General features: G+C 52.3%; 55 protein-coding genes and 1 riboswitch (2 of these 56 cut by a window edge). Of the genes, 8 read left to right on the top strand and 47 right to left on the bottom strand.

The window, feature by feature from the left end:
* The 10 genes from CJP46_RS04950 to CJP46_RS04905 form a co-directional block, all read right to left on the bottom strand.
* A protein-coding gene (locus tag CJP46_RS04950) for an alpha/beta fold hydrolase (protein WP_256992186.1) crosses the window boundary here: on the bottom strand, positions 1 to 595 show its 5' portion. 449 nt of this gene lie to the left of the window's left edge; 595 of the gene's 1,044 nt are visible here — the first part of the coding sequence; it begins with the start codon at positions 593 to 595; its stop codon lies beyond the left edge, outside the window.
* 177 nt (positions 596 to 772) lie between these two features.
* Positions 773 to 2,842, bottom strand: coding sequence for a GxGYxYP domain-containing protein (locus CJP46_RS04945; protein WP_094594457.1), 2,070 nt, complete (start codon positions 2,840 to 2,842; stop codon positions 773 to 775).
* Positions 2,843 to 3,168: 326 nt separating this feature from the next.
* Positions 3,169 to 4,056, bottom strand: coding sequence for a Vgb family protein (locus CJP46_RS04940; RefSeq protein WP_094594456.1), 888 nt, complete (start codon positions 4,054 to 4,056; stop codon positions 3,169 to 3,171).
* Entirely contained in the window at positions 4,040 to 4,711 is a 672-nt protein-coding gene (locus CJP46_RS04935; protein WP_094594455.1) for a Vat family streptogramin A O-acetyltransferase, read from the bottom strand. Before CJP46_RS04935 ends, CJP46_RS04940 begins: the two co-directional genes overlap by 17 nt.
* Before the next feature lie 375 nt (positions 4,712 to 5,086).
* Complete coding sequence (locus CJP46_RS04930) at positions 5,087 to 5,746, bottom strand: spermine/spermidine synthase domain-containing protein (RefSeq protein ID WP_094594454.1); 660 nt, start codon at positions 5,744 to 5,746, stop codon at positions 5,087 to 5,089.
* 12 nt (positions 5,747 to 5,758) lie between these two features.
* Positions 5,759 to 6,364, bottom strand: coding sequence for a DUF2087 domain-containing protein (locus CJP46_RS04925; protein WP_094595072.1), 606 nt, complete (start codon positions 6,362 to 6,364; stop codon positions 5,759 to 5,761).
* A gap of 263 nt (positions 6,365 to 6,627) precedes the next feature.
* Positions 6,628 to 7,452, bottom strand: coding sequence for an alpha/beta fold hydrolase (locus tag CJP46_RS04920; RefSeq protein WP_094594453.1), 825 nt, complete (start codon positions 7,450 to 7,452; stop codon positions 6,628 to 6,630).
* A gap of 91 nt (positions 7,453 to 7,543) precedes the next feature.
* Positions 7,544 to 7,963 (bottom strand): MarR family winged helix-turn-helix transcriptional regulator, encoded by a 420-nt coding sequence (locus CJP46_RS04915; protein ID WP_094594452.1) that lies wholly within the window; start codon positions 7,961 to 7,963, stop codon positions 7,544 to 7,546.
* A 73-nt stretch (positions 7,964 to 8,036) separates the two neighbouring features.
* The gene (locus tag CJP46_RS04910; protein WP_094594451.1) at positions 8,037 to 9,053 is read right to left on the bottom strand and encodes a sensor histidine kinase; all 1,017 of its coding nucleotides are present in this window, start codon (positions 9,051 to 9,053) and stop codon (positions 8,037 to 8,039) included.
* The gene (locus CJP46_RS04905) at positions 9,050 to 9,721 is read right to left on the bottom strand and encodes a response regulator transcription factor (RefSeq protein ID WP_094595071.1); all 672 of its coding nucleotides are present in this window, start codon (positions 9,719 to 9,721) and stop codon (positions 9,050 to 9,052) included. Before CJP46_RS04905 ends, CJP46_RS04910 begins: the two co-directional genes overlap by 4 nt.
* 199 nt (positions 9,722 to 9,920) lie before the next feature.
* On the opposite strand from CJP46_RS04905, the gene CJP46_RS04900 reads away from it, so the two are divergent.
* The 3 genes from CJP46_RS04900 to CJP46_RS04890 are packed head-to-tail and all read left to right on the top strand — an operon-like array spanning position 9,921 to position 13,389.
* The gene (locus tag CJP46_RS04900) at positions 9,921 to 10,664 is read left to right on the top strand and encodes a hypothetical protein (RefSeq protein WP_094594450.1); all 744 of its coding nucleotides are present in this window, start codon (positions 9,921 to 9,923) and stop codon (positions 10,662 to 10,664) included.
* Between the two features lie 39 nt (positions 10,665 to 10,703).
* Positions 10,704 to 11,471 carry an ABC transporter ATP-binding protein gene (locus CJP46_RS04895; protein ID WP_094594449.1) on the top strand — a complete coding sequence of 256 codons (768 nt, stop codon included), beginning with the start codon at positions 10,704 to 10,706 and terminating at the stop codon, positions 11,469 to 11,471.
* Complete coding sequence (locus CJP46_RS04890; protein WP_094594448.1) at positions 11,458 to 13,389, top strand: ABC transporter permease; 1,932 nt, start codon at positions 11,458 to 11,460, stop codon at positions 13,387 to 13,389. The genes CJP46_RS04895 and CJP46_RS04890 overlap by 14 nt, the downstream gene beginning before the upstream one ends.
* A 76-nt stretch (positions 13,390 to 13,465) precedes the next feature.
* Here CJP46_RS04890 and CJP46_RS04885 read toward each other — a convergent pair whose 3' ends face one another.
* The 5 genes from CJP46_RS04885 to CJP46_RS04865 all read right to left on the bottom strand — a co-directional run bounded on the left by CJP46_RS04885 (position 13,466) and on the right by CJP46_RS04865 (position 19,761).
* Complete coding sequence (locus CJP46_RS04885) at positions 13,466 to 15,274, bottom strand: LTA synthase family protein (protein WP_094594447.1); 1,809 nt, start codon at positions 15,272 to 15,274, stop codon at positions 13,466 to 13,468.
* Positions 15,275 to 15,459: 185 nt separating this feature from the next.
* On the bottom strand, positions 15,460 to 16,440 hold the full coding sequence (locus CJP46_RS04880) for an aldo/keto reductase (protein ID WP_094594446.1): 981 nt from the start codon (positions 16,438 to 16,440) through the stop codon (positions 15,460 to 15,462).
* A gap of 150 nt (positions 16,441 to 16,590) precedes the next feature.
* Entirely contained in the window at positions 16,591 to 17,505 is a 915-nt protein-coding gene (locus CJP46_RS04875) for an SDR family oxidoreductase (protein WP_094594445.1), read from the bottom strand.
* A 213-nt stretch (positions 17,506 to 17,718) separates the two neighbouring features.
* Complete coding sequence (locus tag CJP46_RS04870) at positions 17,719 to 18,678, bottom strand: AraC family transcriptional regulator (protein ID WP_094594444.1); 960 nt, start codon at positions 18,676 to 18,678, stop codon at positions 17,719 to 17,721.
* A 72-nt stretch (positions 18,679 to 18,750) separates the two neighbouring features.
* On the bottom strand, positions 18,751 to 19,761 hold the full coding sequence (locus tag CJP46_RS04865) for an oxidoreductase (protein ID WP_094594443.1): 1,011 nt from the start codon (positions 19,759 to 19,761) through the stop codon (positions 18,751 to 18,753).
* Between the two features lie 216 nt (positions 19,762 to 19,977).
* Here CJP46_RS04865 and CJP46_RS04860 point away from each other — a divergent pair, with 216 nt between their 5' ends.
* Together CJP46_RS04860 and CJP46_RS04855 are read left to right on the top strand one after the other, a co-directional pair.
* The gene (locus CJP46_RS04860; RefSeq protein ID WP_094594442.1) at positions 19,978 to 20,412 is read left to right on the top strand and encodes an Lrp/AsnC family transcriptional regulator; all 435 of its coding nucleotides are present in this window, start codon (positions 19,978 to 19,980) and stop codon (positions 20,410 to 20,412) included.
* Between the two features lie 74 nt (positions 20,413 to 20,486).
* Positions 20,487 to 20,858 (top strand): hypothetical protein, encoded by a 372-nt coding sequence (locus CJP46_RS04855; RefSeq protein ID WP_094594441.1) that lies wholly within the window; start codon positions 20,487 to 20,489, stop codon positions 20,856 to 20,858.
* Here CJP46_RS04855 and CJP46_RS04850 read toward each other — a convergent pair.
* The 29 genes from CJP46_RS04850 to CJP46_RS04705 all read right to left on the bottom strand — a co-directional run bounded on the left by CJP46_RS04850 (position 20,855) and on the right by CJP46_RS04705 (position 50,822).
* Positions 20,855 to 21,337, bottom strand: coding sequence for an NUDIX hydrolase (locus CJP46_RS04850; RefSeq protein WP_094594440.1), 483 nt, complete (start codon positions 21,335 to 21,337; stop codon positions 20,855 to 20,857). The genes CJP46_RS04855 and CJP46_RS04850 overlap by 4 nt on opposite strands.
* Positions 21,338 to 21,440: 103 nt before the next feature.
* Positions 21,441 to 22,313, bottom strand: coding sequence for a sugar phosphate isomerase/epimerase family protein (locus CJP46_RS04845; RefSeq protein ID WP_094594439.1), 873 nt, complete (start codon positions 22,311 to 22,313; stop codon positions 21,441 to 21,443).
* A gap of 25 nt (positions 22,314 to 22,338) precedes the next feature.
* Positions 22,339 to 23,622 (bottom strand): alpha-L-fucosidase, encoded by a 1,284-nt coding sequence (locus CJP46_RS04840; protein WP_094594438.1) that lies wholly within the window; start codon positions 23,620 to 23,622, stop codon positions 22,339 to 22,341.
* A gap of 409 nt (positions 23,623 to 24,031) precedes the next feature.
* Complete coding sequence (locus CJP46_RS04830; RefSeq protein ID WP_094594436.1) at positions 24,032 to 25,534, bottom strand: carboxylesterase/lipase family protein; 1,503 nt, start codon at positions 25,532 to 25,534, stop codon at positions 24,032 to 24,034.
* A 145-nt stretch (positions 25,535 to 25,679) separates the two neighbouring features.
* Positions 25,680 to 26,495, bottom strand: coding sequence for a bifunctional hydroxymethylpyrimidine kinase/phosphomethylpyrimidine kinase (gene thiD, locus CJP46_RS04825; RefSeq protein ID WP_094594435.1), 816 nt, complete (start codon positions 26,493 to 26,495; stop codon positions 25,680 to 25,682).
* Positions 26,492 to 27,340: a hydroxyethylthiazole kinase gene (gene thiM, locus CJP46_RS04820; RefSeq protein WP_306431029.1), complete on the bottom strand. Its 849-nt coding sequence runs from the start codon at positions 27,338 to 27,340 to the stop codon at positions 26,492 to 26,494. The genes thiD and thiM overlap by 4 nt, the downstream gene beginning before the upstream one ends.
* Complete coding sequence (tenA, locus tag CJP46_RS04815; protein WP_094594434.1) at positions 27,337 to 28,035, bottom strand: thiaminase II; 699 nt, start codon at positions 28,033 to 28,035, stop codon at positions 27,337 to 27,339. Before tenA ends, thiM begins: the two co-directional genes overlap by 4 nt.
* A gap of 136 nt (positions 28,036 to 28,171) precedes the next feature.
* A riboswitch (TPP riboswitch) is annotated at positions 28,172 to 28,277 on the bottom strand.
* Positions 28,278 to 28,409: 132 nt separating this feature from the next.
* On the bottom strand, positions 28,410 to 28,736 hold the full coding sequence (locus tag CJP46_RS04810; protein ID WP_094594433.1) for a YrdB family protein: 327 nt from the start codon (positions 28,734 to 28,736) through the stop codon (positions 28,410 to 28,412).
* Positions 28,737 to 28,840: 104 nt separating this feature from the next.
* On the bottom strand, positions 28,841 to 29,563 hold the full coding sequence (locus CJP46_RS04805; protein WP_094594432.1) for a class I SAM-dependent methyltransferase: 723 nt from the start codon (positions 29,561 to 29,563) through the stop codon (positions 28,841 to 28,843).
* Between the two features lie 592 nt (positions 29,564 to 30,155).
* Entirely contained in the window at positions 30,156 to 31,085 is a 930-nt protein-coding gene (locus tag CJP46_RS04800; protein WP_094594431.1) for a serine hydrolase domain-containing protein, read from the bottom strand.
* Positions 31,086 to 31,234: 149 nt separating this feature from the next.
* Entirely contained in the window at positions 31,235 to 32,794 is a 1,560-nt protein-coding gene (locus tag CJP46_RS04795; RefSeq protein WP_094594430.1) for a response regulator transcription factor, read from the bottom strand.
* Complete coding sequence (locus tag CJP46_RS04790) at positions 32,772 to 34,679, bottom strand: sensor histidine kinase (protein WP_094594429.1); 1,908 nt, start codon at positions 34,677 to 34,679, stop codon at positions 32,772 to 32,774. Before CJP46_RS04790 ends, CJP46_RS04795 begins: the two co-directional genes overlap by 23 nt.
* A gap of 91 nt (positions 34,680 to 34,770) precedes the next feature.
* Positions 34,771 to 36,477, bottom strand: a complete 1,707-nt coding sequence (locus CJP46_RS04785) for a type 2 periplasmic-binding domain-containing protein (protein ID WP_094594428.1) — start codon at positions 36,475 to 36,477, stop codon at positions 34,771 to 34,773.
* An 85-nt stretch (positions 36,478 to 36,562) separates the two neighbouring features.
* The gene (locus CJP46_RS04780) at positions 36,563 to 37,387 is read right to left on the bottom strand and encodes a carbohydrate ABC transporter permease (RefSeq protein WP_373557970.1); all 825 of its coding nucleotides are present in this window, start codon (positions 37,385 to 37,387) and stop codon (positions 36,563 to 36,565) included.
* An 83-nt stretch (positions 37,388 to 37,470) separates the two neighbouring features.
* Positions 37,471 to 38,436 (bottom strand): ABC transporter permease, encoded by a 966-nt coding sequence (locus tag CJP46_RS04775; RefSeq protein ID WP_094594426.1) that lies wholly within the window; start codon positions 38,434 to 38,436, stop codon positions 37,471 to 37,473.
* A gap of 231 nt (positions 38,437 to 38,667) precedes the next feature.
* Entirely contained in the window at positions 38,668 to 39,654 is a 987-nt protein-coding gene (locus CJP46_RS04770) for an iron-hydroxamate ABC transporter substrate-binding protein (protein WP_094594425.1), read from the bottom strand.
* A 384-nt stretch (positions 39,655 to 40,038) separates the two neighbouring features.
* A complete protein-coding gene (locus CJP46_RS04765) occupies positions 40,039 to 40,461 on the bottom strand; it encodes a hypothetical protein (protein ID WP_094594424.1) in 423 nt (140 codons plus the stop codon).
* Positions 40,462 to 40,476: 15 nt separating this feature from the next.
* Positions 40,477 to 41,661 carry an MFS transporter gene (locus tag CJP46_RS04760; RefSeq protein WP_094594423.1) on the bottom strand — a complete coding sequence of 395 codons (1,185 nt, stop codon included), beginning with the start codon at positions 41,659 to 41,661 and terminating at the stop codon, positions 40,477 to 40,479.
* Between the two features lie 155 nt (positions 41,662 to 41,816).
* A complete protein-coding gene (locus CJP46_RS04755; RefSeq protein ID WP_094594422.1) occupies positions 41,817 to 42,575 on the bottom strand; it encodes a TrmB family transcriptional regulator in 759 nt (252 codons plus the stop codon).
* 172 nt (positions 42,576 to 42,747) lie between these two features.
* Complete coding sequence (locus CJP46_RS04750; protein WP_094594421.1) at positions 42,748 to 43,524, bottom strand: alpha/beta fold hydrolase; 777 nt, start codon at positions 43,522 to 43,524, stop codon at positions 42,748 to 42,750.
* Between the two features lie 80 nt (positions 43,525 to 43,604).
* Entirely contained in the window at positions 43,605 to 45,608 is a 2,004-nt protein-coding gene (locus CJP46_RS04745) for a Na+/H+ antiporter (RefSeq protein ID WP_094594420.1), read from the bottom strand.
* A gap of 160 nt (positions 45,609 to 45,768) precedes the next feature.
* Positions 45,769 to 46,074, bottom strand: coding sequence for a spore coat protein (locus tag CJP46_RS04740; RefSeq protein ID WP_094594419.1), 306 nt, complete (start codon positions 46,072 to 46,074; stop codon positions 45,769 to 45,771).
* On the bottom strand, positions 46,071 to 46,280 hold the full coding sequence (locus tag CJP46_RS04735; protein WP_094594418.1) for an ATP-binding cassette domain-containing protein: 210 nt from the start codon (positions 46,278 to 46,280) through the stop codon (positions 46,071 to 46,073). The genes CJP46_RS04740 and CJP46_RS04735 overlap by 4 nt, the downstream gene beginning before the upstream one ends.
* 33 nt (positions 46,281 to 46,313) lie before the next feature.
* Complete coding sequence (locus CJP46_RS04730; RefSeq protein WP_094595069.1) at positions 46,314 to 47,450, bottom strand: zinc-dependent alcohol dehydrogenase; 1,137 nt, start codon at positions 47,448 to 47,450, stop codon at positions 46,314 to 46,316.
* Entirely contained in the window at positions 47,450 to 47,836 is a 387-nt protein-coding gene (locus CJP46_RS04725) for a spore coat protein (RefSeq protein WP_094594417.1), read from the bottom strand. Before CJP46_RS04725 ends, CJP46_RS04730 begins: the two co-directional genes overlap by 1 nt.
* Before the next feature lie 13 nt (positions 47,837 to 47,849).
* The gene (locus CJP46_RS04720) at positions 47,850 to 48,095 is read right to left on the bottom strand and encodes a spore gernimation protein GerQ (protein ID WP_094594416.1); all 246 of its coding nucleotides are present in this window, start codon (positions 48,093 to 48,095) and stop codon (positions 47,850 to 47,852) included.
* A 192-nt stretch (positions 48,096 to 48,287) separates the two neighbouring features.
* A complete protein-coding gene (locus tag CJP46_RS04715; protein WP_094594415.1) occupies positions 48,288 to 49,259 on the bottom strand; it encodes a phosphotransferase family protein in 972 nt (323 codons plus the stop codon).
* A gap of 199 nt (positions 49,260 to 49,458) precedes the next feature.
* Complete coding sequence (locus tag CJP46_RS04710; RefSeq protein ID WP_179281034.1) at positions 49,459 to 50,325, bottom strand: class I SAM-dependent methyltransferase; 867 nt, start codon at positions 50,323 to 50,325, stop codon at positions 49,459 to 49,461.
* Positions 50,326 to 50,537: 212 nt separating this feature from the next.
* Complete coding sequence (locus CJP46_RS04705; RefSeq protein WP_094594413.1) at positions 50,538 to 50,822, bottom strand: hypothetical protein; 285 nt, start codon at positions 50,820 to 50,822, stop codon at positions 50,538 to 50,540.
* 195 nt (positions 50,823 to 51,017) lie between these two features.
* On the opposite strand from CJP46_RS04705, the gene CJP46_RS04700 reads away from it, so the two are divergent.
* Positions 51,018 to 52,604 (top strand): ATP-binding protein, encoded by a 1,587-nt coding sequence (locus CJP46_RS04700; protein WP_094594412.1) that lies wholly within the window; start codon positions 51,018 to 51,020, stop codon positions 52,602 to 52,604.
* A gap of 125 nt (positions 52,605 to 52,729) precedes the next feature.
* On the opposite strand, the gene CJP46_RS04695 is transcribed toward CJP46_RS04700, so the two are convergent.
* The 3 genes from CJP46_RS04695 to CJP46_RS04685 all read right to left on the bottom strand — a co-directional run bounded on the left by CJP46_RS04695 (position 52,730) and on the right by CJP46_RS04685 (position 56,324).
* Positions 52,730 to 53,581, bottom strand: coding sequence for a carbohydrate ABC transporter permease (locus tag CJP46_RS04695; protein ID WP_373557969.1), 852 nt, complete (start codon positions 53,579 to 53,581; stop codon positions 52,730 to 52,732).
* Between the two features lie 82 nt (positions 53,582 to 53,663).
* Complete coding sequence (locus CJP46_RS04690) at positions 53,664 to 54,521, bottom strand: ABC transporter permease (protein WP_256992251.1); 858 nt, start codon at positions 54,519 to 54,521, stop codon at positions 53,664 to 53,666.
* 189 nt (positions 54,522 to 54,710) lie between these two features.
* On the bottom strand, positions 54,711 to 56,324 hold the full coding sequence (locus CJP46_RS04685; protein WP_094594409.1) for an extracellular solute-binding protein: 1,614 nt from the start codon (positions 56,322 to 56,324) through the stop codon (positions 54,711 to 54,713).
* Positions 56,325 to 56,525: 201 nt separating this feature from the next.
* On the opposite strand from CJP46_RS04685, the gene CJP46_RS04680 reads away from it, so the two are divergent.
* Positions 56,526 to 57,380 (top strand): AraC family transcriptional regulator, encoded by an 855-nt coding sequence (locus CJP46_RS04680; RefSeq protein WP_094594408.1) that lies wholly within the window; start codon positions 56,526 to 56,528, stop codon positions 57,378 to 57,380.
* A gap of 63 nt (positions 57,381 to 57,443) precedes the next feature.
* A protein-coding gene (locus tag CJP46_RS04675) for a hypothetical protein (RefSeq protein WP_256992185.1) crosses the window boundary here: on the top strand, positions 57,444 to 57,671 show its 5' portion. Its footprint extends 384 nt past the window's final position; the window shows 228 of its 612 coding nt (coding positions 1-228); its start codon is at positions 57,444 to 57,446; its stop codon lies off the right edge, out of view.

The raw sequence follows: 57,671 nt of genomic DNA, 5'->3' as shown, positions 1-57,671 counted from the left end.
GATCGGTCCCCATTCGCTCAAGCAGTTCGGCTCCCTTCTTGTTGCCCGTACTACGGAATGCTTCCATCAGCAATCGATGGCCGAGGTGTTGAGGATCGGGAGCGTTCTGATCCGTTCCTACATAGGCGTGGTATAAATCCGGACGCCTCTTGGCCATCGTGATGCCGGTAAGGCTGCCTGCCGAACTGCCAACCAGAATAAGCTTCGTCTGCTGGAGCTTGCCGCAGAGATACTCGGATAACTCGATCCCATCCCTCGTCAACTGGTCGAAGGTCAACAATCCGCTGCCTTGTTTGCCGCTGCGCCGAAAGGTCTTTCCCGCTCCCCGCTGATCCCACTGCACGATCGTAAAATCCTTCTCCCAGGAACGCAGCAGCGGACTGAAGATGGAATACACCGACCCCGGTCCCCCATGGATAAACAGCAGCACCGGATTGCGCCGGTTTTCTCCCCGAATGGTCACCCACTGATCGATTCCGCCAATACGCACAAAGCGTGATTCGGCGATTCCTTCGGATGTGGTTAATCGAAGCTGCTCCGCATTTTTCCGTTGATTTCTTTTCCGCATCACGATTTGAACCAAAGCATTGCTCATTTTCAATTCCCCGCTTTCTTTTTTATAATGAGTGAGTAACTCACTCATTTATTAACATAAAGATAATGGATTCACGGATCCATTGTCAACGGTTTTTTTAATTTTTTTCTGTTTATGAAACGCAAAAAAAGCGGCCAACGCCTTTTCGCGTTGACCGCTCTTTTTACTTTTCTTGATTTACGGATTTTTTGGCAGGTGGTTCGCTTCGCGAATGAGCGAGAAGTATTGGTCGGCCAGTACCGGCTGATATTCCGGTCCGAGCGAATCCGTCAGCTTCACCACATCGGTCGGCGTCATATTCCAGGCGAGCAGCCCAAGGGATACGAACAGCGGAGATTTGCCGTCCCACTTCGCTTTGGCGTCCGCCAGAATCTTTTGTCCGTCTCCTACGGTACTAATGCCCTGAATCGTCGATACCGGCAGGTTCCCTTTCAGAATATCCACGCCGAAATGATCTTCCCAGCTCAGGAGAAGCCCGTTCGGACGGTAGTTCTCCTCATAAGCTTTGATAACCGAGTCGCTGAGCGGAACGTTTTGGTTCGCAACGCGGTTCAGTACGTATGGTACGGTCATTCCGGTCTTTTTCAGGTAGGAGGAAGTCTGCTTCAGGAATGCGGGAAGCGTCTTCTCCGGCCAGGCGTTCGGGTAGAAGTATCCGCCGCCGGACGGTCCGGCGATCAGTTGGTCGTTCGCAGTTGCCGTGCTTCTGTAGTAGTTCAACATAGCCGGTGCCCCATCGTACAGCAGCGGGCTGGACGTCCAGTTGATCGGCACTTTGCCGCGGTTCGGATCATCCCACAAATTGCGCATCCGGTGCTGGTTGTACTGGAAGTTGTCGCCTTCGCTGAAGGTATACGTTACATAAATTTTATTTTCGAGCTTTGGTGTTTTAACCTTGTCGGACGGAAGCGGCCCCTGGCCTTTGTTTTCCGTACCGGAAAATACGGTCAGATTACTGAACCAGTCGGCAGCAAGAACGTAGATGCTGTGGTTCGACAACACCTCAACCCCGTTGAATTCGCCTTCGGTATCATTGCTGAACCAGCCGAGGTATGGCGTGCCGGCAGGAACATCGGCCAGAATCTTATCAAACAATGCTTTTTGCTCAGGCGTATTGGTTCCCAGCCAGAAAACCATCGCCTTGTTGGCGACCGCGTAATCGCGAAGGTAGCCGTACGGCTCTTTCTGTTCCGATGAAGCCGGTGCTTCGTTGCCCGCATACACCTTGAATTGGTTCCACATATCGACCGAAGCGGTCAACGACTTCGTGCCAGCAGGTACTTTAAATTCGTATACAAAGTACCGCCCGTTGTCCGCGAATCGGTGTCCACCGCTGCCGTCGGAAAGCTGCGAGCTTTGTGCGTCGTACAGGAAAGGCTTCTCGTCATCGGTTCCAGGCACAAACTGGGCGATCGTCTGGCCATCAGCCTTCACGGTCACTTCATGAACGGCCGATCCCCATCCATCCTGCTGGAACGCATCCTCAAAGCGGAGGTATACCGCATCCGTACCCAGGAAAGACGTCAAGTCCAGGTCGTAGATCTGGCGGTTCTTCGCATCACGCTCCTGCGTCTTCTCCTCGGCCACCACTTTGAACGACTGCGGAAGACCCGGAGGCAGCTTCACCGACATATCCGGGCTGAGCCCGATCAGCATCCGGTGCGTAGTCTGCTTCCACAAGTTCTCGTACTGCCAGGTGTAGGCGTCCATCTTATCCTTAAACTTGCCCTGCAAATCATCGAGCACTTTCAAGCCGTAAGGAGCCGCTGTCAGCTTGGCGCTGAGCTCCGGGCTGGCTACCACCGCATCCTTCAACCCGGCAAGCGTTGTCGCCACGTTAATGCTGTCCGGCACTTTCGGATCGTAGACGATGATGCCCTTCACATCTTTCTTGAATTCGCTTACCAGTTCCCATGGATCGTTATGCAGCGTATAAGGTACCTTAAGATCGTTCAGCCAGGTCATTTTGCCTTCTTCCTGGTTTTCCAGCAGATAAATTCGAGGCTGGTTTCTGTTGACGATGCCCTGCAGGGTCGCAAGCAAAATCTTGACATCCCCGGAGGCGTCATAAACGTCCGCAACATCCAGATGCTTCACTTTAGCAAAAGTTGGAAGCGCTTGCGATTCCGGCCACTTGATACCGGAGGATGAAGATGCGGGATTTGCCGCCGGCTCGGCGGATGCGCCCATAGAGACGGACAGCGCGCAGACCGCAGCGAGACAAACCGTGGTGAACTTTCGAAGCATGAACAATACACCTCAACTTTACGCTGATTTGGTTGGCAGATGAAGAAACTCCTTTTCTCCCGGCCCGTACCTGAAACCTCACCATGCTGTACGCCGAATGGATCGAAGCACTTCTCCATTGCTGATACACAATATATATTTAATATATCTAATAGAGCTTTACAAGACATTCGACAAAATTAGTTAAAAAATAGTGCTGTTGGAGCATTCGTTTAGTCCATTGTTCCGATTATACGATAAGAAAAGGATATGTCATTTTCATACCAAATAGCCCCAGGTCATGGATGATCCTGAGGCTTTATTTCGCACTCTTTATTTCGCACTCTCTATTTCATCTTCAGTCGTCCAAGCTGATTGCATTCCTCGGCAAACCATACGGAGCCGTCCGGGGAAACGGCAATGCCATGCGGTTCCGCCCCCTGCGTCGGAATTTCATATTCCGTCAGATTCCCGTCCACGGTGATCCGGCCGATCCGGTTTGCACCCCATTCCGTGAACCAAAGCTCCTGTCCGGTTCCTGGAGTGATCGCATGGGGCTTGGCTCCGGGGGTGGAAAGCGAATACTCGCTAATCTCACCGTCCGTCGTGATTCTGCCGATTTGATTCCCGGCAATCTCCACAAACCACAGCGCGCCGTCAGGACCTGCGGTGATCCCGACCGGTGCGGAACCCGGCGTTGGAAGCGTGTAGTGAGTAAATATACCGTCTGGCGTGAGTTTGCCGATCCGATTTCCTTGGTTCTCCGTAAACCAGAACATCCCGTCGCTTCCGCTCGTGATAAAGGACGGGAAGGAACCCTCATGAGGAAGCCTGTACTCCGTCACTTCGCCCGCAGGGCTGATCCTGCCAATCCGACCGGCCATCATCTCGGTGAACCAGATCGACCCGTCAGGCCCTTCAGCGAGTCCGAACGGCGCGCAGCCGGGCTCTGGAAGCGCATACTCCTTGATCTCCCCGCCCGGCCTCATCCGGCCGATTTGGCCCGCATGATACTCGTTAAACCAAACGTCCCCGCTTCGGTCGCATAGGATCGACATGACCCCTGCATTTGGCGTCGGCACTTCAAACGCGGTAAACTCGCCGCGCTCGCTTCGGACTCCGATCCGGTTCCTCTTCTGCTCGGTGAACCACACCGCCCCATCCCTGCCGGCTGTAATGCCGTACGGCCCTGAGTCCGGCAAAGGCAGCCGGAATTCCTCAATTTCGATTCTCATCTGCCCTTCCTCCTTCCATCTGCTTCGGCTTACCCATCTGCCGCAGCTGATCCATATCGCCGCTGGCGATGGCGCCCATGAATCGCTCGATTTCTTCGATGTCGTGATCCCACCAGCGGATCTCCAGCAGCTCCGCAATTACCTCGGGAGCGTAGCGTTTGCGGATTTCCTTCGCCGGGTTGCCGCCGACGATGGTGTAAGGCTCGACGTCCCGTGTCACGACGGCTTCGGCCGCGATGATCGCTCCGCCTCCAATTTTCACGCCCGGCAGGATGGTTGCCCTCCGTCCGATCCAGACGTCGCTGCCGACGACGGTATCTCCCTTGATCGGCAGCTGATCCAGCGTGGGCGTATGGGCTTCCCAGCCGTTTCCGAAAATATTAAAAGGAAATGTGGAGCCGTCCATCCGGTGATTGCCTCCCGCCATCATAAAACGCGCCTCCCCGGCAATCGAGCAAAACTTGCCGATGATCAGCCTGGTGTTTAAGAATTCGTAATGATATAAAACCTGATCTTCAAACGATTCTCCATCAATCGCGTAGTAATAAGAATAATCTCCCGCGATCAGGTTCGGCATCGTAATGACATTTTTGATAAACTGCATATTCGTGTCCCCGGGTATAGGGTACTTCGCATTCGGATTAGGACCTGGCATGCAAGTCACTCCTTTCGATCTTTCAGCAGATTTTGCAACAAGCTTCTTGCCTCATGTCCACACAAAAAGCCCCCTGTCCCGATGTTCAGGACAGGAGGCTGCATACGCATGGAAATACCGCTGAATCCTCTCGTCAAGAGGCTGCGCCATAATCCAATATTTTTTAAGAAGCAAATGCCATAGCCAGCATGACTTCTTAAAAAAGCCCGTACGAATCCTATCCCGAACATCGTTTCAAACGATTGTCTTGTGTGGATAGGATTAGTAGATCATTGGACTAAGGTCACCCTTTCATGGCTTGAATGCCATTAATTTACCATACGGGAGGAACAGGTTCAAGCTCTTTTCTCAAGAATATCCTGCACCTTAGCAAATTTAAGTTTTGGCTATGTACACCACATCCGGCTCGACATTCCGCGGCTGCTCGATGCGAATTTCTTCCACACCGGCAAAACGAGACTCCAGAAGAGCCTTAAATGCCGGAGACGCCGAAGCACTCCAGAAAGAAATGACTCCTCCGGGATTCAGCAAACGGCTAAGCGCCTGCAATCCTTCAGGAGAATACAAGCTTTCGTTGTCCTGAAATACCGTCCAATCCGGTCCGTTGTCGATGTCGAAACATAACGCATCATAAGCTTCGTCGGTCTCGGATATCCATTTCAGCAGGTCCGCGCAAATGACCCTCGTCTTTGAATGGGACAGGGCATTTCCCGAAAATGGCGCCAAATAGGTCCAGTTCCAGGAGATGACCTCGTTTTCGATTTCCACGACAGTCACTTGACCGGTTTGTGGATGATACACGGCCTCACCCAAAGAATAGCCGACGCCCAGACCTCCGATCAGCAGGGTCATGCCGTCTTTGGCGCAGGCATCGATGGCGGAACGGACAAGCCTTTTTTCCGACTCCCCGTTGTAGGTGGCCATGAGAAACGTGCCGTTACTAATCAATTCGTATTCATCGCCCCGACGCTGGAGCTGAATTTCGCCGCGCGGGGTCTCGCAGCGCTCCAAAACTTCCAATGGGTCTACTAGCATGTAACCGCCTCCCTAGAGATACTCCCATTTTTCCCACATTTCCACCGGATTCAACTCATAAATTTCTTTTTCGCGATACAGGTAGTGATGCATAATGAATTCCCTGCGGATCGTGGCAAAATCGGGATGGAACGTTTTAATGAACTCGTTGATTTCCTTCTCCGCATATTTTCTTCCCATATCGAGGTTACGTACCATAAACTCAAGAACGATCAGCTTTTTCTTCAGCTGTGCCGGGATGTTCTTCAGGCGGCCGTCATCCATGATGAAGCTTTTGAGCACGGTATCCCGAAGCTTCTCGTTCTTAACGGACAACGGGGACCCGGGCTGTTCTTCCTGCGGCTCATAATTGCGGATCAGCTTCAGCAGCTGGCCTTCCGTGCGCTCGATCATGTCTTGCGAAATTCGGTAGAACGACACGTTCTTCTCCCGGCGCTCCATGACGACCCCAACTTCCTTTAATTTGGCGATATGATGCGTAATCGTCGCAGGGGTGACGCCCAGCTTCTCTGCGAGGGTCATTCCGTTGATTTCTTCCTGGGACAAGAGCACGAGAATCCGGATCCGGTTCCGGTCGGCTAACGCCTTGTAATAATTGACCAATTTATCTAACTGCAGAAGAACCACCCTTTATATGTGTATTAAATTTAATGTTTATTAAATATAAGAATAATCAATATTTCTTCTTTCGTCAACAAAGGCGCCGCGCAAGGCACATCTGTCCTTGAACCGTGCTAAGTTTTTTATCAAAATGGAGCTATGGACGAAAACGACTCCTTCTGAAAAAATAAAAAAAGACTCCTTATCTGGAGTCTGGTCATGTTGCAAGTATGCTATTACTGAATAAATTCTTTCACCCATCGGATTATGGATACGATCTTTTAAGCTTGGCGTATCTGCTCTTCGGTGACCCGTTCAAGCCATTCTTCCACCAGAACGTGGAACAGCCTGCTTTGTTCGATTTGCAGATTATGGCCGGCACGATCGAGCATGACAAAGCTTGCGCGCGGATACTCCTTCGCAAACTCCCACTGATTCCGGTATCCGACGATATGATCCTGCCTACCGGCCAGAATAAGCGCTGGCTTCACATAAGGTGAGTCCAACTGCTCCAATTCGGGCGAGAGATCATAGCGCTTGCGGAGACGCTCCAGAAACGGCTGATCCGCTTTTTTGAGCCCAGTCAGCACTTCCCGTTCAAACCGGCTCCAATTGTACCCGTCCTGCACTGTATGCATCCCGGCAAATTCACCCGCGTCGGGATGGTTCAGCCGGGACATAAAGCCTTCGTCCCGGGCAATGAGTCGAAATGCCGGCGCATCTTGCTTCGCCTGTCCGGCCGTCGGACAAATCAGGAGCAGACCTTCGATTTGATGCTGACGCTTCTTGATCAGACCCCTGGACAAGTAGCCGCCATAAGACTCCCCAGCCAGGATAAAAGGCTCCTCCCCGAGAATTTTACTAACAAACTCATCGAGCGTTTCCAGCATATCATCCGTACTCTGGATGCCGTCAGTTACGGTGCTATCCCCCATCCCCGGCAAATCCAAATAGATTCTCTTCCACCCTGATTTGTTCGTGAACACGGGTTCCATACATCCCGTCATGAGGTGATGGTCACAGGAAAATCCGTGCAGCAGCAAGATCGGCTTGCCGGTGCCATGGATCTCATAATGAATCGTCGCGTGTTTCAGATCACATTTCATAAAGAACGCCTCCTCGCATATTACATAGATATCTATATATCACATTGTACAGAATACTTATATAGATGTCTATGTATTATCCAACGAAACATTAGAACCTCTTAAAAATCCGCTCCAATAAGGATTCAAGCTGGACCTGCTCGTTTTCGGAAAATCCGCCGTATAGGGTCTCGTTGATACGGGTGGACACCTCCCGGAACACCGGCTCCAATTCTTTTCCTTTTGGGGTCAGCGAAACGAGCGTAACGCGGCTGTCTTCCTTGCTCTTCACTTTGCGGACGTATCCCAGCTTGTCCAACTTGTTCACGAGTACGGTGACCGTCGGCTGCGTCCGGTTGATTTTCTCGCTCAGAGCGGTTACGGGCTGCAGGTCCTGGATATACAGCGCCCACAAAATATCCCCATGGGAAGAAACGATGCCCTCGATGCCGCGCTGTTCCAGCTCGGACACGATCCTGGCGTTAATGGCGTTGCGGATTTTGCTGAACATGGTGGCTGCGTTTTTTTTCATCCTGATCCCGTCCTGTACCCAATGTATTTAAAAGCTGTACGACATATGTACGAAATAACCAGTTATATATCCGCTACTCCTGCTTGAATTTATGAAAATGCAGTGTAAATGCGGTCGACTCGCCTTCGATAGAATCAACGGTCAGGCGGTGGCTCAGCTTCTGGGCCATCTGACGGGCCAAATACAGCCCCATGCCGGTAGATTTGGCTTCGGTTCTGCCCGTTCCGCCCGTAAAGCCTCTATCGAAGACACGCGGCAGATCCTCCGCCTTGATGCCAATCCCCGTGTCTTCGATGACCAGCCGCTTCTCGGCGGCATCCTCCTCACAACGGAATAGGATGCGGCCGTTCTCACCGGTATATTTGAGCGCGTTGGACACGATCTGATCGATCATATAACCCAGCCATTTGCCGTCAGTATGAACGAGAAGCGGCGAGCCGGCCATCTGAAATTGGATTTTCTTGTTAATAAACAGCTTGGCGTATTTCTTTACACTTGCTTTAATCAGCGGCTCAAGTGCCGTTTCGTTAATCAAATAATCCCGGTTGAACGAGTCAATCCGTGAATAATAGAGCGCCTGCTCCACATAATGGTCGATTCTGTCGATCTCGTCCTCCAGCTTGTCCATCGCAGCTTCCGCGTTATGGGTCATGCCGTTCTCCATCAGGAGCCTGGACGCGGTAATCGGGAGCTTCACTTCATGAATCCATGACATGATAAAATCCTGATGGTCCTTCTTCTCGCGAAGCTGCTGCTGGAGCTGGGCGGCGTGCAGACGATGAAGCCGTCTAATGAATTCATTAACCATGACATGCTGCGGATGCTGCGGTTCCGGAAGGAGCGCCGTCGCTTCCTCCAACTTACTGATGTTCATTTGGTGAAACATTTGATAATATGGCCTACGGTAAAAATATCCGATCACTAGGTACAGCACGGCACCAGCCAAACAGATAAGATTCAGGTATATAATGTTGCCGGTACTGAAAGCGCCGTCCGAATCCGTGTACATAAACAGCGTCACAACCGTCATCAGCAGGATATAGAACGCGATAAACCAGCTTTTGACCTTCACATAGTCCACAAAATTCATGGTATCAGATACCCTTGCCCCTTCTTGGTCACAATATAATCCTTTTTCCCGAGGTCAGCCAGCTTTTTTCGGATTCTGACGATATTCACCGTAAGCGTATTGTCGTCAATAAAACTTTCGTCCGCCCACAAGTTGCGCATCATCTTCGTTCTGCCGACGATCGTGCCTGCATGCCGCATCAGCATATTCAGAATGATAAATTCGGTTTTGGTCAGTTCTGCCCGGTGTTCTCCGACGGACACATCCCCATCGTTCAGGTTCAGCAGTACCCCTTGATGTTCGATGATATGGGTCTGCACATCAAGGTAGGAGTACACCCTTCGCAGCATCGCATTGATCTTGGCCATCAGCACGTCCATATGAAAAGGCTTCTGAATGAAATCGTCTCCTCCCATATTCATCGCCATCACCATGTCCATCGGCGTCGTCCGCGAGGACAAAAATAGGATTGGCACCTTGGACACCTCCCTGATCCGGCTGCACCAATAATAACCGTCGAACTTAGGAAGGTTGATATCCAAAAGGACCAGTCCGGGCGCCTGTTCGCTGAACAAAGACATCACCTGTTCGAAATCGCTGACCAGGATCGGTTCGAATCCCCATTTCGCAAGCGAATTCCCGATCATCTCCCGGATCACGGGTTCATCCTCCACGACCATAATTTTCATGTTCATCCGGTTCATCCTTTGCTCACGCTCTTGTATCGATATCCTTATTGTAAACGACATTCTTCCCTGCCTCCAGCTTTTCCGCCCAATGTGACAAAATCGTTAGGTTCTTCCTTAAACCGTAAGCTTCGATGCATATTGACTCCTCTATAATGAACACAACCGGGCTTGGTAACAGCAAAGAACAAGGAGAGATTTTATGCAAGGACATGGTAAAATAGCGCTGACCTCAGCAGTGGCGAAGCAGAGATTTCCCGGTCCCTGGGCCGGTGGAATTTCCCTGATTGTATCGCCCTTATTGCTTCTGGCGGGTATATTGCTCCGCTCACCGTATCACTTTTTCTTTCCCGACCAATTGGCTGCTTATGGCGAGCATCCGCTGCAAATTACGGTTTCGTACAGTCTGTTCGGGGCCGGGATCGTCATGCTCTGGCCGGCCGTCCTGCTGCTGGTCCAGTCGATCGGCGTTTCGAAACCGCTTTGGGCGTTTTGGGGCGGAATATTCACCATCGCGGGCCTGTTTGCCCGCACCTTCCATGCAGGAGTCGACCATCTGGCCTTTCAATTAGTGAGAACGGGCGGCGTCGATCAGGCGGTGAACACGGTCGGAGATGCATACGGTGCTTTCCACATATACAGCACTTTTAACCTGGCCATTATCTCAGGATGGATCGTTCTGGCCATCGGTTGCTACCGTTCCGGCACGCTTGGCCTGGTCCAATCCGCAGCACTGTCACTGACCTGCGCGCTCCCGCTCGGCGTATTGAAAGGAACGACCCCATGGTCCATAGCGGCAGCTGGAGGGCTGGCCGTTGCTTTGATTCCGTTCGGGTGGACCATGCTGCGCAGCACCCCTTTTCCCGGATGGCTGAAAATAGGAACTTGGTCGCTGATCGTCTGTGCCGGCCTATTCCTGTTCACTTTGTTCGGCCGCTTGGGTTAAAGTCTACTACGGACCCCGATTAAGGAGGAAACACAATCAATGAATATCGTCATAGAAGGCAAACAAATCTCCAAAGTATACGGCTCGGGAGGCAGCGTCATACCCGCCCTGCAGCAAATCGACCTGAACGTCATGGAAGGCGAAAGCGTGGCTATTATGGGTCCGTCAGGCTCGGGAAAAACCACGCTGCTCAATATTTTGGCCACCATCGATTCCCCGACCTCGGGCGAAGTGGTGATCGACGGTTACAACATTCTGAACATGAACGAGGAACAGCTCTCTTCGTTTCGCCGTGACCGGCTGGGCTTCGTGTTTCAGGATTACAACCTGCTCGATACGCTGACGGTCAAGGAGAACATCGTGCTTCCGCTGGCCATCGCCAAAATGAATGTTGGACAGCTGGAGCAGAGAGCGAACGAGGTTTCGGTCCGGTTCGGAATCGAGTCCATTCTGGACAAGTATCCGTATCAGATATCGGGCGGACAGAAGCAGCGGACGGCCGCCTCCCGGGCGATCGTTACGAAACCCGCGCTGCTGCTGGCCGACGAGCCTACCGGAGCGCTGGATTCCAAATCGGCAACCGACTTTCTGGAAAGCTTGAAGGAATTGAACGAACAGGAAGGAACCACGATTCTGATGGTTACCCATGATGCCTATGCCGCCAGCTACTGCAAGCGGGTGATTTTCATCAAGGACGGAAGCCTGTTCACCGAATTGGTCAAGGGAAGCCAGTCGCGCAGAGACTTATTCAAAAAAGTGCTGGACGTATTGGCCGTACTGGGAGGCGGAGCCATTGACGCTGTTTGACGTAGCGAAGAAAAATATTCAGGGGAACTTCAAACATTATTTAATCTACCTGCTGTCCATGATTTTCAGCGTCATGATTTACTATATTTTCGTGTCGCTTCAGTACAGTAAGGCAATCGCTGAAGGACTGCAGTCATCCGAAAGCCTCCGGGCCGTTCTGTCTCAGGCATCCGTCATCCTGATTTTGTTTACGGCCATATTTGTTTGGGGCTCCAACGCCTTCTTCACCAGAAAACGAAAGAAGGAGGTCGGTTTATACGCCTTGCTCGGTATGCGAAGGCAAACGATCGCCCGGATGCTGCTCTATGAAAACCTGATCATGAGCCTGGCAGCCATCATCGTAGGCATCTTCCTCGGCACACTATTATCGAAACTGTTCGCCATGATTCTGCTGAAGCTATTGGACAACCCGGTCAAAGCCGGATTTGAAATACACCTCGGGGCCATAGGTCAAGTTACATTGGTATTTGCTGCCCTGATTCTGATCACTTCCATGCAAGGCTACCGGCTGATCTATAAGTTCAAGCTGGTAGAACTGTTTCAGGCCGAGCGAAAAGGCGAGCATGCACCCCGAATTTCTCTGCTCGCTGCGGGGCTGTCCGTCTTCCTCATTGCCCTGGGATACGGGACCGCCTTTAAACCAATAAGTACCACCCAAGGTATTCTTGTCAATTTCTCCATCATTTTGATTGGACTAGGCGCCGGTACTTATTTGTTGTTCCGCTCCCTTGTCATTGCGTTCTTACGGCTGTCATCACTTGATAAAAAAAGGTATTACCGCGGCATCAACATGATCGGTACATCCAACCTGCTCTACCGCATCCGCAGCAATACAGTCATGCTGACCACGATCTCGCTGCTTAGTGCCTTGACCTTGTGCGCGGCAAGCGTCGGCTACAGCCTTTTTTATACCCAAAAGCAGAGCGCCGTACAGGAGATGCCGTTCAGCTACACCTATGCAGCTTCGGACAACGACTTTGATGCCAAAGCCAGACAGATCATTCTCTCGGACACCAGACATCCAGTCAAAGCAGAAATCAGCCTCCCAGCGATCACGATAGATGCCGATCTGACCCGGTTTGCCTATCAACCCGGAAATTACGAGCCAAAGAAGGTTCCCGTGAAGCTGATTTCCGCATCATCGTATAATCGGGCCGCTGTGGCACTGGGCTACAAAGAACGCCTACAGCCCTCAGGTCGGGACGTTGTCCTTGTTCGCCCATTGTACACGAACCTATCGGCTGATGAGGTACGAGGAAATCGAATATCCGTCACCACGGGGAATGACCAGGAGAGCTTAGAGGTGACTAGGATTGCTGAAGGACGTATCCTTCCTTGGGGCTATCCGGATATGTGCATCATCATCAGCGACAGCCTGTTCAGTCAGTTGAGCAAGAGCATCGGAACCATAACCTATAATTCCTTTAAAGTCAGCGGCCAGGAAACGACGAAGGAGACCTCGACTGCACTGGCCAAACTTGCTGGAGAAGGAACCGGAATGGCTACATTCTATCAGCAGTACCGTCAGAATGTGGAAAATGCCGGTATCAACGTCTTCACCCTAGGATTTCTCGGCTTGGTTTTTCTGGCGGCTACCGGAAGCATCATCTACTTTAATCAGCTGACCGAAGCGGAAGCCAGCAAAGAAAGCTATCGCATTTTGCGCAAAATCGGTGTAAGCCGTAAAGATATCCGCCGGTCGGTCGCCAAGCAGGTGCTGTTCGTGTTCGGACTCCCGCTGATCGTCGGACTGATCCACAATATCATGATGCTTCGGGCACTTGCCGGCATTAACCTGATCAGCGGTCTGTTCGCCGCTCCGATCCTGATCTCCGGTGGAGCCTATCTTCTGATCTATTTCGCCTATTATGCGTTTACAGTCAAAACCTATTATCGGACCGTCTCGGCGAAGCTCTAAATATGGCAAAGGGGATGTCCATGGTGCTAACCACGGGACATCCCCTTCTTCGATTGGTGAGGGCAATAGTCAATCCCTAGTACAGCAAATCCTTACCGTACTGCTCTCCCTCCAGCATATCGTAAACCACAAGCTTGTAATCGTTCAGCAGCGACTGCTGCTCCGGTGTCAAAGCAGCGATCACGGCGTTATCTTTGCCGATTAACACGCTTTTGTTCAAGCCGGGAATTTCGGACTTCACCTTCTCCAGAAGCTTGTAATACGTCGGCATGGTTTGGCCGGACAATTCAAACACCGTCGGTCCGATAAAAGCCGGACTCATCGTGCCTGGAGACTTGCTGCCGATATCAAAGTTGGCCAAATAGATCAGCTTCGTCTCATGCTTCAGGCGCGGGTTGTCGTTAAATCCCGCCTGGGCATACACGCCGGAGGACAAGGCCGGCAGATGGTCGCCCCAGAACGCGACGATCGTCGGCCGCTGAATCGTCTTCAGCTGCTGGCTCAAGTAAGCCACCGCCTCATCCGTCAGCTTGGTGTCATGCGTGTACGTTTCCAGCTCGTCTTTGTATTCCGATTTGACGCCAGAAACCGTAATCGTGTTCGAACCGTTTAATCCCTTGGTGAACGGAAAATGGTTCTGCATCGTCACCAGGTGCAGGAATGTCGGCTTGCTCGCCGATTTCAGCTCACGGACCGCTTCCTGTACGGCGGCCATGTCGGAAATGTATCCGTTAGGCGTATACCGCTTGGCATTCGGCAGATCCTTCTCGCTCGTGAATTGGTCAAAGCCGAGTATCGGGTACACCCGGTTGCGGTTATAGAACGTGTCATCAAACGGATGCAGCGCAAGCGCTTCGTATCCCCGGTCCTTCAGAATGCTCACGATGGAAGGAAGCGAGGACATTTTGACGATCCGCTGCTGGTACGGGATCGACCCGTCTTTCAGAAAATACATCGAAAGCCCAGTCAGCGCCTCGAATTCCACATTGGCCGTGTTGCCTCCGAACTCAGGGGACAGCAGAAATCCATCCGGCGTCGATTTGGCATTCTGGTGAATAAACGTCAGCGGATCCTCGCTGAACGTATAGGACGGCATCCGGGTCGGATCAAAAAAAGCCTCATCCATCATATACATAATATTTGGCTGTTCTACCGATTTGCCTGTCGGCGTATTGGCAAAATCGCCGTATTTTTGCGCGATGGCTTCGATCGCTTCCTTACTGTAACCATCCGGTTTTTCGATCATATTCTGCATCAGGTTGCCGGCAAAGGCATACACGAACCCGTTCTGGGCATAGTTGACCTTCTGGTTCCACGGAATGTTCTGATACTTCAGCGATGTAGCCAGCGCGTGCTGGCCGCCGACCATTTGAATAAATCCGCCGACCGCCACCACCGCGATGACGCCCAGCGTGATCCGCAGCGGGAGACGGACCTTAACCTTCGGAAGCTTCAGCATCAGATAGATCAAGGCCGCAACGATCAGCACCGACACGATGACTGCTATCGGTGAGATCATCCCCTTCGTAATTTTCGTCATTTCCTGGGCGTTCTTGATCTGCATCAAATCCCATGGAAACAGGGGCTCGCCCGTAGTGGACAGCTTCTCATAATTGGCGATTCCGAGGATCATACACACCAGAAAAGCGATCAACGCTCCCGTATAAACGTTCGGAATGAGCATGGCACAGACCAGCAGCACGAAGAAGAAAAACAAACTGCCGGACAAATAAAGCCAATAGTATTGGGAAATCCAGTTCAGCACGCTTCCAATATTCATCCCGAGCGAAGCCGCCTGCATAAAGAAATTCAATATAAAACCGCCGAGCAGCAAGGAGAAAAGGGTTATCCCCACCCGCTTGGACGGCACAAATAATTGGCGCACGGTATCACTCCCATCTGTTCTCAAGCGAACAGTATACGCCAATTATCTTAAAAAAACATTAAAATCATACGAAAATTTAACATTCTCTTCATACTGGCATTACATTTCCGTGAAATTCATGAAATGGAAAACCCTCACGAAGCATATCGTGAGGGTTCAATCCTAGGTATCTAATGCAAAACTTATTACAAGCTGTTCAAAATCCCATCGATTTCTTGCATTTGCCGGGCGGTTAAAGGCCCGAGGGAAACAGCACCTGCCAGTTCCTCCACCTGCTGTCTCGTTTTAAAGCCCGGAATCGGGATAGCGGCATCGCTTCTGGCCCATAACCAGGCAAGGGCTCCTTGTACCAGTGTCCGCTCGCCGCTCGTCAAGATTTCTCTGACGGCGTCAAGCTTCTCAATGAACTCGGGAAGGGGGCTGCCGTCTTTAAAGTACCTTACCCAGTCATGTCCGCTGCCCCTGACGTCGGTATTCGGCAGGCTTGTCTCCGGCCGGAATTTGCCGCTCAAAAGTCCCATCGCCAGCGGCGTGTTGTTAATGCTTGCAAGACCCAATCGCTCGCAAACGGCCAATACATCATGGTTGTCATGGAAAATATTTTGCTCATGCTGAATGGCGGCCGCATGAGATCGGCTGGCGAAAAATTCGGCGTTCTCGGCATCGCCCGTACTCCACCCGTAAGCCCTGATAAGCCCTTCACCTCGCAGACGTTCCAGCGGATCGATCACGGACTCCATTTCTTCGCGGGTCAAGGAACCCGGATGAATCTGAAACAAATCGATGTAGTCGGTCCCAAGTCGTCTGAGCGAACGCTCGCAGGCTGAGCGGACATAGGAGGGCGAGACGTCGTAACGCAAATGTACTTCCCTGTTCGCGGCGTCCTGCAAAAATCCGAATTTGGTGGCGATGACCACTTGATGGCGGCGCCCCTTGACCGCGCGCCCCAGCACTTCTTCACTATGTCCGGTCCCGTAGGCGTCGGCCGTATCAAAAAAGGTCACTCCCCTGTCCAGTGCAATATGGATCGCCGCCTCCGATTCCGCATCATCCACCTCGCCCCATCCGTCGGGCAAACCGCCGAGCGTAAAATTCCCGCCAATCGCCCAGCAGCCGAGCCCCAGCGGACTTACGGGGATGCCGGATGTTCCCAAGGTTCTGTTCATCTTGATTTCCTCCCTTTTCGCTTGTGTACAGCTTCATTATAATAAGGGAAGTGGCTTATGATTAGAGCCAATACATGCGATTTTGTAGGAACCAATTTAAATGCAAACTGCCGACAAGGTTTGTCGACAGTCTGATCCGGATCGTCCGAGTCACTCGTTTGTAAAGTAATTCCGAGCGATGTCAGTAATCAACCCGGGCTGCATGGGAGACCATCCCAATTGCTCTTGGGTCCGGGTGCTTGAGGCCGGGTTGTCCATCTTTGCCATGGCTGCAAGAAAACCGAAGTGTTCGTCAGCCTCCTCGGGGGAAATGGCTGTCACCGGCACTTCAAGGTGTTGGCCAATGACATTAGCGATATCTTGAAACGGTATCCCTTCTTCGCCAACACCGTGCAGCCGTGCGCCGGCGGGTGCCTTTTCCAAGGCCAACCGGAACAGATGCGAAAGGTCGAGAAGATGTACAGCGGACCAGCGGTTAGAACCTTTGCCTAAGTAAGCCGAGACGCCTTTGGACTTGGCAATGTGGATGAGTGCCGGGATGAAGCCATGATCCCCTTTGCCGTGTACGGACAACGGGGGCCGCACCACCGATACTCGCACACCTCGTTGGGCGAATGACAGCGCCGCCTCTTCGGAAGGGATTCGAAGCGCAGCGAACGACTGTGAATCCGTGGTGTCTTCTTCCATTGCGAGACGGCCCGGTCTAAGAAGGGCGGTACCGGATGTGACGATGAGGGGCCGATTCGTTCCTGCGAGCGCTTCACCCAACGTCTCGATCGCTCGCCGGTCCGCTTCGGCGGTGTCTACAAAGTTCGTGGTTTCGGAAAAGTTGTTAAAAGCCGTGTTAAATGCAGTGTGAATGACACCATCCGATGCTTCGGCGCCAGCTTTAAGACTGTCGAGATCGTTGAGGTTGCCGCGCTTCACCTCGATTCCGGCGGCGGTCAGTGCTTCGGCGGATTTGTCTGACCGGGCAAGCCCCACGACCTGATGCCCGGCACCCACGAGTTCGCGGACGACGGCGGAACCGATAAAGCCTGTTGCTCCTGTAACAAAAACACGCATAGTAAAGTCCTCCTAAAGCTGTAGAGTAGTTTAGCTGCTTGCATCTCTTGCGGCGGTGATCACTTATCCCGATGCCGCTGATCCAGCGCTAAACTTAGCATAGTCCACAGCTCACCCAGACCTTTGCCTAATCCTCGCCACTCTTTGCCTGATATTCTGGAACGCTTCCCGGATCTGATCGAACCCCGGCCTCACCTGCACGATACCATTTGGTCAATCCATGATTAGTTCTCTTTGACGCAATCTGGAAACGTCCCTTCTTGGCGGGCGTCCGAAATAAGCGCTGTAATCCCGGCTGAACTGGGAGTCGCTTACATACCCTACAAGCCGGCATGCAGAGGTTGCGTCCATTTGGCGAGATAACATCAGATGCCGTGCTTCTTGAAGGCGCAGCGCTTTTTGGTATTGCAGCGGGCTCATCGAAGTGACTGACTTAAAATGCTTGTAAAAAGTGGACACGCTCATATGCTCCAATTCCGCTAAGTTCTCAACCTTTATTTGCTGTGAAAAATGGTCTCGGAGCCAAGCAATGGCCTTCACCACAGGCTGCATTTCCGAGTCGGCAAAACCCATTTCGGCAACATGAACGCCGACGGGGCTGCGCAGAAGCCGAATTAAAATCTCATCCACCGCGAGTGGAGCTAGCAATTCGGCATCGCCGGGGTGAAATAGATACTCTATCAATCTCGACATCGTCCTTACGATGCCTAAGTCTGCGTGAGTGACGTAGCATGCGCTCCGTTCATGAATTGGAGGCAGTCCCTGGGGATACACTTTCAGGACCAACTCGGCGATTCTTTGCGGATCTAGATCCAGTCTGACACCGAGCAGCGGTTCGGAATGACTGGCTTGTGTGGTCTGAACAGCAACCGGCAGGGCTGCGGGAGTCACAAACATATCCGATTGGCCGATTCGATGAACTTCCTTCCCGACCGTGATGTCCTTGGCTCCTTGCACAACGATTCCCAAAGAGGGCGAGTAAAAGGTTTTAACGTTGTCCATGTCTACTCGTGAATAGCGGCCGATGAACAAACCAGGGATGCGCTGATCAAAGGCACCGTCATGTGGAGCATATAGGTAGATCAGCTGTATCAGCCGGGCTGTTTCGGCTTCGAGCGTTCTCCCGGCGTCAGGAAACGCCGATGGAACCGCATGTTCATTAATTAGCTGCATCGTTTTTAACAACTCCTCGTATCATATACTTCCTCCCTTAACGATAGCTTCGATACTCTTTCATCTCAAGGCTCAATTAGAATTAACGCCGACGGTTTCCGTCTCAGTGGTAAAAAAGGTGCTGCGAATATACTCCGGATTGTCCAGCAGCGGCCGGCCAACGGCAATAAAGTCCGCCAGTCGATCGGATAGGATGAACTCGGCAAGCGCTCTGGTGTAAATTTTACCTACGGCAATGATGGGAATGCTCACGTATTGCTTTATAATGGAGGCATAGGGTACCTGATATCCGTCCGGCGTCGCGGCAGGATTCACCGGGAGCAGGCCTCCGGAAGACACATCCACGGCATCGAGCAGCGGTTCCAGGGAGGCGGCGATCTGCGCCACATCCACGGGGGCAAGACCCCCTTCGACAAAATCGGACGCAGATACGCGGATCATCACCGGATAGTCGTCTCCCACCTCTAATCGGACGGCCTCCAAAATGTCACGGAGAAAGCGCGTCCGCTTTTCCGGCGATCCGCCATATTCGTCCGCACGGTGATTGGACAGCGGGGAAAGGAACTGATGCACCAAGTGGCCGTGTGCTGCATGCACTTCGATGCCGTCAAAACCGGCCTCCAGACTTCTTCGGGCAGCCTGCCGGAAATTTTCGATCTCGCTCTGGATATCCGAGAGACTCATTTCTTCCGGAATCCCATATTCGTCATCGTAGGCAATCGGACTGGGTGCAAGCAGCCGCGAACCCCCATTTTTCCACGACTTTCTGCCGCCGTGCGTTAGCTGAATAAAAATCGGCGTTTTTTTCGCGTGAACGGCTTCGACCACTTTCTTCAAAGGGGCAACATGATCATCCGTAAAAATGCCGATGTCATTGCCGAACAGCCTACCGTTCGGTGACACCCCGGTCGATTCCAGCATGACCATCGCGGCCCCGGCGGCAAGCCGGCTGTAATGGTTCACGTGATAATCGGTGGCGAACGCCTCAGGCGTGCCCTGGTTCTGCTGCATTGGGGAAACGATCAGTCTGTTGCTCAGACTCAGCCGACCAATATATTTTTCGCTATATAGTATGGTTTTCATCGTTAACTCCTCCTAGGACTCTTTCGTTTGGATTTCTTAATTCCATTGTAAGAGCATCCGCGGCTTCGTTACATACCAAAACCAAGTTATTCCTACCATCATACTTTGAATTTAAAGTTTGACGGCATAGCGGAATTTAAAATTGAAAGTCCTGCCCAGGAACCGGATCTGCAGCTTGATCCGCCTGATTTTTCGAATGAGGAAAGGAGTCCTCCTATGGACCAAATCGACTTGAGCATATTAGATATTCTGCAGAAAGATGCGCGGATTTCCATTTCCGAGCTGGGCCGCATGATCAATATGTCCGGACCTGCCGTGACTGAGCGGATTCGCAAGCTGGAGGATAAAGGCGTCATTCAGTCTTACCGTGCCGTTCTGTCTCCTGAGAAAATAGGCAAACCGATCACCGCATTTATTCTTGTGCAGGCGAATCAGTGCAACGCGCTGACTGAATTTTGTGCGCAGTCTCCCGATGTGCTTGAACTTCACCAAATCAGCGGCCAATATAACTTTATCCTGAAAGTGGTCGCGGCTTCGATGCAATCCCTGGAGGAGTTCCGAATGGCCTGCAGCAAGTACGGCTTCACGCAGACGATTACCGTGCTGTCGACCACGTTTGATTCCAAAGGTTTTGCGCTGAACGAACCATAAGCATTCGATCGAATCATAAGCGACCGATTATACCATACGGCGTTTCGTTGCGCTGAAAATGGGGGGGACTGAACATGAAGAACAATGATCGCAAGCCTACGCCCTATTTCGAACATGTAACTCAGGGAACAGGCAAAGAAATAAAGAAGCACGATTTGTCCGGTTTGATCTGGCTAGATGAAGAAATGACGTTTGATTCGATGTATGAAGCCCAAGTATGGGCCTTAGACGAACCCTATAACAAACTCGGCTGGGAGTATGACGGATACCGGACGACCGATCCGAAGATCGCCGGCGCATTGGTATGGGAGCTGATGAAGGCGAAGACTGCGGGTTACGCTAAGCGTGAGGTGTATGCCGACGAGCAGTACGTTGATAAGACAATCATCTACCGGGTATGGGTAAAATGGACCCGCCCCGAGCCCGGGGCGTTACATTCGAATTAAAGAGTTCTTTGCAGCTTGACCTCAAACGCCGGTTTCGTGACGTACTCCATATAATGGATTTTACCGGTAAAGTCCAGGTAAGCCTGAAACCGGAGGCGGATGGCCGGCGCGGTTACGAGGTCGAGCACCTGATTTTTCGGAACCCAGCGACTGTCCGAAGTCTCTTCGGATGTGCACAGTTCCCCTCCCGTCGGAATACAAACAAAGTCCAGCATCAACTTGGTCGGAACCGGGGTTTGTCCATCATGCCACAGGTAGCTGCCCGTATTGGAATACACCCCAACCAAATGAGACACTTCGGTATCGATTCCGCTCTCTTCTTTGATTTCTCTGGTTAGGGCATCGATCAAATTTTCACCATTCTCCACCTGGCCGCCGGGAAAAACCCATCCGCCGTGGCGTGTCTTGACCAGCAGGATGTCCCCGCTTCCGTTCTCGACAAAGCCACCGACGGCTCCGATATGCGTAGGCATCATCATGAAAAAAACCTCCTGAAGGATGGAATAAGCTAGTCGTTTCTGTAAAAAAGCAAGGCTGCCGGGGATGTCCGGCAGCCTTCTGTTCTTTTCCTAATCGGGTACTTTAGACTTCATCCCAGATCCGCTTCAGGTTTTCAAGGCCTAGCTTCGTGCCTTCGCGACACTCCTCCATGCCCTCGAACTCCAGCGTAATGTATCCGTCGTAGCCGGATTCCTTGATCAAACGGAGTACCCGCCGGACGTCGATATCCCCCTGACCGAAGATGGACCCCCGCAAATAATTGCCGTGAGAGGTGAGAAACCAGTCGCCGCCTCCCGGGTTTTGGTCCGCCGGGCGGATATAGAAATCCTTCACGTGCACTAGCGATGCATAGGGTAAATTCCGTTTGACGCCGACAAGCGGCTGCTCGTCGACGCAGAGGAAGTTGCCGATGTCGAGTGTCGTTTTGAAATTGGGACGGTCGACGGCCTGCAGCACGCGCTGAACACGGTCGCTGGCCTGCACACTCATGCCATGATTCTCGACTGTGGTCGTGATGCCGAACCCTGCCGCATAATCGGCAATCCGCCGGCATCCTTCGACGATCTGGTCCAGATTGGCTTCGAGATAATCGATGCCCCGCTTCTCCGGTGGCAGCGTAAATGCCGTCACGTCATGGCGCATGTGCTTCATGCCCAATCGGTGGACCGTGTCTACATGCCGCTTGATCCGCTCGATTTCGGCTTCAAAAGCTTCCGGGGTGTCCTGCACAAAGTTCGCCGGCATCGAATAATTGGACAGCTCGATTCCTTTGGCAGCCGCCCGCTCCCGGACCGCGTCGGCCAGCTCGGGTTGATCCTCCAACGTAAACCCGTAAGGCACGATCTCCATATGTTCTCCGCCCTGCTCCGCGATCCAGTCGATGACGTCCAGAACCGTCATCTCTCCCGCTTTAATCGCTTGCAGAAGGCTGTATGTACTTACTCCAGGCTTCATTCGCGTGATCCCCCCTGTGTCTGTTTTATACTTCTTCCGTTAATTCCAGCTCGATGACCGTGTCCAGTTCATCCGGCAGATCGCCGCCGGCCAGGTGAATAAACGCGCCGCTTTCCGTATCCGAATATTGATCGGCCATCCAAGGCGTTTCCACGTGAAGCTCGCTGCCGTCAGACAAAAGGCGGGCCTTTCTAATCTTTCCTTTCAGCCCCTGGAAATAGATCGGACCGATGCCGCGGTCAAAAATATGGGCGTACAGCTTATTCCCTTTTTGCGTGTAACGGCCCCACTCCGGCTTTGGAAGGTTCGCAATCCCGCAGCCGTAAATGCTGTCTCCGTTCCGGCGCAGCCATTCACCGATCACGGACAGAATCGCCAGGGATTCCTTCGGAATTTCCCCTTTGGCGTCCGGTCCGACATTCAGGAGCAAATTGCCGTTTTTGCTGACGCATTCCACCAGCGCACGGATGACTTGTCTTGGGGACTTATAGTTTTTGTCTGTGGCGTGGTATCCCCAATGGTCGTTTAAGGTGATGCACGCCTCCCACGGAATCGGCTCAACTTGGTCATTCACGATGCCGCGCGGCGGAATAATTTGTTCAGGGGAAAAGAAATCGCCCGCGTATTCCTCCGGCTCTGCCGCCATAATATTGCCGCCCAGGCGATTGTCAATGACGATGTCTGGCTGAAGCGACCGGATCATCCGGATCAGCTCGGTGGCGCGCCACTTTTCGCCGGTCATATCATCATATGAGAAATCGAACCACATGATATCGATTTTTCCGTAGTTCGTCAGCAGTTCCCGGACCTGTCCGTGCATATACTCCAAATACCGGTCGAATTGCTCTTCCCGGTTCTTATACGATTCTTCGGCGCGCATCGGGTGCTGCCGGTCGCCGAAGGCAGGATAATCCGAATGGTACCAATCGATCAAGGAATAATAGAAACCGACCTGCAGCCCTTCTTCGCGAAACGCTTCGACATACTCGCGGATTAGGTCTCTTCCAGCCGGCGTATTGGTTGCTTTGTAATCCGTCAGCTCGCTGTCAAACAAGCAGAAGCCGTCATGATGCTTGGTCGTCAGCACGGCGTAGCGCTGTCCGGCTGCTTTGGCCGCTTTGGCCCATGCACGCGGATCATACAGCGTCGGATTAAACTCTTCAAAATAGGCCTGGTACTGTTCATTCGTGATGCGCTCCTGGCTCCGTACCCATTCTCCTCTGGCCGGAATCGCATACAATCCCCAATGAATAAACAGGCCAAAGCGGTCGTTCATTAATGTTTCCGTTCTTTCAAAACGCGGATTCATGCCCTATTCGCCCTCCAATAGCTGTTTTCTTGACTTGTGCCGCAGCAAATTAGGCAGCGTTCTTCACGACCCTGCCAAGCGGCACTCCCTTATTCTTCGTCCCGGCATCGGGGATACCCTTTTAATCAATCCAGCTTTTTTTCGGAGCAACCCAGGCATAACCGGAATTGCAAAATTTTGATCATCATAGTGGTAGCAAATAGGATGGACTTGGAGCAGAATCGGGAGAAAGAAGAAGCGGGGGCGCTGTGGCGAGCATTCACTCAGGATGATGAGATATCCCCCCCACGGAGAAGTAGAATTTACTTAGCCGTGAAGTCGCGAAATGTAATGAGCACCGTCATGGTTTATGAAAAAAAGGTCACGCCTGGATTGGATTCTCAGGGGTGACCTTTTTTACATCGGTTGCTTAGGATTGTTTTCCGTTAGTTCCGCCGGTCAGCATCCGCCGTTTTTCCGCTTCCGGATCACGGACAACCGTGCTGTCCGCCCCGAACACCATCGTCCATCGTTCTGCCGCATCGTAAGCGGGCCAGGACTGAGACGGCGTCGACGGCTGTCCACATTTGGCAAAAGTCGTCCAAGCCTCCTGCATGCGTTCCGCCAGAGTCCTCATCTCTTCGTTGACTGCCATACCTGCACCTGCGAGCAAGTCGAGATTGTTAAACACAAACGGAATTTCCGCCGAATGGAAGGCCGTTCCCAGCAGCGGGTCGCCCGGCAACATTGCATAGTCATAACGGTACATCCATACCGCCGCATACGGCAGTTGGGCTTCTGCGAACTGAAGGGCCGATCTCCAAAAGAACAGCTCGGTCATCGCCTGACGCTGTCCCGCCACGGTCGCCGGATACGATTCGATCCAACCCGCTGCTTCCTTCGTCCCGGTCACCACCGTATACGCGCGGGCGTTCTGTTCCTTCGTCAGCATCGGCATTCCCTCCGGTATAAAGAGTGCCCCCTCCTCCCGGTTCGTTCCGATCATGATTTCGATGCCGGCCGCGGAACCGGCGCCCACTGCTTCCAAAGGCGTCACGGGCAGCGACTTCCCGTCGACGACCGGCTGAAAGAGCATGACGGCACCGGCACCCGCCGCCTGCTTCAACTGGTCTGCCGCGCGGAGAATATCCTCGGCAGGCACTTCGTGCAGCCGTTCGAGCTGATCTTCCGGAATTCCAAGGATATCCAGCAGCCCCTTCGTCAGCAGCCTGCCCTGGCGGTCCGAAATCGCCTGGGAAGCTCCGCTCTGCATAATAGCCCGGCAGAACAAGCCTTGGGCCGCTGGCATGGCCAGCAGCGCCGCGATGCTCATGCTCCCCGCCGACTCCCCAAATACGGTCACCTGCTGCGGATCGCCGCCGAAAGCGGCAATGTTGTGCTTTACCCAGCGCAGCGCTTCGATTTGGTCAAGCAGACCCAGGTTGCTGACATAACCGTCTTCGCTCTCCCCCGAATATGGGGACAGATGCGCAAACCCAAGAGGACCCAGCCGGTAGCTGAGGCTGACGACAATCAAGCCGCCCCGGCGCGCCAGCACGGAGCCGTCATATACGGGCAGGCCGCCTCCTCCTGTAACGAAGGCGCCGCCATGAATCCACACCATGACCGGTAGCGGCTGCAAAGCCGGCGCGTCGGGAGCCCACACATTGACGTACAGGCAGTCTTCGGACTGCGGGATCTGATCCCGCTTCAGTCCAAACGCGCCGCCCGTGGGATTGACGCGCTGCGGCGCAAGCGGAACCGTCATGTCTCCAGGTCTGACGCCTGCCCATGGCCGTGCGGGAAGCGGTTTCCGGAAGCGCCGTTCGCTGACAGGCGGCTCGGCGTAAGGAATTGCCTTCCAGGTCCGCACGCCGTTCTGAATATATCCTTGGATCTGGCCATTGTGAGTACGGATGAGGAGATCGTCCAATTTGTTAACATCCTTTCTTGCGTTAGAGTCGTTCCTCCATTGTATCATTTAAAATTGGACAAGGCCTAACCGAAAGACGCATGAAAAAAACCTGTCTTTACAGACAGGTTCTGATCGCTTTTGAAACAGACAAATGACGTCCGTCTTATCTTGTCGCTCCTTCTTTGTGGCTGCGGTATGCCCAATGATTGGTCGGACCGCTCCCGCCGCCGATGCCGAGCGCGTTCTCTATGGCCGCCTGGATGAATTCTCGGGCCGTCCGTACGGCTTGGCTGACCGGTTCCCCTTTAGCCAGCCCAGCAGCGATCGCCGCCGAGAAGGTGCATCCGGTTCCATGCGTATGGCGCGTGTCGATCCGCCTTCCTTCCAAAGTTGAGAAGGACTTTCCGTCGAATGTGAGATCAACCGCCTTATCGGATGACTCCTCATGTCCGCCCTTGATCACAACCATCGCTGGACCGTAAGCTGCGATGCGGTAGGCCGCCTCGCAGCGCTCCTCCATTGACCGGATCGCCATCCCGGCCAGCACCTCCGCCTCCGGAATGTTGGGAGTGACGACGGCAGCCAGCGGAAGCAGCTTGTTCTTCAGCGCGTCGACTGCGTCATTCTGCAGCAGCCGTGCGCCGCCTTTGGCGACCATGACCGGGTCTACAACCACGTTCTTCCAGCCAAATGCGTCAATACGGCCTGCGACGGCTTCAATAATATCCGCGCTGAACAACATGCCGGTTTTGACCGCATCGACGCCGAGGTCGGTGCCCACGGCATCCATTTGTTCGGCAGCCGCAGCTGCGGGGAGCGGATATACGCCTTGTACCCCAAGCGTGTTTTGGACCGTAATGGCGGTAATGGCCGACATCCCGAATACGCCAAACTCCTGGAACGTCTTGATATCCGCCTGAATGCCTGCCCCGCCGCCGCTGTCGGAACCGGCAACCGTCAATGCTTTTGGAATGCTCATTGCACAAACCCTCTTCCTGCCGACTCCAGAAGGGCGGTAATGGATCCTTCCTCCAGCGGGTGCCGGTCCATCACGGACAACGCGTCCAGGAAAGCGATTTGGAAGCTTCCAGGTCCTGCAATGCCTGCCCGCTCAAATGCCCGGACGGCGGCTTCGCCGTAATACGCCAAGGCGGCCGCGCCGGCAGACAGCAGATCGGATTCGGCGGCCCCAAAGGCGGCGATCACCGATGTCAGCAGGCAGCCGGTTCCGGTGACTTGGGTCAGCATCGGATGACCGCCCCGGATCAAGTACCCTCTCGTTCCGTCGGTGATGACATCCTCTTTCCCGGTAATGGCAACAAGGGTCCCCAGGCGGTTCGCCGCACGCGCGGCCAAGGCAGCAGGAGCGGACTCCCCGGTCTCACCGGCGTCGACGCCCTTAATGGCGCCGGATTCGCCAATGAGATGGGCAACCTCAGCCGCATTGCCCCGGACCAGAGACACGCGCACCTCGCGCAAAATGCGCTGCGCAGCCTCCGTCCGAAATGCGGTTGCTCCCGCGCCGACGGGGTCAAGGAACACCGGAACGCCGTGTTCATTCGCCGATCGGCCGGCGATGATCGCAGCTTCCACCAATTCGCTGCCCAGCGTTCCGAGATTAAGAACGACGGCTTGGGCGATGCTGGCCATATCGGCCGCCTCTTCCCTGGCATAGGCCATGACCGGGGAAGCACCAAGGGCTAGCAAGCCGTTGGCCGTAAAATTGGTCACGACCACATTCGTCATATTGTGAATGAGCGGCCGCTGCTCTTTAATCCGTGAAGGAAGCTGGATGAGTCCGGACGGGAACATATCGGCCGTCATCGTCCCACTCCTTCCGCTGCAGCCATGGGGACCGGCCAATCCTCAAGCGTAAATGCCATGTCCCAGAACATGTATTCCAACTGACAGCTGGTCAGGAAATGCTCCATCAGCCGTCTTTTTCTCGCGGGCGGCAGCCCCTCAGCCCACTCGTCGAGAAGCCGCCGCAGCTGTACCGTCACACCGCTTTCCCGGTCCCCGTAAAAGTGCATCCACTCATAAAACGGATGGGATTTCTCCGGCTTAACTTCCGCGAGCAGCCGTTGACCGATTTCTGTGTAGGTCCATGGGCAGGGCAGCAGTGCCGCTACAATGTCCTCAAGTCCCCCTTCGTGGGCGACGTTCAGCATATGCCGGATGTAATGATTAGCCGATGGTGCCAGCGGATACCCCTGCAGGTCCTCATATACGACGCCGGCGACATCGCAAAAGTTTTGGTGAGGATGCGTTTCGCTGTTCAGAATAAACGAGATCTGTTCGTTGAACAGCGCGGTCGTCTGCCGGCAATCGCACCGGGATATGGCGATGCCATAGATTCGAATGTAGGCGTTTAAGTATTCAAAATCCTGCTTTACGTAGTGAACCAGCTGCTCCTTGGACAAGGACCCTTCCGCAATCCCCCGCACAAAAGGATGCTTGAAGATGGCTTGATAAATGGGATCTGCCGCGTGTCTCAGTTCTTCGGTAAACCGGGCCATGATGATGCACCTCCGTTAATTTGACGAAAATCGCATGCGGGAGCGCGGGGAAGCCAACAAAAAAAAAGCCGCCCCGAAATGGAGCGGCCGCTTGTTGCAGTATCCTGAATTCATTTCATCCGGAAGGTTGCGTATGTAAAGGCCTGCTCCACTTCCCTCCGCCGGTATTAACCGGATCAGGTTCAAAGGGTCCAAGCAATCACTTGTCTCAGCTGCCGTCCGCAGCTCCCCTAGTGGATTTTCGTATGATATTTTACAAGTTCATGATTAACTGTAGCTCCGATTAGCGGCCTTGTCAAACAAAAAAGCTGCCATCGTAATGCCGGGAAAAGTTTGCCGATCGTTTAAGTATATGTCCTTCCACCTGCATGTTTTCACCGTTTCAACGTGTAAGAAAGGATCATTTCAATGATGACGATAACGCCATAAATCAAGGCGGCCGTTCGAAAGCCTGATCCGTAGAGCGCTGCCGCGGCCAAACCGAATACGATCAGCTGCAGCAAGGCCCTTACGGGGAGCGTCACCGGGAAGGTGGCTTTCGGTGCGACATACATACCCCAAAAAACGGCAACGACGACCGGCGCTCCTATTCCAGCCACAATGCGGATCCACAGAGCAGTATCCAGTTTAAAGCCCCACAAGCAAAAGGCTGCCAGTGCACACAGCTCCATCAGAAAAAAGATAAGGTCGATCAGAATCATTGCCAAACCCTCCGTTTTGGGCCGCTAGGGCCAATGGAATGAAACCTTTCTCAGTACATCATCCAATCATTTCTTGCCTACCGCGGCAAAGAATAATTCCCCTCTCACTCCGGCTTGTGAGCTTTCACGATTAAAAAATGTGGACGATGCAGAATCCGCTGGTAGAAATCTGCCGCTTCCGGCAGCCGCTCCATAAACTCGGGAACCGGTCTTGGTTCGACAAGCCGATCCAGTATAAACCAGCTTGACGTCATATTGACGATTTCCTGCAGGGGTCTGCGGAAGAAAGTGACTTCAACGCTGCCTGCCTCTTTCTTCGTCCACCGGTCAACAAGCAGCTCCCGCGCAAAATAATCCGGTCTCTCAAAAACGGTAAAGTCCATAAACGGATGATGCACCGAAAACAAAAAGGTTCCTCCGGGCTTCAATACCCGCTGAAGCTCACGAAACAAGGGATCCCAATCTTCGATGTAATGCAGCGTAAGCGAACTGAGAATCAAGTCGAACTGATCCGCCTCGTACGGCAGCGGTTCGCTTAGATCGTGAACCCGAATCTCCGCTTGACCGCCGACTCTCCGTTTGGCCGCCTCCACCATATCGGGGCTAAGATCGATTGCCGATACCGCGGCCCCTCGGGAAACAAACTGCTCGGTATACCATCCTGCGGCACAGCCTGCATCAAGGACATGAAGTCCGGACATATCCGTTGGCAGCAGCTCCAACATGGCTGGACGCTCGTAATAAGCGTTGGCGCCGCTGTCCGTATCGGTATGCAGTTCATAGTCCTTGGCGAGCTTGGTATAAGCATCGAGCACCCTCTCTTTCATGCAACCACCTCCGTAAACTCGCTATTCACCACCATATTATACCAACCAACAGAAAGGTTGGATATAAATAAACCTGCTTTATGCAAGCCATGCAGAACTTTGTAGCGGCCGGATGCGTTATAAACGGTAATCACAGGTTTGAAAGCGAGGAATGTTTTTGTTAAAAGAACGTTTCTTTTTGGCTAACGTTATGTATCATCCTTACTTGCATACTGGATGCCTCCGGCCAGGGCTTGGCCAACATCATACTGATCCGGCTGAATCCCTTGCTTGAAGCATTGCTGCATAACCCGGTATATTCGGGCTGGTTGTGTGATCACGATACTGTTGTTATAAACAGCTACTTTATCCCCTTACGATTCCCGGCGTATCTCCTCTCCATCGTCACGGCAATCATACTCGGTGCGGCGGCAGATCTCCTCATTTACGGAATTAAGCGTGGATATGTTAGCCGCGCTTAGCCACTAGCCCCCCATGATGCTAAAACCTGGTTTCCATGCGGTCAACGTTAAAAGGCTACCTAACGGCAGCCTTTTTCTTTTTATATTCTTGCTTCAACGGGTCTACCCGCGTTCGCCGTGAACTTCTTCAGCTACAGAACGCCGGTAGTGCCAGCTTGCTGCAGGCATTGCAGGAGGGCGTTATTAAATAGATTTTGGTCGTCTTCATAACGGCTCGTATACTTATTCAGCATTCTGACACCCACAGCCTGATGCTCCGGGTAGACGACCACATGGCATCCTGCCGCTCCGGTAGCATAGAACCAGTCCGGCCGATGATACCAACCGAGGATGCGGCGATCCGGATTCATCGCTTTCAACTCGTCGCTGAGTCGATAAAATGCCGTAGGTATGAGCTGACGACCTCCCGCACTTCCCCGCTTCAAATGCAGGTAGCCCCACTTGGCCAAATCCCTTGTGCTGGCATACATGTTTCTTTCATGTCCCTCATGCGATTCCAGACGAACCGTGGCGTAACTTGGGTTGGTTGCATAATCGCAGACGAGCCCGGCTGTGGGCACGGCAGCCCATAAAGTTTCCGAACAGTTGAACGGCTCTAAAACGCGCTCTTCCAGAAACGCCGCAATGGACTTCCCTGACAGGGCTCTCACCACCAGCCCTTGAATCCCTTCCCTTTCCCACGCCTGATCATGAAAAAATTTAGGGCCGAACCCGGTTGCCAAATCGCTTAAAGTGAGCTGCCCCAAATCTTCACCGGGGTAATTGCTCAGCACTTCAGCAGCCGGGGTGGACATCGGGACGCCCTTGTCCAAAGCCGCCAGCGCCATCGCACAGCATATATACGTCTTTCGGGTAGAGTAGATGTTGAACAAGGAAGATTCCGTTACGGGAACCGCTCCTTCTTTATGATGATGGAACCCCTGATATTGCTCATAGACGATTCTGTCGTTATGTATGACCAGAATGGACGAAGCCGACGCACCGTAATCGGTGCGGGCCTTGCGGACAACTTCATTCAATGGCTCAAATGCTGCTTGGTCACGCACTCTGTCTAGACTCACAAATACCCCTCCTACTTAAACTTTATATAGGAATATATGTTCGCCATCATAATATCATTTCCCTGCTGCCCGTTCCTTTTTTATTTGCCCCTTTCCAGTTCTTAAACCAACCATTCGATGATTAGCAGCCGGCCAAGCAGGCTTTTGGTTCACCTCCGTCCGAGTGCACTCTGCTGCGAGCGGTATTCGAGCGGCGCTACACCTTCCATTTCCTTGAAGACGCGGGTAAAATGCTTCACATTTTCGAATCCGGCCTGTTCGCTGATTTCATACACTTTCAGGTCTGTACTGCCGAGCAGCTCCTTAGCCTTGCGAATCCGCAGCTTGCGCAAGTAGCTGACGAACGTCTCTCCCGTGTACTCCTTAAAGGCCTGGCTGAAGTACGAGTAGTTCAAGGAGACGTGGTTGGATACGACAGCCATGTTTAAGTTTTCGTGATAATGCTCCTCTATATAGGCGATGGCCCGCTGAATCTCGCTCTGGTCGAAATGCATGGACCGCATCCGTTTCACGTAATCGCTCAGCAGGAAGAGCAGGCTCTCCAAACTGTGGAAATAATCATGAAAATGGTTGAAGTTGTACAGATTCCCCACCTGCTTGTGGAGCTTCAGAATGTCGACGGATTCCTCACCATAAGTTTGAAACACCTGGTCGAATACATGCTCGTTAAAAGCATGGCTGATCCCTTCCAGATACCCGATATCATACTGAAGGATCGTCCGGATATCGAAAATATGCTGCAGCAGCCGGCTCAGTTCGGCATCCCGATCCAATCCGAGCAGGTTGGCCGTCTTCCGGATGTCTTCCAGCGGGATACGGTAGTCCGTCCGTTTGCCGGACAGTTCGGTGCTCCGGATGAGACCCGGCACGTTTTGGAACAAGAAGTATTTCAATGCCCGGCTGGCCTGCTGGTAAGCCTTCTTCACTTCTCCCGCTCCTGCCATCCGTTCACTGATGCCGGCCCGGATGGCGCTGGACGACTGCCGGTTGATCTCCTCACCCAGCCGGTTGAACGGAGCAACGGTGTCCGTAATTATAACGAGCTTACCGTCCTTGTCGTAAAAACGGATATAACGTTCGTCCGGCAGCCAGCCTAACATCAGGTCAACATAAGTGGTAAATTCGTCCCTGCCCGAATCCCGGTAAGGTTCCGGAACGAGGAAAAGCGCCGCGTATCCGCCCTCATCCAGCCACTCCAGCCCGGCCTGAAGGATCACATCCCGAATGGCATCCTCGTCCATGCCTTCCTGCAGAAAAAGATACTGCAGCCGGCTCACGGCATAATTTTCTTTCAGCGCCTTCGTTCCGCGCAGCTGATCGGCAATTTCATCCTTGCGGATACGCTCTGCGTTAAGGCGCCGCAGCGTCCGGAATAGCTCGTCACGTACGATCGGCTTCAGCAAGTACTCTTTTACGTTGCAGCGGATCGCCGCTTTGGCATACTGGAAGTCGTCATGGCCGCTTAGAATGACCAGATCCGTCCGCGGTTCGCGGTCCTGTATGCGGTTAATGAGCTCGATTCCGTCCATCACCGGCATGCGGATGTCGGTAATGACCAAGTCCACTTCCGTCTCGTCCATGACCTGAAGCGCCTGCTCCCCGTTCGCGGCGAAATGCAGCGCATAGGCGTCTCCGAACTCGCGGCGAATCATCGCTTTCAGGCCATCCCGGATATTTTTCTCATCATCAACGATTAGAAGATTGCACATGGGCAGGCACACCTCCCGCTAGAATTAGATAAGGCAGAGTCATCGTGACTCGCGTAAAACTTCCTTCGGCGCTTTCCACCCGGATCCCGTGCGACTTGCCGTAAAACATCACGATACGCTGATCGACGTTCCGCAGTCCAATGCCGCTGCTTTCCCCGTCGTTCAGCTCCTTCCGCATTTGCTGATATTCCGCGTCTTCCAGGCGGATCATCAGGTTGACCTTCTTCAGCTTGGACTCGGGAATCCCGTCGCCATTGTCGGAGACCTCGATTATGATGCTGTCCCCCGATACATAGGCATGAATGGCAATTTCCAGCTTTTCGCCGCCTTCGGAGCGGGAGCCCATTCCATGCTTTACGGCATTTTCGACGATGGGCTGGAGCGACATCTTCAGCACTTCCTGTTCCATATGAACTGGCGGAACGTTAATGTTGAGCACCAGGTTGTTGTCGTAGCGAATGTTCATGATAGCGATGTAGTTTTGGATATGCTCCAGTTCATCCCTCAGCCGCACATGATTGCTGGTCCACTGCAGATTGTAGCGCATCATGCGTCCGAGCGAGGTGAGCGCATCGGAAATCGTGTACTGGCCTTCTATTTCGGCGAGCATCTTTAAGTTTTCGAGGGTATTGTACAGAAAATGGGAATCGATCTGGTTTTTCAGCGACTTCAACTCCGCTTCCTTGGTCGCCGCCTGGCGGTTCACCGCCTCGACGATCAGCTCGTTCATCCGTTTGAGCATTTGGCGGAAATGATGTGCCAATTCTCCGATCTCATCCATGCTCGTAATGTCGATTTCGAAATTAAAATCGCCTTTGCGTACTTTTTTCATGGACTCCCGCAAAATGTTCAGCTTTTTCAGAATCAGGGAATGCAGGATATAGGACGTAGCCGACAGCAGGGCGATCAGAATAATCGTCGCAATGATAATCGTGTTTCGCCGTTTGCTGACGTCCGACAAAGCGCTTTTCAGCGAGACGACGTTGAACAGATAGCTGCCCAGCGGTTCCATATCACTCGGAATGCACAAGTACGGCGTCCCGTTATAGGTAAACGTAAACTCACGGTCGGTCTTTTTGCCGTGCTTGGCAAACTCGGCCATGATCGTTTCAACAGGGAGTGTTTGCAGCAGGCCGAGGGACGGGTTCGTGAATGCTTTGCCCTCCCGGTTCACCACGATCATTTGCGAACTCGTATCCTGAACGCTGCTGAAGGTTTTCATAAAAAAATTGTTCAGCTCCATCGTCACTTCCAGGATGCCGTTATGCCGATCGTTCGGATATTTGATCTCCCGCAGCAGCGTGACAAAATCGCCGACCTGGTCGCTGGCCACGGTGCTGTCCTTGATTACGTCCTTATTGGTCGCGCTGATCTCCCACCAGACCAGCCCGTTGCGTTGAAGGACTGTCTGGTACCAAGGTTTGCTCTTTATTCGGGATTCTTTGAAAATAACCGGCCAAAACTCCCTCACATTCGGGTTCTCCGTATACAGCCGGATGTTGGCGATGTTCGGATTGTTAAACAGGTAGTACTGGAAGCTGGAGAACGTTTTCATTTTAAAATCGATCAAATCGGCGGTATCCAGCTCCTCGCGGCTCTGCAAATACTCATTGATCTCGCTGTTGGAGATGGCCAGCTGGGCCGTCCGTTCCATCACCTGCATGTTGTTGGCCACGTTCGTCTTTTCGATCTCTAGAATATATTGGTTTTTCTTGGTCAAATCTTTGATCGTATTCAGGTATACCCCATTGAATAAATACCAGGAAACCAGGGTGATCGGAATCAAAATAATACAGATAAACGATAAGATCAGCTTCAATTGAATCGGCATCCGGCCGATGGCGGTAGACAGCCTGGCCATTCGATTCCGGGCAAGTTTGATCATTGCCGCAAGCACCACCCAGCCCAATTATGGTAATAAGCCTGAAAATCCGCGAGCAAAAAATCGCGGATTCCAGGCCTGTGTCAGGAGGCGCTTATTTGTTGAGCGCTTCCAGTTTTTGTACATTCTCTTCGTATGCTTTTTGACGATACGCGTCAATTTTGTCCTGTTTGTTCTTGTTGCGGTCTTCGACGTAATTGTTCCACATATCATCGAATTCGGCATCTGATTTGGCCAGCAGCAGTTTTGGCAGCAGCTTGCCCCAATTCCGTCCATTTTTGCTGCCGGCGATCCCCTCTTCGGACGTGCTCGGCGGATCCAGATTGTCGAATTCGGACATGCTGATCGATTTGCCCTTCGTCCAATCCGCCATCTGTTTCTGCGGATCGACGCCCGGCGGTGCCCACTGCAAGTTCATGTTCGTATCCATCAGCATCCAGTAGGTGTACGACGCGCCGTATTTCTGGTCAAACGCGGTACGGTCCGTGTTCAGGAGCTTCACGACATCCGGCAGGAACTGGTCTTTGCCGTCGATGTTGTCGTAGGTGACGCCTTTTTCGCCGAGGAACATGTCCTTATTGCCTTCCTCGCTGATCAGGTAGGTCAGGAACTCGATCGCCCGTTTCTTGTCTTTCACGTCTTTGGAGATCAGCGTCAGCGTCCAGCCGGAGATACCAGGGCCGGAGAGGGTCGGCGCTTCCTGCTTGGAGTTAGCTGGACCATTGATCGCGATGTACGCCGAATTCGGGTCCTTCTGGTACAGCGACATGTTCTGCGCATCAAAGTCGGAGCGCTGGTACAGCATCGCGAAGTAGCGGCCCTGCGCAATTTTTTCTTCCATTTGCGGACGCTTGTCGATGAAGATGTCCTTCGAGAGCAGTCCCATTTCGTTGGCCTTGCGGAACGTCTTCAGCCAGGAAATGTATTCGGGATCCAGGCGGCGGTCGTACAGCTTGCCGTCCTTCTGCTGCGGGATCGCCAGGAAATTCTGGAGATAGCCTTCGAGCGAGTAGTTGCCGGTCTCGCTGAATTCATGCAGCCCGAGCGGAATGAGCGGTTGGCCGTTCACATCCGGGAACTTCTCCTTCGCCAGTTTGAGCGCGTTCAGGAATCCTTCCGGCGTGCTCATATCCGGACTGCCGATGGCTTCATACATGTCCTTACGGACTTCGAACGTTTGGTTGGACGTAAAGTTCGAGCCGTACTTCTTGTAATCTTCAGGGGAGGAGGATGCGTTCGGATAACCGTAGATGCTGCCGTCCGGCTGCGTGTACCATCCCAGTTTTGCGGGGTCGGCCACCTTGAAGAAGTAAGGATCATACTGGTCGGCCAGTTCGTTCAGCGGAAGAACGAGCTTGCCTTCGATCATCTTCTTGACGGCTTCCTCGCTCCAGCCCAGCGTGATGAAATCCGGGAGCTTGCCGGAGGCGATCATCGTATTCAGCTTCTCGTTCTCATTACCCGCTGGAACGATAAAGTTGATGCTGACGCCCGTCTTCTTGGTGATATATTCGGCGGTCGCGTCCCCGCCCCATTTTTTATTGAACCAGGAAAAGTTCATGTACCAATCGAACGTGATCGGTGCGTTATCCGACTTCCAGCCCGGCTCATCCGGATTCGGTTTGGCTTCCCCGCCGTCCGTGGACGACGTGTTCTTCGCATCCGTGGTACCGCTTGTCGCGGCGGTACTGCCGCCGTTAGTCTCGCTCTTGCCGCCGGAGCAGCCCGCGAGGGACAGCGCCATGGTGAATACGACGGTCAGAGCGATCATGGAAGTCATGAGTCTGCGCGCTTTGCTCATTGATTCTAACCCCTTTTCTTTCATTAATCTATTAGCAATCCCGCCAGGCGGGACTGATAACCACGGATAAGCCCGGATTCCCCGGTTACTCCTTGATCGATCCGATCATGAAGCCTTTCACGAAATACTTTTGCAGGAACGGATACACGAAGACGATCGGCGCGGTAGTAACTACCATGGTGGCCAGCTTCAAAGACTGGCTTGTCACCGATACCGCCATCCCGCTTGGCATGGACGCCAGCATCTGGTTGGAGCTCGACTGCGCGACGACCCGGTACAAATACGTCTGGATCGGCTGCAAATTCGTGTCATTGATGAAGATCATCCCGGTAAAATAATCGTTCCATTGGTACACCCCGTGAAAGAGAGCGATCGTCGCCACCACCGGCATGGATACCGGGATGATGACCTTGTAGAAAATTTTAAAATCGTTCGCCCCGTCGATCTTCGCCGCCTCTTCCAGTCCTGGTGGAATCTCCCGGAAAAACGACAGGAAGATGATCAGGTCGAAAAAGCTGAACGCGGCAGGTATGATATACACCAGAAAATTATCCAGCAGATGCAGGTCGCGGATCAGCAGGTAATAAGGAATGAGGCCCCCGCCGAAGAACATCGTCACCGTGCCGATGAACATGTACAGCTTGCGACCGACAAGCTCCTTTCTGGAGAAGGCATAAGCGATCATCGCGGTAAAAAATACATGCACCGGCGTACCGATCAGCGTTTTAGCCACCGTGACCCCCATCGCGGTCATGATGCCCTCACTGCGGAATACGGCGTGGAAGCTTTCGAGGCTGAACTGCCTCGGCCACCAGTAAATGCCGCCCCGCATCGCGTCCGCCCCGTCATTAAAGGCGTTGACAATGACGTACCAGATCGGATACAGCGTGACGAAGCAGACGATCAGCATCAGCAGGGAGTTGAATACTTCAAAGATCGCGCTCGAAGCGCTTTGGCGTTTGAATAAATACACGAAAAGTCACCGCCGTCCCATCAGAATAAGGATGTATTGTTAAGCCGTTTCGTAATGCTGTTGGCTCCAAGCAGCAGCCCGAGAGCGATAACGTTTTTGATTAGCCCTACCGCAGCCGCGTAGGAGTACCGGCTCTCTGCCAGACCGACGTTGTAGACGTAGACGTCAATGACGTTGCTTGACGTTTCGTTCAGCGAGTTGCGCAGCACGAGGATTTGGTCAAAGTTCGAGTTCAGGATGCCGCTGACGGCCAGAATGAACAAAATAGAAATCGTTCCTTTGATCGATGGGAGCGTAATATTCCACATTTTTTGCATCCGCCCTGCCCCGTCGATCGTAGCCGCCTCGTACAGCTCCGGAGAAACGCTTGAAATCGCCGCCAGGTAAATGATCGCCGACCAGCCGATTTCCTTCCAGATGTCGGAAGTGACGACGATGGACCAGAAATATTTGGGCTCGGCCAGGTATGTAATGGGCTGATCGATCAGGTGAAGCGCCATCAGCACCTTGTTGACGATCCCCACATCCGCCAGCCAAGTGGCGAGGATGCCCCCCAGAATAACCCAGGACAAAAAGTGCGGCAGGTATGAGATGGTCTGAATCCACTTTTTGAATATAATTGAACGGATTTCGTTCAGCAGGAGTGCGAACAGGATAGGCAGCGGAAACCCGATCGCCAGCTTCAGGATACTCATCCCGAGCGTATTTTTGATCACGTACCCGAGACTGTCGTCCTCCAGGAATTCCTTGAAATGCTCCAATCCGACCCACGGAGCGGAAGAGATCGAATGAATAATATCGAACTCTTTAAAGGCAATGATGACCCCGTACATCGGGATATAATTGAAAACAATCATCCAGGCGACGCCCAGCAGAGCCATGATCTGCAGATAGCGCTGACCCACAATTTTCCGCCACAGCTTCTTCTCTTTCGCCTTCTCGGCGGCGGGTTCCCACTCGGCTTCGATACCGGCTCTTGCGTTCATGGTCAGGAAAGCACCCCGTTTCTGAATTCTCTTATGTAAGCCCTTTCAGATTTTAATTATAGGCGGCGGTCTCTATGAAAAATAGTCTTCAAATTTTAGTTAAGGTTTCTAAATTTCAGGTAGTTTCCAGTTGTGAACATATAAAAAAGCCCCAGGGCCGACAGAAAGTGTCGGAACTGAGGCTTCCAATACTGCAGGTTCTATTCTAGAACATCACGAGTTTCAATTTATTTATTTGGCGACGTTGGACAAAACGTCATCGATGATTTGCGTATTGGCAATCGTTCCGGAATACAGCCAACTGGAATGATCGTCGAATTCATATACATGTCCTTCCTTGACGGCAGGGATGTTGGCCCATACCGGATCTTTCAGCAGCTCATCCTTCGATACGCCGCGGCTGTTTACGATAAATAGATAGTCGGCATCCATCTGCGCGAATTTTTCCATGGAAACCTGGTTCCAGCTCGCCGCGCCGGTTTTGGACAGTTCTTCTACCAGCTTAGGCTTCGCTAGTCCCAAATCATCATAGATCACCGAACCGCTGGACAGATGGTCACTTGACACATAGATGTCCTTCGCTGTGACCCAAAGTGCCGCTGCCGTATGCGTGCCGATAGTCTTCTGAAGCTGTTCTTTGGCGTCCACCGCTTTTTTATCATAAGCTTGAACGGCTTCCTCAGCTTCCTTGCTCTTACCTAGGACCTCGCCGACAGCTTTTAATTCTTCACGCCAGTTATTGCTCTTCTCTTTACCTACGACGTAGGTCGGAGCGATCTTGGAGTACTGCTCGTACTTGTCGTCCGTCGCCATGTCCGCACTGCTCAGGATGATCAGATCCGGCGTAAAGCTCATGACGGCTTCATAGGGCAGGTCGTAAGAGATTTCTGGAATGCCGTTCAGCTGATCCTGCAGGTAATACTGCACGGAACCCTTGCCAGTCGACCACTGGGCAACCGGTTTGACGCCAAGCGTCAGCAGATGATCTTCCAAATAGGATGCGATGATCCGCTTCGGATTCGCTGGCACTTTCACTTCGTGGCCGAGCGCGTCCGTCAGCACGCGTTCCTGCTTGGTATCCGCAGTGCCATTCCCTCCTGCCGCTGCTCCAGATTCGGTTGTATTTGAATTGCCGGCTTTATCGCCGCAGGCGCTGGCCAATACGGTAAAGCTCATCAGCAGCGCGAGCAAAAGCGATCCTTTAAATTTGAGTTTCATGATGATATGTCCCCTCCACTAGTTTATCTACGCTAGAGTATAGTTATTTTACGAAAACCTGTATGTATTTCTGCGATTCATCCGGTTTTGCGTGAAAATTTTCTCTTTATGTATCATAAGTGATAATGAATCTCATTATCAAGTGTTTTTTTCGTGACAGTGTCCCGCGTTTGGGTATACTTGGTATAAAATAACCAACAGGAGCGAGAATTATGAGTAGAAACGGGCGTACTGCTTATCCTTAGCCTAATGTTCATCGTATTTGTCGGAGGTCTTGTCTCTGCCGTGTAATGAATTGCCGATATTCACGTGCGGTGCCCCACTTTATCCATCATACAAAATGATCTGCCGGAGCACAAAAACGGGAGGGGTTTCCCCTCCCGTTCAGCCGGTGATCAATACCGCAAACGCTTCATACGGCCGCAGCCGCATCGTTTCGCATGGAACGGTATCCGGATAGACGGATACGATTCTTTGTCCGCCCGTCACCCCGTCACTCCGAAATGCCGCCATATCCTTGTTCATGTTCGCTACGATAAGCAATTGTTGGTTCTCCATGCTTCGTTTGTAAGCAAATACATCGGCATCTCCCGCGTCAACCAGCTCAAATCTTCCACACACAAGCAGCCGGTGAATGACAGGGTCTTGGACAAACCTCCCCAATTCTTGGTAAAAGTCTTCTACCTCTCCCCGATCGCCAACATCCGAGTCATTGATCCCCTGCATCAGCCGGACGGTCAACGCCATGCATTTGGCGGGCTCCATATTCCCCTGTTGTTCCATCGACATTCCGTTGTGCAGCCACAACGGAATTCACCTCCATCATGATGTTTCCTGAACGCCCGCTGCCGCACTGGAGGGGGAGCGGCGCTTTTTCCATGTAATCGACAGCACCGCAGATCCCAATGCGAGCAAGACAAAAACCACGCCAACCCATGCGTTGTAATACACAGACGATTCGTTAATCACGATGCCCCCAATCGCCGAGCCCAGCGCAATACCGATATGGGATGCCGAGCTGTTCAAGCTCTGCTGGATGTCCGGCGACTCCGGCGCCGCTTTGATCAGGTAGCTCTGCATCGAAGGCGAGATCGACCAGCTGAGCATGCTCCATACGATCATCACGATCAGGCAGACATACACCGAAACCGTCGATATCGGCATCAGCAGCATGGCTACGGCAAACACGCTGACAATCGTAAGAATGCTTTTCTCAGCTCCAAACCGGTCGGTGACCCAGCCCCCTGCCCCGCCGCCCAAGACGGCTGCAATGCCAAAAATAAAGTAAAACAGGCTGAGCATGGAAGGACTTAAGTGCAGCATTTCCTGCAGAAACGGCGTCAAATAAGCATACAGGGTCAGGTGACCCGTCAGCATCAAAATCGTAATCAGCTGGCCGAAAATGATTTTGCCGTTTTTCAAGGAAGCCAGCTGCTTGCGCAGCGGCACCGTCTCACTGGCAGGCGTCTTGGCAATAAATATCTTTACCGCGATGAGCGAAATGACGGCCAATATGGAAATCATGACAAACGGAGCTCGCCAACCAAAAGCGTTGCCCAGCATCATGCCCACCGGTACGCCAAGTACGAGGGAGCCGCTGACCCCCATAAAGATAACGCCGATCGCCCGGGCCCGGTACGCCGGTTCCGCCATCTGGGAAGCCATCGTGATGGACAGCACCGTGATGAGCGCCGCGCTGGCCGCCGATAAAATTCTAGCGATGACCATTGTCGTAAAATTCGGGCTGACGACCGAAAGCACATTGCCGGCAATGAAAACCAGCAGCGCGCATTGATACAACATTTTACGTTCGACCCTCGAAGCGGCCGTCAGCAGCACCGGTCCCGATACGGCAAACACCACGGAATATAAAGTGATCAACTGCCCGGCAGTGCTCACCGAAATATGAAAATCCGATGAAACCAGATCCAGCATCCCCCCGACGATCAGCTCCACCATTCCGGTCACAAAGCAGGCGATCGCCAAAATGTAAATTTTAAAATTCATGCAGCTTCTAACTCCCCTCTGTTGATATCTCTATGTTCGTCATCTGCATTTGGTTACTACTGCAATGGTAACCTATTAAAACTTAAGGATCAACCCCTATTTTTTGCATAGAAAAAAACGGATGGATCCGGATCCAACCGTTTTCGGAAGAGCATTTAATATTTTAATTGAAGCAATTCCGTCATAATCTCCTCGTCGTTCAGCAAAATATCACTGTACTTGCCTGTTATTTTCGCCAGGAGCAAATCGTGATGGAAATAGTCCGTAAACACACGCACAAATGGCTGCGACTGGGTCTTGATCGCCTGCCATGAATCATTCTCCACGCCGGCGAATACGACCTCCCGGTCATCGACGATCAGCAGCCTGAAAGGTTCCAGCATCACATGCTGCTCGCTTGGCTTCATCGGAACGATTTGAGGCAGGCCATCAGGCGTATCGCCGATTACGACGCCTTCCACCTTGACACCATCCATTTGCTTCTCCAGCAGGATAGGCAAATACCGGTGAAAATCGTCCTCCCATGCCGAAAACCGAATCGAGCGCTCCGCATTTTCCATCAACTGTTTCAGCTGAGACCCGATCGAGGTGTCTGCTTTCAAGCTCCATACATGGTCGTCGATGATCGCCTTCTGGACCTTATGCTGCTCCAGCTCCTGAATGTCCGACTGAAACTCTGCACTTAATTTCTCAATGACGAGTGATAGAGGCAGTGCGGTATACAGCTTCTTTTTTTCCGAAACCGATTCCAGCACCATTCCCTTCTCCACCATCCGGGAGATCACTTCGTATATTTTCGCCTTGGGCACGCCGGATCGCTTGACGATCATCGTGGCGTCCATGGGCTGTACTGTCGATGCCAACGCCTCGTAAACCTTGCTTTCGTATTGTGAAAATCCGAATTTATGTAACATGATTCTTCAACCCCGATTCCCTATATAAAAGTTCATTTGTCACTTACTTTCTCATATCCCGCGGGTTAAGACAACCTGATCACCGGGACTCCCCCTATCATATCGAAAAAACCCGTGCCGCGCACGGGTTCAAGGATGAATTAGTCTTGATCGTCATAATCAATGGTTGTAATCAGTCCAGCAGAAATCTTCTCACCGTCTCAATAAATCGTTCCGGTTCCTCCGCATTTGGCGCATGGCCGGAGTGTTCGAACACCAGCAATTCGGATCCCTGAATAAGCCTTTGAATTTCCTCGGCTTGTTCCGGCGGGTTCACTCCGTCGTATTTGCCGCTGATTAAGAGGGTTAGCGCCGTGACTAACGGCAAATCGGCCCTGAAGTCAAACCCTTCAAGCGCCTGATTTGCAGCTTCCTGTTCTTTTCCCGTAAGGACATGTCCTGCCTCGTTTGCTTCTCGTATCCATTTCCCTGCCAGAACCCGATTATGAAAAATATAGCGGAACATGTGCTGCTGCTTCTGCTCCTCAGTCATTCCTACCAGCTCATCCGCATGCTCGGCGTACAGCCTCACCATCGATGAGGTTAACCCGTTCGGTTTCGCGGAAACCAGTACCAGCTTTTTCACGCGTTCAGGCACCTTAATGGCCACGCCTTGTGCGATGTAACTCCCCATCGATCCACCCATTATGTAAGCCTGGTCGATCCCCATATGATCCATCCATGCAATGGTATCCCGGATATGGTCATCCAGCGAATAACGATCGGGTTTGGCCGATCTTCCGTGCCCCCGAGAATCTAGTGCAATGACACGAAAGTCCCGCTGGAACTCCAGAATTTCATTGCGGAGCGATTCGATATTTTGTCCCAGTCCATGAAGCAGAATCAGCGGGTACCCGCTTCCAGCTTCTTCATAATAAAGTCTGATTCCATGAATGATAACTTCCGGCATGACATCCCCTCCTGATCATATAACCTTATCCGATTATATAAGAAGTGTGGATACGCCAGCAATCGATCCATTGTTACAGTCTAATGCCCGACGTCTTCCTCATGGACGGTTTGCGACTCAAACAGATGCGCCTCGTGATAGTTAACGTCCAGTCTTAAATTGTTGGCCAGCGCCCGGCTGATCTCTCCAGTTTCGAACAGCCTTTGAATTTCGTTGCGCTCCGACTGGATGGCTTTTAGCTCGAGCTCCCGGCGAATAGCATCCATCTCCTCAGCACGCTCCTCTTGTGTAGCGTCCTGCGTCAGATGTAGTTCCAGCCCCCGGTAATCGGCAATAATCATAGAGATCGTATCCCGGTTGCCCCCTGTCTCCAGTCCCTTGACCCGCTCAATCGCATCCCGGATCGCTTCCAGCTTTAGCGCCTTATACGCATTCCACTTCGGGTGATCAGGCGTCATGCGGGCTTTTTTGTGCTTGCCGCCTTGAAACAGCCGGGAAACCGCCGACCATGCGACGATGAGCAGCTTCTTCACCTTCAGCCGGGTGGACAGCAGCAGTTCTACCCGCGAAATCGAGGCCTTGAACCGATCCGCCAGCTTCGGCGATATTCGCTCTTCCTCCAGCCACCGATCCGCGGTTTCCTTCTCCGCCTCAAGCGCCTCCAGCCGAATCTCCGCAGCTTCTTTCCATAATCTGTTCATTTCGGCCCGATCTCTGAATCTGCACATCTGAAGCCTGCGGGAATAAGCGGCGATCAGCTCGATGGCCTGCTGCCGGTTTTCATCATTTTTCTCCTCTTTGACCGTTCGGAGACCTGCCTCAATCACACGGATGCGTGCTTGTCTCTCGGCGTCCTCTGCGAGAGCGGGATCCACCTGTGGACCGCGGGTCAAGATGGGCAGCAGAACGCTGGCAGTGATCAGGGTCAGCAGAATGACGCCCGAACAGATGAACAGAATCAAGTCCCGTTCGGGAAAAGGACTGTTGTCGGCCAGTGTCAACGGAATGGAGAAAGCTGCCGACAGCGTCAAGGCCCCCCGGACCCCGGACAGCGCCGTCAACACGGCGGACCGGAATTGGCGGTTGGATGCCCATACCCACACAAAGCGAAGGATCATCAGTACCAGCGTAATCAGAATGATATAGGCAATGGATTGGCCGTTGTTGTATGCCTTGTCCTGCCACACGGTCCGGATGACGCCGGGAATTTCGAGTCCAAGCAGCAAAAACACGAGACCGTTTAAGGAGAACAGGATGACCGACCATGTGCTGTCAGAAACGATGCGCAGGCGCGCCGAACCCGCCTTAAAACGGTCCCGTTCGATCGCATGGGTTACGCCGGCCGCAACGACGGCCAAAATGCCGGATACGTGAAATTCCTCAGCGATCCAGTAGATGAGGAACGGTGTCAGAATGATAATCAGCATATGTAAAGTGACATCTTCCATCCCAAGCCTCCGCAGCAGCATGCGGAGCCAAATTGCCAGGAAGCCGAGCAGAGCCCCGACCACAATGCCGCCGACTGCGATCACCACAAAGCTTCCGATCGCCCGCGGCAGGGAGAAATGACCCGTGACCGTCGCGGCAATGGCAAAATTAAACGCGACCAGGCCGGAGGCATCGTTCATCAGCGCCTCGCCTTCGAGCAAACGCATGATGCGGCCCGGGAGCTTCACCCGGCCGGACAGCGAGCTGACGGCCACCGCATCGGTCGGAGACAGAATGGCCGCCAGCGCAAATGCCGCCGACAGCGGGATGGCCGGAATAAGCCAGTGAATGAATGGTCCTGCAATCAGCACGGTAGCAAAGACGAGGCCGAGGGCCAGCAGCAGAATGAACGACCGCAGCTGCCATAACTCGTCGCGAGGTGTTATTTTGCCATCATTAAAGAGGAGCGGTGCGATGAACAGAAGCAGGAACAATTCCGGGTTCAGCGGTACGTGATGCATGCCCGGTATGTACGTGACCGCAACGCCCAGCGCAATCTGGATCAGCGGAACCGGAACCGCCGGGATAAAGTGATTGATAATGTTCGATATGCCGATCAGAATAAGTAGAACGATGATCATCAATAACAGTTCCAATGTACGCACTGCCCCTTTCAGACAAACTAGTCATATGGCTAACATGCCCGGAATCAGGATAAATCATGAATAATCTTAACAAAACCGGCTGCATGACAACAGCCGGCTTTCTCTAGTCTGTGTGTGGTTATTGGTAAGCATGCTGATGATGTTCAGGAGGTTACGGCGTGGGAAAAGGTATACTCTGCGCCGTTTGAATCTGCTGCAGATCGACGCGAAACTGCTCATGCACGCTAAAGGGGTGATATAGTCCCTTGGCAATCGCATATTTGGTGATCTTCTCATGCGTATCGATCGCCTGTTCCAATTGACGTTCAAGTACTCCCTTGATTTCAGGGGTCACGCATTCCGTCACGGCCATCGCCAAATTCCGGACGCCGCTCTTGGCCGTGACCAGAAAGTCCATGGCGATCACATCGTCGGTCAATTTGTTCATGCCGGTCATGTATTCCAGTACGGGATTCATTGCAGCGTCTCCTTTCCTTTGGCCAGGATCGCAGCGAGCTCGGCCAACTGATCGGATGACATGGCGGCATCCTGCTGAAGAATAAGCTTCAGCTCAGGCTCCGTGACCAGCGCCTGCATCGTTTTGGACTTCGTCATGCAGACGGTCTTGAAGGCAGCGATCTCATGCACCTCCAAGGCTTCATGCATTGCATACGTCGGATTCATCTAGAACTTCACTCCCTCGTTTAATCAAGCTCTTTACGGCTTTAAAATAACTTTGATGCAGTTGTCCGTCTTGGTATCGAACATTTCGTAACCGCGTTTGGCTTCGCTAAGCGGGATGACGTGCGTAATGATATCGGCTACGTTGACCTTCCCGGTTGTCACCAATTCATACATGTACGGCATGTAATGGATGACCGGTGCTTGTCCGGAACGGATGTTCACGTTGCGCTCCATGATATCCCCCAGCGGGAACCCGTTGTAACGGCCGCCGTATACACCGGTAATTTGAATCGTCCCGCCCTTGCGGACCGCTTGGGACGCGATAACCATGGCGCTCATGGTGCCGCCTTGCAGCTTCAGACCGCTCGCCAGATACTCGAGATCGCTCATTTTTCCGTCCATGCCCACCGCGTCGATGACGACGTCCGCTCCTCCTTTGGTGATTTCCTTCAGGTAGCTGCCGACATTTTCATGCTGCGCGAAATTGACGGTCTCGACGTTATTGTTCTTTTTGGCATGCTCCAGCCGGTAATCCACATAGTCGACGGCGATGACCCGCTTCGCTCCTTTAAACCAGCAGAACTTTTGAGCAAGAAGTCCCACCGGACCGCAGCCCAGCACGATGACGGTATCGCCCTGTTTCACGCCCGCGTTGTCCACGCTCCAAAAAGCGGTCGTCATCGCATCGGCGATCAATGCGAGGCTTTCATCCGGCTGCTCGTTGCTTTCCGGAATTTTAAAGTGCGTGAAATTGGCGAAGGGAACCCGCAAGTACTCGGCTTGCCCGCCCGGATACCCGCCAGTCGTTCCCGAGTAACCGAAATACGCGCCCATATCCCCGTTATCATTGGAATTATCGCACTGGCTTTCCAGATGATTTTTGCAATAAAAGCATTCGCCGCAGGCAATCGTAAACGGGATGATGACGCGGTCGCCTTTCTTCAGCTTGGTAACTTCGGGCCCGACCTCCTCCACGATCCCCATCGGCTCATGCCCAATGACGTAATCCTCCTGCAGATTGGGAATCATGCCATGGATCAGGTGCAAATCTGAGCCGCAAATGGCGGTGCTGGTCAGCTTGACGATCATGTCGTCCGGCTTTTGAATCTTCGGATCCGGGACGTCTTTGACGACGACGTTCTTGATCCCTTGGTACGTAACGGCTTTCATCATGCCCGGCTTCCCTCCATATGCTCATCCGGCGTCCGGTCGAACATCCCTTTGCGCGACGTATCTTCCGGAAACAGATTCATTTCGGCGATCATGGCCGTATTTTTGGCGGACAGCTGGTCCAGCTGATATTGTTCGTGCAGCTCATACGGATGAAACCATTTTTTGCGGATCATGAGCTCGGTAATTTCCTGATGCAGGGCAATGCCCTGCTTTAACTGCTTCTTGAGAAGTTCCCTGGCTTCTGACGATACGGTCTCGGTCAGGGCAACGGCGGTATTGCGGACCCCTTCCTTGGCCCGGAGCAGAAAATCCATGGCAAATGTCATATCGGCCATTTCCGGCATGTTGAGCGAATTGATCGGATCTAACTTATCGTTGTTCATCAGCACATCACCTTCAATTTAGAATGGGAGTCGGCTCGCTTTCGGGAACCGGGGCCTGAAACGGGGCTCTTTCATAGACCGCTTTCAGCTCAGTTATAGCCTGCGTGGACTGTTCAACGTCTTTTTGCATAAGCGCCTTCAGTTCCTGGTCGAATACGATCCCCTGCATCAGCTTGGACTTTGCCGCACATAGTGTCTTGAAATTCAGCACTTCATGGAGATCCAGCGATTCGTGGGGGGCGAGTGGAAGATCCTTCACGTTTGACCTGCACCTCCTTCATTTAACATGTTTGCACGTATAGGTTATCCCCTTGCATAGGGCTTGATTCAGGCTGAGAAGCTCTCGCGGGACCATAAAATTTGCCTGCCGGGGAGTACCACGCAAAAAAGCCTCTGTACAGAGGCTTTGAGAATGACTAGGATGTGACCGGCATGGGATCTCCTAAATCATTTATTGAACGTATTGCAGAGCACACCTTAAATGGTGGTCCACGATGCCCTGGGCAAACCGCCGGTCGGGAAAACCGCGGTGAAGCAATTTTAAACCTCCTCCGATCAGAGATATATGGTGGTGCAGGCGGTAAAAGGCCATTCGATCGGGATCTAGATGTTCATGACGAAAATATCGGTAATGCTCCCCGAACCGAAACTCCAGGAAGCTGTGCTCATGTTCAATGTCGAAAAAGGTGATGCCCTCAATATCGATCAGATAGGGCTCCATATTCGAATTCACTAAGATGTGGTCCGGCCCAAGCTCACCATGAATCAATCCGTAAGATGCCCTTGGATGAATCCGCGACGACGATTCGAGTAGTACGGACATTAGCCGGTCTTGAGCAGCTGAAATCTCGGGCATATGAGGAGCGGCATAATCCAGCTGCCTGACCGCGTTGTCCACCAGCTGCTGCTGGCAGGATTGCAGGGGAGGTTGGATATGATCAGGACGCCCGGGTACCTCCCTCTCGTATCCGTGCAGCTTGGCAACCACCTCCCCGATCCGCCGAAACAGACGCTGCTTTTCCGCGGTATCCGGATGTGCGAAATAGTCTTCCGCTTTGCTGCCTTCAATACATTCCACCAGCGCATAATCAAACGCATACCTTTGGCGCTGCTGGTTAAGGTCATACATCTCCGGTGTAGCAATGCCCAATTGGGTTAATAATCGGTTGTTTGCGCCAAAAAAGTCGGCCCCATACGACCACATATCCGTACCCGAATGTTCGATTTCTTCCCGGAAATAATTCATGGTAAGATCCCACACGTACAGCATGCAGGCAAAACCGTTCTGAAAATGAAGTTTATAAACGACTTTCTGGGCCCCTCCGTTCAGACGCGTAACTGCCCTGATGGCGTAGTCCGATCCGAACACCTGCTTGGTATAATGCGTTAAATCCGATTCAGAGATATGACATGCGAATTCCATTCTGCGTTCCCCGTTTCTATCATTGGATTGCCGGCAACACCAACTATATCCCAAGTCCCTGCTGAAAATATAGACTGTTTCTTTCGGTTCTGTTATGATGTTGAATAAGGTCTGGTTACATATGGTCGTGAGCAAAAGGAGCTGTACCCGATGGTCAATGAACCTTTGGGTACAGCTCCTTTTTTTTGTTGCAGCGGGGTTATCGGACCACCGTACCAAACGTAATTTTCATGCTCGGTGCATGGGCGAACGCAATCGAAGGCGTATAGATCTGGGATAACAGATCTTCGGCAAGGTAAAGCTGTTCTGCTTCCCCAGAGGTCAACCCCCTCTCGCTCAAAGCCTGAATAGAGTCTTCCTCCGGGCCTGGGCATTCAAACAGCATATTGCCGAACAAATCCCTCGTTTCCTCGGAATCTTGTGCCGGATCGTAATAGTTCACTTTATCACTGATTCTGCTCTCGATCTGGCGCAGCCCGAGCTGCGAAAAGTAAATCGGCAGCTTCATGCCGATGTTCGCGTCCTTTCCGGTCCGCAAGGCATCTTGTTCATGCAGCTTCTGCAGGGGGCCAAGCGGCATGACTTCCGTAGATAAAACATCCGCAAAATAATAACTCGCCATTGAAGCACACCCGTGGGGCTCGTAACAAATGACTGTCCCTCCATCCTTCACGCATCCGGCCATCTTGGCCAGAAGCTGCAGGGGATTGGATCTATGCATAAGCACTGCGTGCGATACAGCGACATCAAACGCGCAGCCCGGGTCAGCCTCCTCCAGATCCGCTTGAATGAATTCCGCCTTCCAGGGCAGGTGTGCGTACAGCTCTTTGGCCGCGGCAATCTGCCTTCCTCCCGGATCGATCCCCGTATAGGTTGAGCCTTCCGGCAAATGCGGGAGCATCATCAAGCCCAGCTGCCCGAATCCGCAGCCGAAATCGACAATCCTTACCGGAGTTTCCCATTTCCAAACCGATTTGACCAAAAACGCGATGTAGTCGTCATTATAATAAAGATTCATTCTCCGGCGCAAATACCCCATCTTCTCATCCCAATCATAAGACTCCACTGCTTCACACTCCCCGAATGTTCTGGTCATCACTACTGATACACAGTCAACAATAGTGGATATTTCCAGAAAAGTATAGAGCTATATGGAGCGTGCCGAATATTTTTATAATCCCTTGTCCGAATACTGAGGCTGCAAAAGAAACAATGCCCGGCATTTCAGGATAGGTCCTGATGTGCCGGGCTGTTGCACGTCCATGTTCTTTTTATCGTTTACGAAAGATTCAACGCCAGCACCGGTACGCCGATGCCCAGGACCCACAACAGAGGAATGGAATTCACGATGACCGCTGCGGTCTTCCTCTTCTTGTAGAACACCCAGGCCATGATGGCACAAGCAATGGTGACGAGCGGATACACGCCGACCACGGAAACCAAGGCGATCGCCGTCCCGCTGATTCCGCTGTCAAACCCCATGAACGAAATTCCCCAAATCAACAGCCACGGGACAAAACATAACACATAAATAATCTGGCTGATGACAAAATAAGTCCGCATGACACTCCCCCTGCTTTTTTTCGTGCTGTTATGAAGTCATTTATACCATAAAACTTGTTTTCTCCATAGAAGAAAAAAAATCATGATCATTTTCAAGGCGACACGGAAATTCGACATTGTTTTTAGGGCCTATCCGATATAATGGCAGTAGATAAGGGCTTGCCGCATTTTACTTTTTTCCCTAGGAGCATAAACATGATCGTAAAACAGACAAGACACGTCTTAATTCCTGCCTTAACTACATTTATCATGTTATCTTCCATTCTGTTGGACAAGGCCGACAGCCTCTTCCTGCTATTTCTCTCCGGGGCAATGCTGGCGGCGGTCATGATTTTTTTTACCGAGTCCAACAGCCATTCCTTGCTTCTTCAATCCGTAAGCCTCGCCTTCTTCCATTGGAGTTCCCAGCTCAATTGGACGCAAATTATTTATTTTATATTGATTATTATGGAAACCCGGAATACCCGGAACTTGAAGTATACGCTGTCGCTGGCTACCGCTTATTCTACGATGTATACCATCATCCGGTTAAGCTATTTGCCTTGGGACCGCTACAATCTGCTGGTCTCGGTCTACGATTTGATTAGTCTTATCTTAATCGTGCTGGGGATGCGCTATTTGGTTACAACCGAAATCGAAAGAAAGCGCCTGCTGAGGCGAAACCAATTCCTCGCATCGCATGACCCTCTGACCGGTTTTTTGAACTATGACGGTTATGTCAGTGCCGTCAATGAATTGGTTGAAACGAAAAAGTCTCCTTTTGTGCTGATCCTATTGGATTTTCAGGACTTCAAAAGCGTAAATAAGGAAAGCATTCGCGGAGGAAACGAAATTTTGACGAGGATTTCCCTCATTATCCGGACTTACTTCTCAAGTGCCTTCGCCATCTCCCGATATGCCGGAGACCGGTTCGCGATGGTCATCCCGGATACCGAAGGAACGCTTGGTCAAGCCCAGGGTATTCTTGAATCGGGCAAGCTAGGCTATGAGGTTACCTACAGTACGGCAAGATTTCCCCGGGAAAGCACTACCTCGCATGACATTATTATGCTGGCTGAAGACCGATTGTTTCAGAAAAAGAGAATGCTGTGGCTGAAGCGGGAGGAAGAAATGTTCCGCAGTGAAAAGCTGAAAATCGTCGGCGAGCTTGCCGCCGGCATGGCCCATGAAATCCGGAATCCGCTCACGACCCTGAAAGGCTTCATCCACCTCTCCAAATCACAGTCATACAATATCGGGCCATGGGTCGATATCATCACCAACGAGATCACCCGCATGAACGAGCTTACGGCGGAGTTCCTGCAGTTTTCCAAACCGCATCTGGGCAACATCCGTCCCGAACCCATTTCGCATTGTGTGGAACGAGCGAGAAATTTAACCGAATCGCAGGTGACTTCGCGAGGGCACAGCATCAGCATGGAGAATGTCGGCGATTCCGTTATGGTTGAAATGGAAAGGGATAAAATCGTCCAGGTGCTCATCAATCTGGTGCGTAACGCCATCGAGGCGATGGAACAACCGGGACATATCCATATTCAGGTTCAACAAACGGATTTGGTTGTGACCATTGATGTGTCCGATACAGGCAAAGGCATCCCCGAAGATCTGCTTCCGAAAATCTTCGATCCATTCTATACGACCAAGGAGGAAGGAACTGGCCTCGGTCTATCCATCTGCCATAAAATCATCCAGGACCACAACGGCACGCTCACCGTCAAGAGCATGGAATCCGAGGGATCCGTCTTCACAATTACTTTGCCGGTGTTGACCGAAGGAGCTTAATCATCCGTTCCGGGCATCGAAACGATTCTAAAGGTCCGGTCATTATGATGATTCGGACATGACAAAGCCGCCGGGCGCACCTGCCCGGCGGCTTTGTCTATTCGTGCTGGCATGAATCCGCTCCATTAACCTTTGACGGAGCCGATCATGACGCCTTTTTCAAAGTATTTCTGAATAAAAGGGTATACGATAAGAATCGGCAGCGTGGATACGATGATTACCGCATATTTGACCTGATCCGCATACTGCTGCGCATACCCTCCGGCAGCTCCGCCGGAGCCTGCCCCTGAGGAAAAAACCTGATTGGATAACAGGATGTCCCGGAGCACGATTTGCAGCGGCTGAAGCGAATTGCTCTGAATATAAATGAGTCCGGTGAAAAAATCGTTCCAATGCGCCACCAAGTAATACAGGGCGATGACGGACACCACCGCCTTGGATAGCGGTAGCGCGATTTTCACGAAAAAAGTGAAGTGGCTGCAGCCGTCCATGGAAGCCGCTTCATGCAGTTCTTTCGGAATGGAATGCTCAAAGAACGACCTTGCGATGATCAGATTGTACACATTGACGGAAAACGGGACGATAAACACCCACATCGAATTGGTCAGGTGCAGCTGCTTCATCAGCAGATAGGTTGGGATCAGGCCGCCGTTAAAGAACAATGTAACGACAAATGCAAACATCAAAAAACGGCGGGCGCGGAACTCTTTCCGCGACAAGACGTAGGCGGCCGGCAGCGTAAACAGCAGGTTTACCGCAGTACCCAGCAGCGTGTAAATGATCGTGTTTTTATATCCGGTCCAAATGCGGGCATCCTGAAAAATTTCTTGATAGCCAAAAAAACTGATATGTTTCGGATACAGCGTTACCTGGCCGGTCGACACCAGCGATTGATCGCTGACGGAAGCAATGATGACGAAGTACAGCGGATAGGCCACGATCAGAAAAATCAGTACGCACAGGACGGTGACCAGCACGTGAAATAGAACGTCCCCAGCGCCCTTTTGCTTACGGTATGTAAGAACCAATGCTTCATGCTCCTTTCAGGGATCGCCGTCCTTACCACAGACTGATGTCCGAGAACCGCTTGGCGATCATGTTCATGATGAACAGGAAAATAAAGTTGATGACGGTATTGAACAAGCCGATGGCGGCCGAATAGCTGAACTGACTGCTGATGATCCCGATTTTGTACACATAGGTGGCAATCACTTCGGAAACCGGCAAGTTCAGCGGGTTTTGCATCAGAAATACTTTTTCAAAGCCTGTTCCCAGGACGCTGCCCATGCTGAGCACAAATAAAATGATGATCGTCGGCACGAGGGCGGGTATATCGACATAGCGGATCGTTTGCCAGCGGCTTGCACCGTCCATCTTCGCGGAATCGTACAGCTGCGGATCCACGGTGGACAAAGCGGCTAAATAGATAATGCTGTTCCATCCGCCGTGCTGCCAAATTTCCGACAGAACGTATACGGGAACGAACCCCTTGGTCGATCCCAGCAGGTTGACATCCCCGAGGCCAAACCACTGGAGCAGGTGCCCGATGATCCCCGAGTTCGGCGAGAGCAGCACGCTCAGCAGTCCGACCATGACGACGGTCGAAATGAAATGCGGCAAATACACGGTCGTTTGCAGCGTCTTCTTGGCCCGCTTCGACCTGACCTGATTGATGAGCAGTGCCAGAATGATCGGGGCAGGAAAGCTGAGTACAATCGTGGCGACACTGATGACCACCGTATTTTTCATCAGATCGGCGAACATGTAATTATCAAAAAACTGCCGGAAGTAGAACAGTCCCTGCCATTCTCCGCCGGTCAGCCCCTTGGTGAAGTTATAGTCGCGGAAAGCCAGCTGGATGCCGTACATCGGGATGTAGTTGAATATAAAAATGACGATAACCGCAGGCAAGATCATGATCCACAGCTGATAATCCCGCCTGAACGTATTTAGAACGGTCTCTTTGCGTGCTTTCGGCAAAACATCGGTCCGCTTTAATTTAGGACCGGATCGTGAAATCATGCCCGATTACCTCCTTCTGACAGCAGCGCCGCCATACCTCATTTCCGGCCCGGATGCAGCCAGGCTGCACCGGACCGTTCGTGTTTACAGCTTGCTTTTATAGTCGTCGTAATATTTCTGCATAATTTCGATATTTTTCAGAAGCCCCGTCTTTTTGCAATTTTCCACGTAGGCACCCCACTCTTTCTCCACACCGCCTTTGGTGACCCACTGCGACCATTTGGCTAAGGCCATCGGCACAAGCGCCGTGTTGGCGAGAGCCATTGTGCTGTTGTCGGCCGCGCTGTATTTAATAAACTGGTTCGGAAAGACGTCGTTGTCCTTGTCGATCGAGTCAAGCACCTGCTGCATCGGCTCAGTTTGCTTGCCAACCGATTGCATGTCCGTACCCAGCGTCAGCTTCAGCGAGTCGGCGATATACATCGGTCCGTTATCGGCCCAGGTCGACGTCCATTTCCAAGTCCCCGGATCCATGGCCTGATCCTGCGGCGGCAGCACGGCAAACGACCCATCCCCGTTGTCCTTGATGTTCGTGCCGAGCGAACCGAAGAGCACCTGCATGCTGACCTCAGGGTTGTACAATTCGTTGATAAATTTCATCGCGGCTTCCTTGTGCTTGGAGGCGGCGGACATTTGAACGGCATTTACGCCGTAATTCAGCGTGTTGTAATCGTACGACCAGGACTGCTGAACGGTGGAATCTGCCGTAAACTTCAGTGGCGCCATCGCCGTATACTGCGGACTTACCGCGTTGCCGAAACGGTCTGTGACCTCCCAGCCCCACGTAAAGCCGACGGAAGCCGTATTCCCCTTGCCCCTCGCCACCGATTGATACTTGGTATAATCCTGGGTAAACACTTCGGGATTAATCAGCCCGGCGCTGAAGCATTTGTTCAAAAACTTGACCAACTCCTTGTACCGGTCGTCGATGAAAAAGTTTTTGACTTGGCCGTCCTCCACGAAATATCCGCTCCCGCTGCCGTCGGATAACGTAATCCCTTCACTGCCCAGCAGCACGGTCGGCATAAAGTAGCCGAATGCAACGGTGCCCGTCGGGGCAAAGTCCATCGGAATCTCATCGTTCGGATCCCCGTTTCCGTTCGCATCCTTGTCTTTGAACGCCTTCAGCACATCGAACAGTTCATCCCATGTCGTGGGCATCTGGAGCCCGAGCCGGTCCAGCCAATCCTTGTTGATAAACTGCCGGGTCGCCGTATCGGGCCAGAACCGCTGATACTTGGGCAGCCCGTAAATTTTACCGTCCTGCTGCGTGGCGATGATCTTCGTTTCGGGCTTGGCGTCAAACATCGCCTTTACATTCGGGGCATACGGGTCAATCATCCCCGAGAGGTCCTGGAACAACCCCGGAAACTGGGCGAAATCCGAATCGGTAATGGAATTAACACCAACGATCAAATCGGGAATATCGCCGCTCGCCAGCATGGCGCCTTTCTTCTGATCCCAATCGGCGGACACTTCCTGCCACTCGATATCCACCCCGGCCCTCTCTTCCGCATCCTGGAGCCACTTCATGTTTTCGAATTTTTGCGTGAGCGGATGCTTCGTCATGATCGCTTTCAGCTTCACTTTGCCCCCTTGCGCAATCGGTTCCTCCGGGTCATTGCCGCCGCTGCTGCAGCCCGCCAGCAATGACGTTCCAAGCGCAAGCACGAGCACGGACGCGAGTATTTTTCTCATTCTTCATCCTCCCCTTGGGTTATATGAATCCGTTTACATAAGCTTATACTCAATCCCAGGGACACAAAATAGTTCAACGATCGAATTTGTGTCAAAAGGTTTGCACTTGCCGATGGTGCCGTTTGGTGCAATGTGATAATTTAAGGATCTATCGACCCTTCATCGGGTGGAAAAAGGTTAGAAATGGTGGTGAAACTTTAGATGGATGCCTATCAACTTCGCGTCGAGCGTCCGGTCCATATGGAGATTACCGGCAAGTTCGTTGCTCCTTCTGCGGATTGGATTCATTTAAGCCGGTACTTGATGGATTACGAGCTCATTGTCATGACGCATGGAACGCTGTACATTTCCGGAGACGATGAGACCTACGAGGTCTCTCAGGGAGAGTATTTGCTGCTCCCCCCGTCTACACGCCAGAAAGGAGCCAAGCCGTCGGACTGCAGCTTTTATTGGCTGCACTTCTCGTCTTCGCAGAACCTTCCCAAGCTGGATCTGTCCCGCTATACCCATGCACATGAGAACGGGCGGATCGTCATCCCTCAGCGCGGCACCCTGCACAATCCCGAGAAAATCATCGTCATGATGAAGCAGCTTCAAGATTCCGTGCGCGGCTACAACGAACAGACCTTAAATGATTACATGTCCACCGTCATCCTCTGCGAGCTTTACAACCAGCTGTTCTTTGAGAAGAACAATCCCGGCAAATCTTTCAAGCAAACCCAGCTGTACAACGATATTCTGGACTACATTAAATGGAGCCGGCATGAGAACATCAAAGTCTCCCAAATCGCCTCACACTTCGGCTACAACGAGAAGTACCTGTCCCACCTGTTTACAACCGTCTCGGGCATTTCGCTGAAACAGTACATTTTGCAGCAGAAAATGGAGCTGGCCAAATATCTGCTGACCGATACGAACCAGAACGTAAGCGAAATTTCCAATCAGCTGGGTTACAGTGACCCGCACCACTTCATGAAATCCTTCAAGAAAATCGTGGGGTTGACCCCGACGGAATTCCGCAATGCTTACTCGAAGCGACTGCTGTTTTATGAATGATTATTTCGCCAACCGTTTTCCATCAATTAGCATTTCAGGGTAAAATGGAACAAACGAGGAGGAATGATGATGAAACGGATGCCTTTTACTCCCCCCACCGAGCATTACGACGAACGTGTACTCCCGATCGACAAGCAGATCTGCCTGCTGCTGCAGCAGCGCAAGGAGATTTCGGAAGGAAATCCAGGTTACCCGCCTTTCGCTTACATTGATCAATGGTCGGCCGAGACAGGACTTTATGAGGACTTTTTAAAAATCCTTTTTGGGACCCTAAGATCTGACGAGTATTTC

This window comes from Paenibacillus sp. XY044 (genome assembly GCF_002257645.1).
Lineage (GTDB): Bacteria > Bacillota > Bacilli > Paenibacillales > Paenibacillaceae > Paenibacillus_AQ.
This window is presented reverse-complemented; position numbering and strand designations above follow the sequence as displayed.

Coding starts and splice junctions, on each gene's coding strand:
- CJP46_RS04770 (WP_094594425.1), bottom strand. CDS start 39,654: ATGAAACTCAAATTTAAAGGATCGCTTTTGCTCGCGCTGCTGATGAGC.
- CJP46_RS04730 (WP_094595069.1), bottom strand. CDS start 47,450: ATGAAAGCCGTTACGTACCAAGGGATCAAGAACGTCGTCGTCAAAGAC.
- CJP46_RS04855 (WP_094594441.1), top strand. CDS start 20,487: ATGAAGAACAATGATCGCAAGCCTACGCCCTATTTCGAACATGTAACT.
- thiD (WP_094594435.1), bottom strand. CDS start 26,495: ATGAGCATTCCAAAAGCATTGACGGTTGCCGGTTCCGACAGCGGCGGC.
- thiM (WP_306431029.1), bottom strand. CDS start 27,340: ATGACGGCCGATATGTTCCCGTCCGGACTCATCCAGCTTCCTTCACGG.
- CJP46_RS04895 (WP_094594449.1), top strand. CDS start 10,704: ATGAATATCGTCATAGAAGGCAAACAAATCTCCAAAGTATACGGCTCG.
- CJP46_RS04850 (WP_094594440.1), bottom strand. CDS start 21,337: ATGATGATGCCTACGCATATCGGAGCCGTCGGTGGCTTTGTCGAGAAC.
- CJP46_RS04680 (WP_094594408.1), top strand. CDS start 56,526: ATGGATGCCTATCAACTTCGCGTCGAGCGTCCGGTCCATATGGAGATT.
- CJP46_RS04805 (WP_094594432.1), bottom strand. CDS start 29,563: ATGAAAGAGAGGGTGCTCGATGCTTATACCAAGCTCGCCAAGGACTAT.
- CJP46_RS04780 (WP_373557970.1), bottom strand. CDS start 37,387: ATGCTGATCGTCTGCTTCGTCACGCTGTATCCGATCTGGTACGTCATT.
- CJP46_RS04735 (WP_094594418.1), bottom strand. CDS start 46,280: ATGAATCCGACGTATGCAATGCATGAAGCCTTGGAGGTGCATGAGATC.
- CJP46_RS04750 (WP_094594421.1), bottom strand. CDS start 43,524: ATGCCGGAAGTTATCATTCATGGAATCAGACTTTATTATGAAGAAGCT.
- CJP46_RS04865 (WP_094594443.1), bottom strand. CDS start 19,761: ATGAAAACCATACTATATAGCGAAAAATATATTGGTCGGCTGAGTCTG.
- CJP46_RS04715 (WP_094594415.1), bottom strand. CDS start 49,259: ATGGAATTCGCATGTCATATCTCTGAATCGGATTTAACGCATTATACC.
- CJP46_RS04700 (WP_094594412.1), top strand. CDS start 51,018: ATGATCGTAAAACAGACAAGACACGTCTTAATTCCTGCCTTAACTACA.
- CJP46_RS04775 (WP_094594426.1), bottom strand. CDS start 38,436: ATGAACGCAAGAGCCGGTATCGAAGCCGAGTGGGAACCCGCCGCCGAG.
- CJP46_RS04840 (WP_094594438.1), bottom strand. CDS start 23,622: ATGAATCCGCGTTTTGAAAGAACGGAAACATTAATGAACGACCGCTTT.
- CJP46_RS04785 (WP_094594428.1), bottom strand. CDS start 36,477: ATGAGCAAAGCGCGCAGACTCATGACTTCCATGATCGCTCTGACCGTC.
- CJP46_RS04810 (WP_094594433.1), bottom strand. CDS start 28,736: ATGATTCTGATCGACCTTATCTTTTTTCTGATGGAGCTGTGTGCACTG.
- CJP46_RS04860 (WP_094594442.1), top strand. CDS start 19,978: ATGGACCAAATCGACTTGAGCATATTAGATATTCTGCAGAAAGATGCG.
- CJP46_RS04690 (WP_256992251.1), bottom strand. CDS start 54,521: ATGATCTTGCCTGCGGTTATCGTCATTTTTATATTCAACTACATCCCG.
- CJP46_RS04845 (WP_094594439.1), bottom strand. CDS start 22,313: ATGAAGCCTGGAGTAAGTACATACAGCCTTCTGCAAGCGATTAAAGCG.
- CJP46_RS04935 (WP_094594455.1), bottom strand. CDS start 4,711: ATGCCAGGTCCTAATCCGAATGCGAAGTACCCTATACCCGGGGACACG.
- tenA (WP_094594434.1), bottom strand. CDS start 28,035: ATGGCCCGGTTTACCGAAGAACTGAGACACGCGGCAGATCCCATTTAT.
- CJP46_RS04875 (WP_094594445.1), bottom strand. CDS start 17,505: ATGCGTGTTTTTGTTACAGGAGCAACAGGCTTTATCGGTTCCGCCGTC.
- CJP46_RS04725 (WP_094594417.1), bottom strand. CDS start 47,836: ATGAACAACGATAAGTTAGATCCGATCAATTCGCTCAACATGCCGGAA.
- CJP46_RS04795 (WP_094594430.1), bottom strand. CDS start 32,794: ATGTGCAATCTTCTAATCGTTGATGATGAGAAAAATATCCGGGATGGC.
- CJP46_RS04755 (WP_094594422.1), bottom strand. CDS start 42,575: ATGTTACATAAATTCGGATTTTCACAATACGAAAGCAAGGTTTACGAG.
- CJP46_RS04900 (WP_094594450.1), top strand. CDS start 9,921: ATGCAAGGACATGGTAAAATAGCGCTGACCTCAGCAGTGGCGAAGCAG.
- CJP46_RS04790 (WP_094594429.1), bottom strand. CDS start 34,679: ATGATCAAACTTGCCCGGAATCGAATGGCCAGGCTGTCTACCGCCATC.
- CJP46_RS04870 (WP_094594444.1), bottom strand. CDS start 18,678: ATGCAGCTAATTAATGAACATGCGGTTCCATCGGCGTTTCCTGACGCC.
- CJP46_RS04910 (WP_094594451.1), bottom strand. CDS start 9,053: ATGAATTTTGTGGACTATGTGAAGGTCAAAAGCTGGTTTATCGCGTTC.
- CJP46_RS04880 (WP_094594446.1), bottom strand. CDS start 16,440: ATGAACAGAACCTTGGGAACATCCGGCATCCCCGTAAGTCCGCTGGGG.
- CJP46_RS04760 (WP_094594423.1), bottom strand. CDS start 41,661: ATGAATTTTAAAATTTACATTTTGGCGATCGCCTGCTTTGTGACCGGA.
- CJP46_RS04940 (WP_094594456.1), bottom strand. CDS start 4,056: ATGAGAATCGAAATTGAGGAATTCCGGCTGCCTTTGCCGGACTCAGGG.
- CJP46_RS04740 (WP_094594419.1), bottom strand. CDS start 46,074: ATGAATCCCGTACTGGAATACATGACCGGCATGAACAAATTGACCGAC.
- CJP46_RS04930 (WP_094594454.1), bottom strand. CDS start 5,746: ATGCTAGTAGACCCATTGGAAGTTTTGGAGCGCTGCGAGACCCCGCGC.
- CJP46_RS04920 (WP_094594453.1), bottom strand. CDS start 7,452: ATGAAATGTGATCTGAAACACGCGACGATTCATTATGAGATCCATGGC.
- CJP46_RS04945 (WP_094594457.1), bottom strand. CDS start 2,842: ATGCTTCGAAAGTTCACCACGGTTTGTCTCGCTGCGGTCTGCGCGCTG.
- CJP46_RS04905 (WP_094595071.1), bottom strand. CDS start 9,721: ATGAAAATTATGGTCGTGGAGGATGAACCCGTGATCCGGGAGATGATC.
- CJP46_RS04705 (WP_094594413.1), bottom strand. CDS start 50,822: ATGCGGACTTATTTTGTCATCAGCCAGATTATTTATGTGTTATGTTTT.
- CJP46_RS04685 (WP_094594409.1), bottom strand. CDS start 56,324: ATGAGAAAAATACTCGCGTCCGTGCTCGTGCTTGCGCTTGGAACGTCA.
- CJP46_RS04915 (WP_094594452.1), bottom strand. CDS start 7,963: ATGAAAAAAAACGCAGCCACCATGTTCAGCAAAATCCGCAACGCCATT.